This window comes from Halalkalibacter akibai JCM 9157 (genome assembly GCF_000513135.1).
Classification (GTDB): Bacteria; Bacillota; Bacilli; order Bacillales; family Bacillaceae_D; genus Halalkalibacter; species Halalkalibacter akibai.
On sequence record NZ_BAUV01000017.1, the window covers coordinates 1 to 57,132 of the forward strand.

Annotated in this window: 66 protein-coding genes, 5 pseudogenes and 2 other annotated features (1 of these 73 only partly in view); of the genes and pseudogenes, 70 read left to right on the forward strand and 1 reads right to left on the reverse strand. The window is 38.8% G+C overall.

The features are described from left to right. Positions 1–236: 236 nt before the first annotated feature. The 32 genes and pseudogenes from JCM9157_RS10865 (at position 237) to tuf (ending at position 34,648) form a co-directional block, all read left to right on the forward strand. Positions 237–1,022, forward strand: a complete 786-nt coding sequence (locus tag JCM9157_RS10865) for a VLRF1 family aeRF1-type release factor (RefSeq protein ID WP_035664684.1) — start codon at positions 237–239, stop codon at positions 1,020–1,022. Positions 1,023–1,223: 201 nt separating this feature from the next. Further along, positions 1,224–1,694: a CtsR family transcriptional regulator gene (locus JCM9157_RS10870; RefSeq protein ID WP_035664686.1), complete on the forward strand. Its 471-nt coding sequence runs from the start codon at positions 1,224–1,226 to the stop codon at positions 1,692–1,694. Positions 1,695–1,709: 15 nt separating this feature from the next. Further along, the gene (mcsA, locus tag JCM9157_RS10875) at positions 1,710–2,240 is read left to right on the forward strand and encodes a protein-arginine kinase activator protein McsA (RefSeq protein WP_035664688.1); all 531 of its coding nucleotides are present in this window, start codon (positions 1,710–1,712) and stop codon (positions 2,238–2,240) included. Positions 2,241–2,244: 4 nt separating this feature from the next. After that, positions 2,245–3,321 (forward strand): protein-arginine kinase McsB, encoded by a 1,077-nt coding sequence (mcsB, locus tag JCM9157_RS10880; RefSeq protein ID WP_035664690.1) that lies wholly within the window; start codon positions 2,245–2,247, stop codon positions 3,319–3,321. Between the two features lie 17 nt (positions 3,322–3,338). Further along, the gene (gene clpC / locus JCM9157_RS10885) at positions 3,339–5,789 is read left to right on the forward strand and encodes an ATP-dependent protease ATP-binding subunit ClpC (RefSeq protein WP_035664691.1); all 2,451 of its coding nucleotides are present in this window, start codon (positions 3,339–3,341) and stop codon (positions 5,787–5,789) included. 318 nt (positions 5,790–6,107) lie between these two features. Next, a complete protein-coding gene (radA, locus tag JCM9157_RS10890) occupies positions 6,108–7,484 on the forward strand; it encodes a DNA repair protein RadA (RefSeq protein ID WP_035664692.1) in 1,377 nt (458 codons plus the stop codon). 2 nt (positions 7,485–7,486) lie between these two features. Further along, positions 7,487–8,562, forward strand: a pseudogene (gene disA / locus JCM9157_RS10895) (DNA integrity scanning diadenylate cyclase DisA). 183 nt (positions 8,563–8,745) lie between these two features. Beyond that, positions 8,746–9,840, forward strand: a complete 1,095-nt coding sequence (locus JCM9157_RS10900; protein ID WP_035664694.1) for a PIN/TRAM domain-containing protein — start codon at positions 8,746–8,748, stop codon at positions 9,838–9,840. A gap of 214 nt (positions 9,841–10,054) precedes the next feature. After that, positions 10,055–10,741, forward strand: coding sequence for a 2-C-methyl-D-erythritol 4-phosphate cytidylyltransferase (ispD, locus tag JCM9157_RS10905; RefSeq protein WP_035664696.1), 687 nt, complete (start codon positions 10,055–10,057; stop codon positions 10,739–10,741). 1 nt (position 10,742) lies between these two features. After that, on the forward strand, positions 10,743–11,216 hold the full coding sequence (gene ispF, locus JCM9157_RS10910; RefSeq protein WP_035664698.1) for a 2-C-methyl-D-erythritol 2,4-cyclodiphosphate synthase: 474 nt from the start codon (positions 10,743–10,745) through the stop codon (positions 11,214–11,216). Positions 11,217–11,315: 99 nt separating this feature from the next. Then, positions 11,316–12,769: pseudogene (gene gltX / locus JCM9157_RS10915) on the forward strand (glutamate--tRNA ligase). Between the two features lie 76 nt (positions 12,770–12,845). After that, positions 12,846–13,065: a binding site (T-box leader), on the forward strand. Between the two features lie 57 nt (positions 13,066–13,122). Beyond that, on the forward strand, positions 13,123–13,803 hold the full coding sequence (cysE, locus tag JCM9157_RS10920) for a serine O-acetyltransferase (protein WP_035664699.1): 681 nt from the start codon (positions 13,123–13,125) through the stop codon (positions 13,801–13,803). A 46-nt stretch (positions 13,804–13,849) separates the two neighbouring features. Beyond that, positions 13,850–15,247, forward strand: a complete 1,398-nt coding sequence (gene cysS, locus JCM9157_RS10925) for a cysteine--tRNA ligase (RefSeq protein WP_035664700.1) — start codon at positions 13,850–13,852, stop codon at positions 15,245–15,247. Positions 15,248–15,249: 2 nt separating this feature from the next. Then, positions 15,250–15,663, forward strand: a complete 414-nt coding sequence (locus JCM9157_RS10930) for a Mini-ribonuclease 3 (protein ID WP_035664701.1) — start codon at positions 15,250–15,252, stop codon at positions 15,661–15,663. Between the two features lies 1 nt (position 15,664). Beyond that, the gene (gene rlmB, locus JCM9157_RS10935) at positions 15,665–16,417 is read left to right on the forward strand and encodes a 23S rRNA (guanosine(2251)-2'-O)-methyltransferase RlmB (protein WP_035664702.1); all 753 of its coding nucleotides are present in this window, start codon (positions 15,665–15,667) and stop codon (positions 16,415–16,417) included. Positions 16,418–16,419: 2 nt separating this feature from the next. Next, positions 16,420–16,929, forward strand: coding sequence for an NYN domain-containing protein (locus JCM9157_RS10940; RefSeq protein ID WP_035664704.1), 510 nt, complete (start codon positions 16,420–16,422; stop codon positions 16,927–16,929). Positions 16,930–17,008: 79 nt separating this feature from the next. Further along, positions 17,009–17,665: an RNA polymerase sporulation sigma factor SigH gene (gene sigH, locus JCM9157_RS10945; RefSeq protein WP_035664706.1), complete on the forward strand. Its 657-nt coding sequence runs from the start codon at positions 17,009–17,011 to the stop codon at positions 17,663–17,665. A gap of 169 nt (positions 17,666–17,834) precedes the next feature. Continuing rightward, positions 17,835–17,984, forward strand: coding sequence for a 50S ribosomal protein L33 (rpmG, locus tag JCM9157_RS10950; protein WP_035664708.1), 150 nt, complete (start codon positions 17,835–17,837; stop codon positions 17,982–17,984). Positions 17,985–18,081: 97 nt separating this feature from the next. Continuing rightward, positions 18,082–18,273 carry a preprotein translocase subunit SecE gene (gene secE, locus JCM9157_RS10955; RefSeq protein WP_173401254.1) on the forward strand — a complete coding sequence of 64 codons (192 nt, stop codon included), beginning with the start codon at positions 18,082–18,084 and terminating at the stop codon, positions 18,271–18,273. Between the two features lie 73 nt (positions 18,274–18,346). Then, a pseudogene (nusG, locus tag JCM9157_RS10960) lies at positions 18,347–18,879 on the forward strand (transcription termination/antitermination protein NusG). Positions 18,880–19,049: 170 nt separating this feature from the next. Continuing rightward, positions 19,050–19,475 carry a 50S ribosomal protein L11 gene (gene rplK / locus JCM9157_RS10965; protein WP_035664711.1) on the forward strand — a complete coding sequence of 142 codons (426 nt, stop codon included), beginning with the start codon at positions 19,050–19,052 and terminating at the stop codon, positions 19,473–19,475. A 117-nt stretch (positions 19,476–19,592) separates the two neighbouring features. Then, positions 19,593–20,288: a 50S ribosomal protein L1 gene (gene rplA / locus JCM9157_RS10970; protein ID WP_035664713.1), complete on the forward strand. Its 696-nt coding sequence runs from the start codon at positions 19,593–19,595 to the stop codon at positions 20,286–20,288. A 62-nt stretch (positions 20,289–20,350) separates the two neighbouring features. Next, positions 20,351–20,481: a sequence feature (ribosomal protein L10 leader region), on the forward strand. Positions 20,482–20,519: 38 nt separating this feature from the next. Beyond that, a complete protein-coding gene (gene rplJ / locus JCM9157_RS10975) occupies positions 20,520–21,017 on the forward strand; it encodes a 50S ribosomal protein L10 (protein WP_035664716.1) in 498 nt (165 codons plus the stop codon). A 107-nt stretch (positions 21,018–21,124) separates the two neighbouring features. Then, the gene (gene rplL / locus JCM9157_RS10980) at positions 21,125–21,487 is read left to right on the forward strand and encodes a 50S ribosomal protein L7/L12 (protein WP_035664717.1); all 363 of its coding nucleotides are present in this window, start codon (positions 21,125–21,127) and stop codon (positions 21,485–21,487) included. Between the two features lie 103 nt (positions 21,488–21,590). Beyond that, a complete protein-coding gene (locus JCM9157_RS10985) occupies positions 21,591–22,193 on the forward strand; it encodes a class I SAM-dependent methyltransferase (protein WP_035664718.1) in 603 nt (200 codons plus the stop codon). Between the two features lie 322 nt (positions 22,194–22,515). Next, a complete protein-coding gene (gene rpoB / locus JCM9157_RS10990; protein WP_035664720.1) occupies positions 22,516–26,058 on the forward strand; it encodes a DNA-directed RNA polymerase subunit beta in 3,543 nt (1,180 codons plus the stop codon). Between the two features lie 132 nt (positions 26,059–26,190). Beyond that, entirely contained in the window at positions 26,191–29,814 is a 3,624-nt protein-coding gene (gene rpoC, locus JCM9157_RS10995) for a DNA-directed RNA polymerase subunit beta' (protein WP_035664722.1), read from the forward strand. 91 nt (positions 29,815–29,905) lie between these two features. Beyond that, a complete protein-coding gene (locus JCM9157_RS11000; RefSeq protein ID WP_035664723.1) occupies positions 29,906–30,154 on the forward strand; it encodes a 50S ribosomal protein L7ae-like protein in 249 nt (82 codons plus the stop codon). 113 nt (positions 30,155–30,267) lie between these two features. Next, positions 30,268–30,687, forward strand: a complete 420-nt coding sequence (gene rpsL / locus JCM9157_RS11005; protein ID WP_035664724.1) for a 30S ribosomal protein S12 — start codon at positions 30,268–30,270, stop codon at positions 30,685–30,687. A gap of 29 nt (positions 30,688–30,716) precedes the next feature. Continuing rightward, entirely contained in the window at positions 30,717–31,187 is a 471-nt protein-coding gene (gene rpsG, locus JCM9157_RS11010) for a 30S ribosomal protein S7 (protein WP_035664725.1), read from the forward strand. A 51-nt stretch (positions 31,188–31,238) separates the two neighbouring features. Further along, a complete protein-coding gene (gene fusA / locus JCM9157_RS11015) occupies positions 31,239–33,317 on the forward strand; it encodes an elongation factor G (RefSeq protein WP_035664727.1) in 2,079 nt (692 codons plus the stop codon). Between the two features lie 140 nt (positions 33,318–33,457). Continuing rightward, a complete protein-coding gene (tuf, locus tag JCM9157_RS11020) occupies positions 33,458–34,648 on the forward strand; it encodes an elongation factor Tu (RefSeq protein WP_035664732.1) in 1,191 nt (396 codons plus the stop codon). A gap of 50 nt (positions 34,649–34,698) precedes the next feature. Here tuf and JCM9157_RS11025 read toward each other — a convergent pair whose 3' ends face one another. Next, entirely contained in the window at positions 34,699–35,898 is a 1,200-nt protein-coding gene (locus tag JCM9157_RS11025) for an MFS transporter (protein ID WP_235714919.1), read from the reverse strand. A 317-nt stretch (positions 35,899–36,215) separates the two neighbouring features. On the opposite strand from JCM9157_RS11025, the gene rpsJ reads away from it, so the two are divergent. From rpsJ to JCM9157_RS11215, 38 genes and pseudogenes are all read left to right on the forward strand, one after another. Further along, positions 36,216–36,524: a 30S ribosomal protein S10 gene (gene rpsJ / locus JCM9157_RS11030; protein ID WP_017729599.1), complete on the forward strand. Its 309-nt coding sequence runs from the start codon at positions 36,216–36,218 to the stop codon at positions 36,522–36,524. An 88-nt stretch (positions 36,525–36,612) separates the two neighbouring features. Further along, positions 36,613–37,242: a 50S ribosomal protein L3 gene (gene rplC / locus JCM9157_RS11035; RefSeq protein WP_035664734.1), complete on the forward strand. Its 630-nt coding sequence runs from the start codon at positions 36,613–36,615 to the stop codon at positions 37,240–37,242. A 26-nt stretch (positions 37,243–37,268) separates the two neighbouring features. Further along, a pseudogene (gene rplD, locus JCM9157_RS11040) lies at positions 37,269–37,891 on the forward strand (50S ribosomal protein L4). After that, positions 37,891–38,181, forward strand: coding sequence for a 50S ribosomal protein L23 (rplW, locus tag JCM9157_RS11045; RefSeq protein ID WP_034745215.1), 291 nt, complete (start codon positions 37,891–37,893; stop codon positions 38,179–38,181). Before rplD ends, rplW begins: the two are co-directional and overlap by 1 nt. Positions 38,182–38,209: 28 nt before the next feature. Beyond that, on the forward strand, positions 38,210–39,040 hold the full coding sequence (gene rplB / locus JCM9157_RS11050; RefSeq protein ID WP_035664738.1) for a 50S ribosomal protein L2: 831 nt from the start codon (positions 38,210–38,212) through the stop codon (positions 39,038–39,040). 60 nt (positions 39,041–39,100) lie between these two features. Beyond that, positions 39,101–39,379 (forward strand): 30S ribosomal protein S19, encoded by a 279-nt coding sequence (gene rpsS / locus JCM9157_RS11055; protein WP_035664739.1) that lies wholly within the window; start codon positions 39,101–39,103, stop codon positions 39,377–39,379. Between the two features lie 28 nt (positions 39,380–39,407). Further along, complete coding sequence (gene rplV, locus JCM9157_RS11060) at positions 39,408–39,749, forward strand: 50S ribosomal protein L22 (RefSeq protein WP_035664740.1); 342 nt, start codon at positions 39,408–39,410, stop codon at positions 39,747–39,749. 3 nt (positions 39,750–39,752) lie between these two features. Next, positions 39,753–40,412: a 30S ribosomal protein S3 gene (gene rpsC / locus JCM9157_RS11065; protein WP_035664741.1), complete on the forward strand. Its 660-nt coding sequence runs from the start codon at positions 39,753–39,755 to the stop codon at positions 40,410–40,412. Positions 40,413–40,414: 2 nt separating this feature from the next. Further along, positions 40,415–40,849 carry a 50S ribosomal protein L16 gene (gene rplP / locus JCM9157_RS11070; RefSeq protein ID WP_035664744.1) on the forward strand — a complete coding sequence of 145 codons (435 nt, stop codon included), beginning with the start codon at positions 40,415–40,417 and terminating at the stop codon, positions 40,847–40,849. Beyond that, a complete protein-coding gene (gene rpmC / locus JCM9157_RS11075) occupies positions 40,839–41,042 on the forward strand; it encodes a 50S ribosomal protein L29 (protein WP_003322618.1) in 204 nt (67 codons plus the stop codon). The genes rplP and rpmC overlap by 11 nt, the downstream gene beginning before the upstream one ends. A gap of 17 nt (positions 41,043–41,059) precedes the next feature. Continuing rightward, entirely contained in the window at positions 41,060–41,320 is a 261-nt protein-coding gene (gene rpsQ / locus JCM9157_RS11080) for a 30S ribosomal protein S17 (protein ID WP_035664746.1), read from the forward strand. A gap of 34 nt (positions 41,321–41,354) precedes the next feature. Continuing rightward, the gene (gene rplN, locus JCM9157_RS11085; RefSeq protein WP_035664749.1) at positions 41,355–41,723 is read left to right on the forward strand and encodes a 50S ribosomal protein L14; all 369 of its coding nucleotides are present in this window, start codon (positions 41,355–41,357) and stop codon (positions 41,721–41,723) included. 48 nt (positions 41,724–41,771) lie between these two features. Next, positions 41,772–42,083: a 50S ribosomal protein L24 gene (gene rplX / locus JCM9157_RS11090; protein ID WP_035664812.1), complete on the forward strand. Its 312-nt coding sequence runs from the start codon at positions 41,772–41,774 to the stop codon at positions 42,081–42,083. A 26-nt stretch (positions 42,084–42,109) separates the two neighbouring features. After that, positions 42,110–42,649, forward strand: a complete 540-nt coding sequence (rplE, locus tag JCM9157_RS11095; RefSeq protein WP_035664751.1) for a 50S ribosomal protein L5 — start codon at positions 42,110–42,112, stop codon at positions 42,647–42,649. 30 nt (positions 42,650–42,679) lie between these two features. Continuing rightward, positions 42,680–42,865: a type Z 30S ribosomal protein S14 gene (locus JCM9157_RS11100; protein WP_012957149.1), complete on the forward strand. Its 186-nt coding sequence runs from the start codon at positions 42,680–42,682 to the stop codon at positions 42,863–42,865. A 29-nt stretch (positions 42,866–42,894) separates the two neighbouring features. Beyond that, on the forward strand, positions 42,895–43,293 hold the full coding sequence (rpsH, locus tag JCM9157_RS11105; protein ID WP_035664752.1) for a 30S ribosomal protein S8: 399 nt from the start codon (positions 42,895–42,897) through the stop codon (positions 43,291–43,293). A 33-nt stretch (positions 43,294–43,326) separates the two neighbouring features. Then, positions 43,327–43,863 (forward strand): 50S ribosomal protein L6, encoded by a 537-nt coding sequence (gene rplF, locus JCM9157_RS11110; RefSeq protein ID WP_035664753.1) that lies wholly within the window; start codon positions 43,327–43,329, stop codon positions 43,861–43,863. A 30-nt stretch (positions 43,864–43,893) separates the two neighbouring features. Continuing rightward, complete coding sequence (gene rplR / locus JCM9157_RS11115) at positions 43,894–44,253, forward strand: 50S ribosomal protein L18 (protein WP_035664755.1); 360 nt, start codon at positions 43,894–43,896, stop codon at positions 44,251–44,253. A gap of 21 nt (positions 44,254–44,274) precedes the next feature. Further along, entirely contained in the window at positions 44,275–44,775 is a 501-nt protein-coding gene (gene rpsE, locus JCM9157_RS11120) for a 30S ribosomal protein S5 (RefSeq protein ID WP_035664758.1), read from the forward strand. A 13-nt stretch (positions 44,776–44,788) separates the two neighbouring features. Then, on the forward strand, positions 44,789–44,977 hold the full coding sequence (gene rpmD, locus JCM9157_RS11125) for a 50S ribosomal protein L30 (protein WP_034631470.1): 189 nt from the start codon (positions 44,789–44,791) through the stop codon (positions 44,975–44,977). 32 nt (positions 44,978–45,009) lie between these two features. Continuing rightward, entirely contained in the window at positions 45,010–45,450 is a 441-nt protein-coding gene (gene rplO, locus JCM9157_RS11130) for a 50S ribosomal protein L15 (RefSeq protein ID WP_035664761.1), read from the forward strand. Then, positions 45,450–46,742, forward strand: a complete 1,293-nt coding sequence (secY, locus tag JCM9157_RS11135; protein WP_035664762.1) for a preprotein translocase subunit SecY — start codon at positions 45,450–45,452, stop codon at positions 46,740–46,742. Before rplO ends, secY begins: the two co-directional genes overlap by 1 nt. Positions 46,743–46,811: 69 nt before the next feature. Next, entirely contained in the window at positions 46,812–47,465 is a 654-nt protein-coding gene (locus tag JCM9157_RS11140; RefSeq protein ID WP_035664764.1) for an adenylate kinase, read from the forward strand. Beyond that, on the forward strand, positions 47,462–48,208 hold the full coding sequence (gene map / locus JCM9157_RS11145) for a type I methionyl aminopeptidase (protein WP_035664766.1): 747 nt from the start codon (positions 47,462–47,464) through the stop codon (positions 48,206–48,208). The genes JCM9157_RS11140 and map overlap by 4 nt, the downstream gene beginning before the upstream one ends. 18 nt (positions 48,209–48,226) lie before the next feature. Beyond that, on the forward strand, positions 48,227–48,535 hold the full coding sequence (locus tag JCM9157_RS11150; protein WP_035664768.1) for a KOW domain-containing RNA-binding protein: 309 nt from the start codon (positions 48,227–48,229) through the stop codon (positions 48,533–48,535). 4 nt (positions 48,536–48,539) lie between these two features. After that, a complete protein-coding gene (gene infA, locus JCM9157_RS11155) occupies positions 48,540–48,758 on the forward strand; it encodes a translation initiation factor IF-1 (protein WP_035664769.1) in 219 nt (72 codons plus the stop codon). A gap of 100 nt (positions 48,759–48,858) precedes the next feature. Further along, positions 48,859–48,972 carry a 50S ribosomal protein L36 gene (gene rpmJ / locus JCM9157_RS11160; RefSeq protein WP_003322638.1) on the forward strand — a complete coding sequence of 38 codons (114 nt, stop codon included), beginning with the start codon at positions 48,859–48,861 and terminating at the stop codon, positions 48,970–48,972. A 20-nt stretch (positions 48,973–48,992) separates the two neighbouring features. Then, positions 48,993–49,358, forward strand: coding sequence for a 30S ribosomal protein S13 (gene rpsM / locus JCM9157_RS11165; protein ID WP_035664771.1), 366 nt, complete (start codon positions 48,993–48,995; stop codon positions 49,356–49,358). 20 nt (positions 49,359–49,378) lie between these two features. Then, positions 49,379–49,771, forward strand: a complete 393-nt coding sequence (gene rpsK / locus JCM9157_RS11170; RefSeq protein ID WP_035664773.1) for a 30S ribosomal protein S11 — start codon at positions 49,379–49,381, stop codon at positions 49,769–49,771. A gap of 165 nt (positions 49,772–49,936) precedes the next feature. Further along, complete coding sequence (locus JCM9157_RS11175) at positions 49,937–50,881, forward strand: DNA-directed RNA polymerase subunit alpha (protein WP_035664775.1); 945 nt, start codon at positions 49,937–49,939, stop codon at positions 50,879–50,881. An 81-nt stretch (positions 50,882–50,962) separates the two neighbouring features. Continuing rightward, complete coding sequence (rplQ, locus tag JCM9157_RS11180; protein ID WP_035664776.1) at positions 50,963–51,325, forward strand: 50S ribosomal protein L17; 363 nt, start codon at positions 50,963–50,965, stop codon at positions 51,323–51,325. 182 nt (positions 51,326–51,507) lie between these two features. Further along, positions 51,508–52,341, forward strand: coding sequence for an energy-coupling factor transporter ATPase (locus tag JCM9157_RS11185; protein WP_035664777.1), 834 nt, complete (start codon positions 51,508–51,510; stop codon positions 52,339–52,341). After that, a pseudogene (locus JCM9157_RS11190) lies at positions 52,317–53,179 on the forward strand (energy-coupling factor ABC transporter ATP-binding protein). Before JCM9157_RS11185 ends, JCM9157_RS11190 begins: the two are co-directional and overlap by 25 nt. 2 nt (positions 53,180–53,181) lie before the next feature. Continuing rightward, positions 53,182–53,943, forward strand: coding sequence for an energy-coupling factor transporter transmembrane component T family protein (locus JCM9157_RS11195; protein ID WP_052013094.1), 762 nt, complete (start codon positions 53,182–53,184; stop codon positions 53,941–53,943). 56 nt (positions 53,944–53,999) lie between these two features. Next, positions 54,000–54,764 (forward strand): tRNA pseudouridine(38-40) synthase TruA, encoded by a 765-nt coding sequence (gene truA, locus JCM9157_RS11200; RefSeq protein ID WP_035664778.1) that lies wholly within the window; start codon positions 54,000–54,002, stop codon positions 54,762–54,764. Between the two features lie 191 nt (positions 54,765–54,955). Then, entirely contained in the window at positions 54,956–55,393 is a 438-nt protein-coding gene (gene rplM, locus JCM9157_RS11205) for a 50S ribosomal protein L13 (protein WP_035664779.1), read from the forward strand. Positions 55,394–55,413: 20 nt separating this feature from the next. Next, positions 55,414–55,806, forward strand: a complete 393-nt coding sequence (gene rpsI, locus JCM9157_RS11210) for a 30S ribosomal protein S9 (protein WP_035664781.1) — start codon at positions 55,414–55,416, stop codon at positions 55,804–55,806. Positions 55,807–56,098: 292 nt separating this feature from the next. Continuing rightward, positions 56,099–57,132, forward strand: partial view of a response regulator transcription factor gene (locus tag JCM9157_RS11215; RefSeq protein ID WP_035664782.1) — the 5' portion only. 505 nt of this gene lie beyond the right edge of the window; the window shows 1,034 of its 1,539 coding nt (coding positions 1–1,034); the start codon lies at positions 56,099–56,101; the stop codon falls past the right edge of the window.

A 57,132-nucleotide genomic window follows, 5' to 3' on the forward strand; every position in this document is an offset into this window, starting at 1 on the left:
GCTAGAGCAAGTTTGATAGTAAACAGAGAGAACTGGATAGTAAATAGTATAAACTGGATAGTAATAATTTTTTTCTAACATTATCTAACAATAGCGTATACCTCTAAAAAGCTCACTCCGATAAATCTTCTTGTACAATAACAAATACTTCAAATGTTTATAATTCCGTTGATTAGGTTATATACAATTAGACAACAAAATATCATTCTTAAACTTTAAAGGAGGAGAATTCGCAAATGGATCTAGTTAAAAAACTCCAACAAGTGAAGGATATGTATGATGAAAAAGGGATTTTAACAATTTACCTAAGTACAGATCAAACGAGTAATGATCAACAAAAAGGTGAATGGAAAATACGACTGAAAAATGGCTTAAAAAAATTAGATGAATATAATAATTTAAGTAGTATTGAAAATTGTAAAACATTCAAGAATGTTCAAAGGAAAGCTCTAGATGCCATTAAAAGTATTCAATTAGAATTACCAAGAGGTATTGTATTAGTGGCTTTTCCTAATGGGGATATCTATCTTAAAAAACTTCAGTTGCAGGTTGAAAATGAATTTCATTGGGAAAAGAAACCTATAACAAAGCAATTAGAAAAAATAAAGTCAAACTATCCAAAAGAAGGTATTTTATTTCTTCAAAAAGAAAATGTATACATGATAGAAACTAGTTTGGCTGAAGTAACCCAAGAATATAGTTTTGAATTAGAGGTTGAGAGTAATGACTGGAAACAGTATGAAGGACTAGCTGCTAGAGAAAGAAAAGCTTCAGGGGCTAGTCATCGTGACAAATTTGAACAAAGATTAGATGCTAATAAATTAAGGTGGTACAAGCAATTATCAGACGAAATAAACGGCAAAATTAAACAAAACAGTATAGAGAATTTATACCTAGTAGGTGAGAAAGAAATAGTGAGTGAATTTCAAAAGATGCTAAACATTAAAAAAGTGACTGTTATTCAAAAAAATTATGCTAACTTAACATCTAAACAAATGATTGATCAAATAGTTGCATCTTAATAAGCCTGAGGTTGTCTTTGTATTTTGCAATGACAACCTCTTGTTTTTACATATTTCTTTATTCTTGGTTTATCAAGTATATAGGCATGGTTATACTAATTGAATGCGTACATATTGCACTTTTAACATAGAACGAATATAATGAAAATATAGTCAAAGAAAGTCAAAGTCAAAGTCAAACCAGTGAGGGGAGGGCAAGGTTTGAGAAATATATCGGACATCATTGAAGAGTATTTAAAAGCTACAATTAAGAATAGTGGAGATGATCCACTAGAAATTAAAAGAAGTGAAATAGCAAAAAAGTTTCAATGTGTACCTTCACAAATTAATTATGTTATTCAAACGCGGTTTACCCTTGAAAAGGGTTATCAGGTTGAAAGTAAAAGGGGTGGTGGTGGCTATATAAGAATCATGCGAGTTAGTCCACGTGATCAATTAGATTTACTCGATCAAATGATTAGAATTATAGCTAACCACATAGATCAGAATACAGCTGAAAATATAATTATTCGACTTTTTGAGGAAGAGGCAATAACTAAAAGAGAAGCGAATATAATGTTAAGTGTAATGGATCGTACTTTATATAACACTAATGTAAGTCATCGTGATGAAGTCCGAGCTAATATATTAAAGGCGATGTTACAAACATTAAAATACAAAGAATTATCTTAGATGGGAGGAGTTTTGTTGCTTTGTCAGGAATGTAATAAAAGACAGGCTAGTTTGCATTTTGCCAAGATCATAAATGGAGAAAAAACTGAATTTCATATTTGTGAACAATGTGCGAAGGAAAAAGGAGAATATTTTCCAGGGACAAATAGTTTCTCTATTCATCAACTTTTATCGGGGTTATTAAATTTTGAACAGCCTATTAAAGCCGGAAAAGAACAGAATTCAGCTCAAAAAGTAGAGTGTAATAAATGCGGAATGACTTATGAACAATTTACGCAAGCTGGTAGGTTTGGATGTGCGCACTGTTACAAAAGTTTTGAAAGTAAATTAGAACCTATCTTAAAAAGAGTGCATAGTGGAAACCATACACACGCTGGAAAGCTACCTGAGCGAATTGGTGGTGGCATACAAATTCAAAGACAAATTGAATCATTAAAGCAACAGTTAAAAAAGCTAATTGATCAAGAAGAATTTGAAAAAGCTGCAGAATTACGTGATGAAATTCGCGCTCTAGAAAAACAAAAGATAGAACAAGAGGAGGGCTAATTGTATGTCACTTCAGAAATTTATTTCGGAAGCATTAAGCCCTTGGATGAAAAAAGATGGTCCAGATTCGGATATTGTCCTGAGTTCTCGAATAAGATTAGCTAGAAACCTAAAAGAGTATAAGTTTCCTCTTTTATCTTCTATGGAAGAGTCCTACGCAACGTGTAAGCATATTGGCGAAGCTTTAACACAAGAAGAATTTGATTCAATCGGCTCTTTAGAGTGGTTACGGATTGATGATATGAAGACCAATGAAAAGAGAGTTCTCGTCGAAAAGCATTTAATTAGCCCTCATTTAGCTGATCAATCTAAGCACGGTGCTGTTCTTCTTGATAAAGATGAGGCTGTCAGCATTATGATTAATGAAGAGGACCATATCCGAATTCAATGTCTATTACCAGGGTTTCAACTTGGGCTCGGACTTGAGAAGGCAAATGAAATTGATGATTGGATTGAACAAAAGTTAACGTATGCTTTTGATGAGAAAAGAGGTTATTTAACAAGTTGTCCAACAAATGTTGGGACAGGTTTAAGAGCTTCAGTGATGATGCATTTGCCAGCACTTGCTATGACTCAGCAATTAAATCGTATTTTACCTGCAATTAATCAATTAGGATTGGTTGTTAGAGGAATTTACGGGGAAGGTAGCGAAGCTTTAGGTAACCTATTTCAAATCTCTAACCAATTAACTTTAGGAAAATCTGAAGAGGATATCGTTGAGGATTTACGTGGGGTCGTTCTACAGTTGATCCAACAAGAGCGTTCAGCAAGAGAGAATTTACTTGATCAATCAAGATTACAATTAGAAGATCGGGTTCACCGGGCTTTTGGGATACTTGCTCATAGTCGGTTGATCGAATCGAAAGAAGCAACTCAACGCTTATCTAATGTCAGACTTGGAATTGATTTAGGTCTAATTAAGGGTCTATCTGGAAATATCTTAAATGAATTAATGATATTAACTCAACCAGGATTCCTACAGCAATATGCAGGTGAAGTGTTGTCACCTGAATTGCGTGACGAGAGAAGAGCAACGCTTATTAGGGAAAGATTAAAGCTAGAGGAAGAAACCAACGAATAATCTGGAGGTGGACGTTTATGATGTTTGGACGTTTTACAGAGAGAGCACAGAAAGTATTGGCATTAGCACAGGAAGAAGCAGTAAGACTAGGTCATAATAATATTGGTACTGAACATATCTTACTCGGTTTAATTAGAGAAGGAGAAGGAATTGCCGCTAAAGCCTTACAAGCGCTTGGTCTTGGTTCAGAAAAGATTCAAAAAGAGGTAGAAACTCTGATTGGTAAAGGACAAGAAGGTTCAAAAACCATTCACTATACACCACGAGCTAAAAAGGTAATTGAGCTATCAATGGATGAGGCTCGCAAATTGGGTCATTCCTATGTCGGTACTGAACATATCCTTCTTGGATTAATTCGTGAAGGAGAAGGCGTTGCAGCGCGTGTACTTAACAATCTAGGTGTAAGTTTAAATAAAGCTCGTCAGCAAGTACTACAACTTCTAGGAAGCAATGAAGTGGGAAGCTCTTCTAATCAGTCTACTGGATCAAGTAATGCTAACACTCCGACTCTTGATAGCTTAGCAAGAGATTTAACAGCTGTTGCTAGAGAAGAAACACTTGATCCCGTTATTGGACGTAGTAAAGAAATTGAGAGAGTTATTCAAGTTCTTAGTCGTCGTACAAAAAACAATCCTGTTCTAATTGGAGAGCCTGGTGTTGGTAAAACAGCTATAGCTGAAGGATTGGCTCAAGCAATTATTGCAAATGAAGTGCCAGAAACACTTCGAAACAAGCGTGTAATGACGCTTGATATGGGGACTGTAGTAGCTGGAACCAAGTATCGTGGTGAATTTGAAGATCGGTTGAAGAAAGTCATGGATGAAATTCGCCAGGCTGGTAATGTCATTTTGTTCATCGATGAACTTCATACGTTAATCGGAGCTGGTGGTGCAGAAGGAGCGATCGATGCTTCAAATATTTTAAAGCCGTCACTTGCCCGTGGAGAATTACAATGTATTGGTGCTACAACACTTGATGAGTATCGTAAATACATTGAAAAGGATGCGGCTCTTGAGCGTCGTTTCCAACCAATTCAAGTAAATGAACCAACACTTGATGAATCAGTTTTAATTTTAAGAGGGCTACGTGATCGTTATGAGGCTCATCATCGTGTAACTATTACTGATGATGCGATTGAAGCAGCGGTTAAACTTTCAGATCGTTATATTTCTGATCGTTTCTTACCAGATAAAGCAATTGACTTAATTGATGAGGCTGGTTCAAAGGTTCGTCTTAAGTCGTATACAGCGCCACCAAATTTAAAAGAGCTTGAACAACGTCTAGATGAAACAAGAAAAGAAAAAGACGCAGCTGTTCAAAGCCAAGAGTTTGAAAAAGCAGCTTCTTTACGTGACACAGAGCAACGTCTTCGTGAAGAATTAGAAGAAATGAAAAATGAGTGGAAAAAGAAGCAAGGTCAAGAAGATACAGAAGTCACAGCGGAAGACATTGCTCAAGTTGTAGCAAGTTGGACGGGTGTACCAGTATCGAAACTTGCAGAAGAAGAAACGGATCGTTTATTAAAAATGGAGTCTATTCTCCATGAAAGAGTTGTTGGTCAGGAAGAAGCGGTAATCTCTATTTCTAAAGCAATACGCCGGGCACGTGCTGGTCTAAAAGATCCAAAACGTCCAATTGGTTCATTTATTTTCCTAGGTCCAACAGGTGTTGGTAAAACGGAACTAGCTAGAGCTGTAGCTGAAACATTATTTGGAGACGAGGATTCCGTGATCAGAATAGATATGTCGGAATATATGGAAAAGCATACGACAAGCCGACTAGTTGGTTCGCCTCCAGGGTATGTTGGGCATGATGATGGTGGTCAGTTAACTGAAAAAGTACGTCGTAAACCTTATTCAGTTATCTTACTTGATGAGATAGAGAAAGCTCATCCTGAGGTTTTTAATATTCTCCTTCAAGTTCTAGAGGATGGTCGCCTAACAGATTCAAAAGGTAGAACGGTAGATTTCCGTAACACAGCGATCATTATGACTTCAAATGTCGGAGCAAGTACATTAAAAAGCAATAAGTTCCTAGGTTTTAACACAGAGGGTGAAAATCAGGAATACAAAGATATGAAGGGCAAAGTAATGGACGAATTAAAACGTAGCTTCCGTCCGGAATTCTTGAATCGTATTGATGAATTGATTGTTTTCCATTCATTAGAGAAGAAGCATATTCGTGAAATCATTACTCTAATGTCAGACCAACTGAAAAAACGTTTATTGGAGCAGGGAATTGAGTTTGAATTAACAGAAGCTGCAAAAGATAAAATTACAGACTTAGGCTTTGATCCGGAATACGGGGCACGTCCACTTCGCCGAGCATTACAAAAACAAGTGGAAGATCGCCTGTCAGAAGAGTTGCTAAAAGGAACAATTGTCAAAGGTCAAAAAGCCATTATTGACGTAAAAGATGGCGAACTCTATGTAGAAACAGTTGGAGAAAAAGAAAACCTCCAAGTGTAAGATCATTTATAAAAAGGTCGAACTTTACCTTTTATAACAGATGCATTGAGCGAAGCCGCAACAAAAGCTCTTAAGCTTACTATGAATGAACTTCTCATAGTAAGCGCGTTGCGAGAGAAGCTGATGCAAGGATTATTGCTATCATGAAGCAGTTCAACCCTTACCTTTTATAAAATAACAATATAAGTAAGTTAGATGAGTAGAAAAGCCGAGGGATAGTCATATTCTCTCGGCTTTTCACCATATAGTGTAGAAAGGGAACTTTTTTCTTCACTCTGGTACAATAGATACAAAAGAGTTGAAGGAAGTGAGCCGACAATGGCAAAAAAGAAAACAAAGTTTGTCTGTCAAGAATGCGGCTATGAGTCAGCAAAATGGATGGGGAAATGTCCAGGTTGTCAAAGTTGGAATACGATGGTAGAAGAATTTGAATCTTCGGCTAAGCAATCTAGTCGTAGTTATGTTACCTCATCAGCTACTGGCGGATCAAAGCCTCAATCGATTATTTCCATACAGAGTGAAACAGAGGCAAGGATAAGTACAACGATGCTTGAATTAGATCGTGTACTTGGAGGAGGCATTGTCCCAGGTTCGTTAGTGTTAGTTGGTGGTGATCCTGGTATTGGGAAATCAACGCTTTTGCTTCAACTTTCCTCTAAATTAGCAGAAACGAAGCAAAAGGTGTTATATATTTCTGGAGAAGAATCAGTAAAACAGACGAAGTTACGCTCAGACCGGCTCGGTGTATCTTCAGCAGATCTTTATGTATTAGCAGAAACGGATATTTCATTTATTGAACGTGCGATTGATGAAGTTCAGCCAACTTTAGTTGTGATTGATTCTATTCAAACGGTTTATCAGGAGGAAATTACTTCAGCACCAGGAAGTGTGGCTCAGGTTAGAGAGTGCACAGCAGCTTTCATGAGAATCGCTAAAACAAAAGGAATTGCGATTTTTATTGTAGGTCATGTAACAAAACAAGGCTCAATTGCTGGTCCTAAATTACTCGAACACATGGTTGACTCGGTTCTTTATTTTGAAGGAGAGCGGCATCATACGTATCGAATTTTACGAGCTGTTAAAAATAGATTTGGATCAACAAACGAGATGGGAATTTTTGAAATGAAGGAATTAGGACTAGAAGAAGTTTTGAATCCATCTGAAATTTTCCTAGAAGAACGTTCCACAGGAGCAGCAGGTTCAATTGTTGTTGCATCAATGGAAGGAACAAGACCCGTTCTTGTAGAAATACAAGCATTAATCTCTCCTACAAGTTTTGGAAATCCACGAAGGATGGCAACTGGGGTTGACCATAATCGTGTTTCGTTATTAATGGCCGTATTAGAAAAAAGAGTAGGACTACTACTACAAAATCAAGATGCTTATCTAAATGTAGCGGGGGGAATTCGTTTAGATGAGCCAGCAATAGATTTAGCGATTGCGTTGTGTATTGCTTCTAGTTTCAGAAATCAAATTACGAATCCGACTGACGTTGCAATTGGTGAAGTAGGACTAACAGGAGAAATCAGACGTGTTTCAAGAATTGAGCAAAGAGTAAACGAGGCTGCTAAACTTGGATTTAAACGAGTCATTATCCCTGAGAAAAATTTAGGTGGTTGGACTTATCCAAAAGGAATTCAAGTGATCGGTGTTCCATCATTAGAGAGAGCGCTAGAGGTCGGATTAGGAGGGTAAAAATGGGCGAAGGAAAAAAGCGGTATGCTTTTATCCAAAATGTGTTGAAACTAGTTGCACCGGGGACTGATTTACGTGCTGGAATTGATAACGTTTTGCGTGCTAAAACAGGGGGGTTAATTGTTATTGGGTATGATAATGCGATGATCCCCATCGTTGACGGTGGTTTTTTATCAACTGTGATTTTTCTCCAGCCTATCTTTATGAACTTGCAAAAATGGATGGAGCTATAATTTTGAGTGAGGATGGAAAAAGAATTTTGTACGCCAATACACAACTTGTTCCTAATAACGGGATCTCTTCTAATGAAACAGGTATACGTCACCGTACAGCAGAACGAGTAGCAAAACAAACAGGAAATTTAGTTGTTTCCATTTCGCAAAGAAGAAATGTGATAACTCTTTATCAAGGAGACCATCGTTATTCGTTAAAAGATATTGGGGTGATTTTAACGAAGGCGAACCAAGCTATTCAGACACTGGAAAAATACAAAGTTGTTCTGGATCAGGGGATTACCAATCTAGGAGCACTAGAATTTGAGCAACTAGTTACGTTTCATGAAGTGACGCAGGTTATTCACCGTGTCCAAATGGTGCTGAGAATTAAAAGAGAGATCTTAAATTATATTAATGAACTTGGCAACGAAGGTCGGTTGATTACGATGCAGTTAAATGAACTTGTTGCTAATACGGAAAAAGAAGCTCTACTTTTGCTAAAAGATTACGTGAAAAATCCCAACCAAAATGTGAACGAAATCTTGAAGGAATTAACGAAAACTCAAACAGAGGAACTTTTAGATGAGCAAGAGATTGTAAAAGTACTCGGTTATAGCAAGAATATTAATATTCAAGAGCAAGCGGTCTCTCCAAGAGGATATCGAATTCTTCACAGAATACCTAGATTACCATCTTCTATTATCAGTAACCTTATTGAGAAATACGGGAATTTAACCAATATCTTGTTTGCTAGTACAGATGAATTAGATGAAGTAGAAGGAATTGGAGAACCAAGAGCCAAGATGATAAAAGATGGCCTAAATCGAATACAAGAACAATTGTTCGTAGACAGGCATATATAAAAGGAAACGATTGACGATAGCTTAAACTAACGGTATAATTAGAAGTTTTCAGAATTGACAAAATATTTATCGTTTGTTACGTTTAATGAAGTACGGAATAATCTTGAGATTTTATGTGAAATACAGTTTGCTAGGTTTCAATTTCGAAATCTTGTCTATAATAATAAAAGGAGGTGAATATGGATGTTAAAGCGTATAGTCCAGCTTTTTTTCGTTCTAGTTGGGGGAACTTTAGGATTTCTTTTTATCCCAGAACTAATCCATATTATAAATTTAGGCGAAGTTCCGAGTTGGGTTACAAGTTCTTATGCTGGTGCAGTATTTGGTGCTATTATTTTATTTATCGCAACATTTTGGCTTGCAGATTATATTGTGAACGTAATGAAACTTCTGGAAGAAGCAATTGTTCGTGCTCCAGTAACAGACGTTCTATTTGGAACAATGGGTTTAATTATAGGTTTGATTGTAGCTTATTTAATTGGGATTCCGTTAAATGCGATTAATATTCCTATAGTCAGTACGGTGCTACCCATATTTGTAACAATATTCGTTGGTTATTTTGGTTTTCAAATTGGCTTCAAGAAACGTGATGAACTTATTAATTTATTTACATTAACTAGAAGCCTAGGTAAGAAAAAAGAAGATGAAGATCATGCTGTAGAAATGGGAAAACAACTGAAAATCCTCGATACAAGCGTTATTATTGACGGGCGTATTGCAGATATTTGTAAAACGGGTTTCTTAGAAGGGACGCTCGTCATTCCAGAATTTGTTTTAGAGGAACTCCAACATATTGCTGATTCTTCAGACGTTTTGAAACGAAATAGAGGGCGTCGAGGGTTAGATATTCTTAATAAAATTCAAAAAGAACTACCTACAAATGTTGAAATTTACGAAGGTGATTTTGAAGACATTTCAGAAGTAGATAGTAAATTAGTAAAGCTTGCGAAAATTTCCCACGGAATAGTTGTAACGAATGATTTTAACTTAAATAAAGTGTGCGAGTTACAAGGTGTATCTGTATTAAATATAAATGACCTCGCAAACGCAGTGAAGCCAGTTGTTTTACCTGGAGAAGAATTGAAAGTTCAAGTGATTAAAGATGGTAAGGAACAGCATCAAGGAGTAGCGTATCTAGATGATGGAACGATGATTGTCGTTGAAGGTGGTCGTGACTTTATTGGAAAACATATTGATGTTGTGGTTACAAGTGTACTGCAAACAAGTGCCGGTAGAATGATTTTTGCTAAACCTAAAGTACTTGAAAAGGCATTATAATGATTCTAAAAAGCGCTGAATCCATTTGGATGTGCGCTTTTTTTCTGAAGAAAACGTCTGTTTAAATTCATAGTACAGGCATATACAAAACAAACATATGTTACAAGTTGGGAGATCATGCTAAAATAATAAAGATATTTTTGAGTAGCTTTCATTGTTATTTCATTTGACGTTCAAAACGTATGATCTTGGTTACATATTGGGAGAGGCTAAAATGGAGTATAGCGTTGTAATACCAGCAGCAGGTCAAGGAAAGCGCATGCGAGCAGGGAAGAATAAGCAGTTTTTAGAATTGAAAGGTGAACCTTTAATTGTTCATACTTTACGGCTGTTTGATTTGGATCCTCTATGCCGGCAAATTGTACTGGTTGCTAATCAAGATGAAATAGCGATCATGCAAGATATAAGGAAAGACTATCAAATTAAAAAAGTCTGCGCTGTAATTGAGGGTGGGAAAGAACGACAAGATAGTGTAAGAAATGGACTGAACTTTTTCCGTGAAGAACAAATTGTACTCGTTCATGACGGCGCACGACCTTTTGTTACATATGATGTGATTAATAAGCTTGTTAGAAAAGCTGAAGAAATGGGAGCGGCTATTTGTGCGGTGCCAGTTAAGGATACGATCAAGCGAGTAATAGATGGTGTTGTGATTGAAACGCAAAAAAGAGAAGAATTATGGTCGGTGCAAACACCACAAGCTTTTAAGTGGTCGCTCATTATAGAAGCTCATGAACAGGCAAATAAGGAAAATATGATCGGGACAGATGATGCCAGTCTAGTTGAGTGGATTGGGAAAGAGGTAGCGATTGTAGAAGGAGACTACCAAAACATTAAGCTGACTACACCAGAAGATTTACTTTTTGCAGAAGCTATTTTAACGGAGAAGGAGAAAAAATAAAATGAGAATTGGACAAGGTTTTGATGTGCATCAGCTTGTTGAAGGAAGACCCCTTATTTTAGGAGGTATAACCATTCCTTATGAAAAAGGGTTACTGGGCCACTCCGATGCGGATGTCTTGTTACACACTATAGCAGATGCTGCACTAGGAGCTATTGGTGAAGGGGACATTGGGAAGCATTTCCCGGACACAGATAATGCTTTTAAAGACGCTGATTCGGCTGAATTATTGATCCATGTTTGGAAACTGGTAAAAGAAAAAGGCTATAAACTAGGTAACATTGATTGCACGATTATTGCGCAGATGCCAAAGATGGCTCCACACATAGAGACGATGAGGGCACGAATTGCAGAATTGCTTGAGGCAGATACAAGCCAGGTGAATGTGAAGGCAACGACAACGGAGAAGCTTGGTTTCACAGGTAGAGGAGAAGGGATTGCATCACAGGCTGTTATTTTATTGGTGGAAGCTTAATATGTTTATCTTCTTATTGAACTTGACCAAGAAAGTCTAAGTGCTAAAATAGAGTAAGTCAAAAAAGCATACATGCTAGAAACGGAAGGTGTAAGGATTATGGGAAGTGATGTTCGTGTTAGATTCGCGCCTAGCCCAACAGGACATTTACATATCGGAGGTGCTCGTTCAGCCCTTTTTAATTATTTGTTTGCTAAGAGCCAAGGTGGGAAATTTATTTTAAGGATTGAAGATACAGACCAAGCTCGTAACGTTGATCAAGCTAAAGAGAAACTACTTGATAGTTTAAAGTGGCTTGGGATGGAATGGGATGAGAGTATTGATGTTGGTGGTGAGTATGGCCCTTATAGCTGTATGGAGCGTGTAGGCTCTATAAAGAGTTTCTAGAACAACTACTAGAATCAGGGAAGGCTTACTATTGTTATATGACGGAGGAAGAGCTAGAGGCAGAACGAGAGGCTCAGAAGGCACGCGGAGAATTGCCGAAGTATAGTGGCCGTGATCGTGATCTGACAGAGGAACAAAGAAATGAGTATGAAGCAAAAGGACTCAAGCCAGTAGTTCGTTTCCGTGTACCAGAAGGAAAAGACATAAAAATTGACGATTCCGTTCGTGGGGAAGTAACATTTGAATCAGATGGTATTGGTGATTTTGTTATTGCTAGAAAAGATGGAATACCAATGTATAACTTTGCAGTTGTTGTGGACGACCATCTTATGAAAATTTCTCATGTAATCCGTGGTGAAGAGCACTTATCAAATACACCAAGGCAAGTATTGCTTTATGAAGCTTTTGGTTGGGACGTTCCACATTTTGCTCATGCTTCGCTAATTTTAAATCCAGATCGTCAAAAGATGAGTAAACGCGATGAGTCTATTATCCAATTTGTTGAACAATATAAAGAGCTTGGCTATATGCCTGAAGCTATCGTTAATTTCCTTGCTCTTTTAGGCTGGTCTCCAGTTGGGGAAGAAGAAATCTTCTCGATGCAAGAATTAGGAGAACAATTCACTTTGGAACGTGTTTCAAAGGCCCCTGCTGTGTTTGATACAGATAAATTAGCTTGGATGAATAATCAGTATGTGAAAGAAGCTGAACTAGACAAAGTAGTTGAGCTAGCATTGCCTCATTTAGTGAAGGCTGGTAAGGTACCAGAAGAAATGTCTGCTGAACAAAGAGAGTGGGCTCGCAAATTAATTGGCTTATATCAAGAACAATTACAATTTGGAGCAGAAATCGTTGAGTTAACAGAACTTTTCTTTAAAGAGGAAATTGAGTATAATGAGGAAGCGCAAGTGGTTTTAAATGAAGAGCAAGTTCCTGAAGTATTAGCTCAATTCAAAAAAGAAATTGAGTTGGTAGAAGATTTTACGGCAGCAAATATTAAATCTGCTATTAAAGCTACGCAAAAAGCAACAGGACATAAAGGTAAGAAATTATTTATGCCTATCCGTGTAGCACTTACAGGACAAACTCACGGTCGTGACCTAGATAATTCGATAGAATTACTTGGTAAGGCGGTTGTGACGGCGAGGTTAAATAGGTTAACTTAAAAGTTAAATTTAAAGTATTCCGCGATTTCATCTTATAAAGTAGTCAAAATAAACATATACTGAAAATTAACATACAAACAACGTGTAGATAGGGAAAAGTAAAAGAAAGAAGTCCTTTCAGAGAGAACCATCATGGCTGAGAATGGTTTAGGTTACTTTCTTTGAACATGCACCCTTGAGCCTTTTCTTGAAAGTAGTAGGGAAGAGCGGTTAGCTTCGTTATAGGCTAATAAAGATTAGTAGGAAGTTTATCTCCTACTAGTAACAGAGTGGAACCGCGCCGTGGCGCCTCTGTGCTTCGATAGCACAGGGGCGTTTTTTTATGGTTCGAATTAAAGGGGGAAGAGGAGAAGATGGGGAAAAAGTTTCGAACGTTATTAAATGATGTTGATGTGGTCTTTGAACAAGACCCTGCTGCTAGAAGTCGTTTAGAAGTCATCTTTACCTATTCCGGTGTTCATGCGATATGGGCACATAGGTTGGCGCACTGGTTTTGGAAAAAGAAAATGTACTTTTTAGCTAGATCCATTTCGCAAATTAGTCGTTTTTTTACAGGGATAGAAATTCACCCTGGGGCTGTAATTGGTCAAAGGTTATTTATAGATCATGGCATGGGAGTTGTCATTGGTGAGACATGTGAAATAGGAGATAATGTCACGATTTATCAAGGTGTTACATTAGGTGGAACGGGGAAAGAAAAGGGCAAGCGTCATCCAACCGTTGAGGACGGGGTCTTAATTGCTTCAGGAGCTAAGATATTAGGCTCGTTTACAATAGGGAAAAATGCTCGAATAGGTGCAGGGTCAGTTGTGTTAAAAGAAGTTCCGCCTGATTCTACAGTTGTGGGAATACCAGGTAAGATCGTGATCCAAAATGGAGTAAAGGTTGAGCATGGTTTAAACCATCATATCCTACCTGATCCAATTGCTGATAAATTAAAGGAATTAGAAGAGGAAATCAAAGCGTTGAAAGCAGAAAGACAACAATTGGAAATTGAAAAAGAACAGTTAGCAAAATCGTACTCAAGAAAGTAACTGAGTGCATACAGTGTTAGGAAAGATTGTAAAGGGGTCGTGACAAATGTCTATTAAGGTTTATAACAGTCTAACAAAGAAGAAAGAAGACTTTATTCCGATTGAAGAAGGAAAAGTGAGTATGTATGTGTGTGGACCAACCGTTTACAACTACATTCACATAGGAAATGCAAGACCGCCTATTGTCTATGATATGGTGCGTCGATATTTAGAGTATAGAGGATATGATGTAACATTTATTTCTAACTTTACGGATGTAGATGATAAAATTATTAGAGCGGCAAATGAATTGGGAGAAGATGTATTTGAGGTAGCGAATCGCTTTATTGAGGCTTATCATCATGATACATGTGCCTTAGGCGTGAGAGAAGCTGATGTTCACCCAAGAGTAACAGAGACGATTCCTGAAATTATTTCCTTTATTGAAGCCCTTGTAAAAAAGGAATATGCCTATGAATCAAAAGGCGATGTTTATTTTAGAACAAGGAAGTTTGAAGGTTATGGTAAACTTTCTTCGCAGTCTATTGAAGACTTAAGATCAGGGGCTAGGATTGAAGTGGATGAGCGTAAAGAAGATCCTATAGACTTTGTTTTATGGAAAGCGGCTAAAGAGGGAGAAATCTCTTGGAATAGCCCTTGGGGGGAAGGTCGACCGGGTTGGCATATTGAATGTTCAGCCATGGTAAAAAAATATTTAGGTGACACGATAGATATTCATGCTGGTGGGCAAGATTTAACTTTCCCTCATCATGAAAATGAAATTGCTCAATCTGAAGCTTTAACAGGCAAAACAATGGCAAATTATTGGCTTCATAATGGATTTATTAATATTGATAATGAAAAAATGTCGAAATCACTCGGAAATTTTGTTTTGGCAAATGAGATCATTCGACAACATTCGGCAGAAGTCGTTCGTTTCTTCATGCTCACTGCTCATTATCGTAGTCCTATCAACTTTAGTGATGAGTTATTAGAAGGAGCTAAAAGTGGTCTTGAGCGACTAAAAACAGCTGTTTCTAGTTTAGAATATAGACTGGGAGAATCTGCTGACTTTGGTGAATTGGGTGATTGGAACGAAAGAATAAAAGCTTTACAAGAACGCTTCATTGAAGAGATGGATGATGACTTTAATAGTGCAAATGGAATTGCTGTTCTTTTTGATTTAGCAAAAGAAGCCAACCGTTACTTACGTGAAGAACGAACTTCAAAAGAAGTGTTACAAGCATTTTTAAGTTTATTTAATGAGTTTGCGGATGTACTAGGAATCACATTACATCAACAAAAAGACTTACTAGATGAAGAAATTGAACAATTAATAGAAGATCGAAATCAAGCTAGAAAAGAAAAGAACTTTGCTTTAGCTGATCAAATTCGAGATAATCTCAAAGAACAAGGGATTATCTTAGAAGACACAGCCCAAGGTGTTCGCTGGAAGCGAGGCTAAGAATGAAGATTATTGATGCCTCGATTGACTTAAAACAATTAAATGCTCTAGCGCTAGCTTATATGGGAGACTCGGTGTTAGATATGTATGTTCGTTATTATTTAATTGCACAAGGAAATGTAAGGCCACATCGACTCCATGTAGAAGCCACTAAATATGTATCGGCAAAGTCTCAAGCGTTTATAATGGGTAAAATGCTTGAGGAGGATTTTTTTACAACAGAAGAGATCAATGTATTTAAAAGAGGAAGAAATGCCAAATCAGGATCTATTCCTAAAAATACAGATCTTAATACGTACCGTTATTCAACCGGATTTGAAGCCGTACTTGGCTATCATTATTTTCAAGGCGAGCAAAATCGCCTTGATGAAATAATGAAAAAGGCAGTTTCAATAGTAGAGGAAGGGAGGAAGTAACATGAGTAAAGAAGAATTCATCGTTGGAAAGAATCCAATTATTGAAGCTCTAAAGTCGGGTCATTCGATTAATAAAATTTGGATTTCAGAAGCGTCACAAAAAGGACAAATGACTAAGATTACACAGCTTGCAAAGGAAAATGGGGTTTTAGTACAACATGTACCTAAGAAGAAACTTGAACAGTTAGCAGATACAGATAATCATCAGGGGGTTGTTGCTTCGATTGCTGCGTATGAATATGCCGAAATTGATGACCTTTTTCAAGCTGCCGAGAAAAAAGGAGAAGAGCCATTTTTTCTTTTATTAGATGAGGTGGAAGATCCTCATAATCTAGGTTCAATCTTAAGAACAGCGGATGCGGTTGGTGCTCATGGTGTAATTATACCGAAAAGAAGAGCAGTTGGTTTAACTCAAACTGTTGCTAAATCATCAACAGGTGCTATTGAATATGTACCAGTCGTACGCGTCACTAATCTGGCAAGAACGATGGATGATTTAAAGAAAAGGGGCATTTGGTTTGCGGGAACAGATGCTAAAGGGACGGATGATTACCGTCAGGCTTCATTTGATATGCCTATTGCCCTTGTTATCGGGAGTGAAGGGAAAGGAATTAGCCGGTTAGTAAAAGAGAAGTGTGATTTTCTTGTACGCATTCCGATGGTAGGGCATGTAACATCATTGAATGCATCTGTGGCAGCAAGCCTACTTATGTATGAGGTTTACCGGAGAAGAAATGAAGTAGGCAGTGAATAGCGATGAAAGATATTTTGCTCGTGGACGGCTATAATATGATTGGTGCCTGGCCTGAGCTCAGACAACTAAAGGACAAGGATTTAGGATTAGCACGTGACCGTTTAGTTGAAATAATGGCAGAATATCAAGCTTATACGGGATATAAAGTAAAAGTAATCTTTGATGCTCATATGGTAGCAGGAATAGGGAAAAGTTATCACAATCATCGTGTGGATGTTATCTATACAAGAAAGAATGAAACAGCCGATGAACGAATTGAAAAACTAGTTCATGAATTAAAGAGAATTGACACAACGATTCACGTCGCAACCTCAGATTTTACAGAGCAGTCATTGACATTTGGAAGTGGTGCGTTAAGAAAGTCTGCTAGGGAACTTTTGATTGAAACAGAAACGACTGAAAAGGGAATCGACACAGAGGTACAAAAAACGCAAAAAAAGAGAAATTCGACAAAAATCCCGCTTACTGACGAAATTGCTGAAATTTTTGAAAAATGGCGTCGAGAGCGTTGATGCGTGGTTGACCAGCTGGAAAAGTGTGCTATATAATGGCGATAAGAACCAGACAACAGCTAAGGTCGGAGGGATTGTCGTGAGCATGGACCTTCAAGAAATGAAACTAAAACCGATTTATGACAAAGTGGAAGATGATGAATTAGTCATTTTTGTACGAAATGGTGACAGTGGAGCGTTGGAATATCTAATCAACAAATACAAGAATTTTGTCCGTGCAAAAGCAAGGTCGTATTTTTTGATTGGAGCTGATCATGAAGACATAGTTCAAGAAGGAATGATCGGACTTTATAAAGCTGTTCGTGATTTTAATGGGGACAAGCTCTCATCCTTCAAAGCTTTTGCTGAACTATGTATTACAAGACAGATCATTACAGCCATTAAGACGGCAACAAGACAAAAGCATATTCCGTTGAACTCCTATGTGTCATTGGACAAGCCTTTATACGACGAGGAATCAGACCGCACATTGCTTGACGTAATTTGTGGAACACGTGTAACGGATCCTGAGGAATTGTTAATTAATCAAGAAGAATTCGCTGACATTGAGTTGAAAATGGGTGAATTACTAAGTGATTTGGAACGTCAAGTGCTGATGTTGTATCTTGATGGTAGGTCGTACCAAGAAATATCTGTTGATTTAAAACGTCATGTCAAGTCAATTGATAACGCATTGCAGCGAGTTAAAAGAAAACTAGAGCGTTATGTTGAGCTTAAAGGTGTATCGTTATCATAAGAGAGGGTAACTCTGAGTTCGTCCCTACTGTAGCTTATCAAGTAGAGTAAGGGAGGAAAATCTGAGTTAGCCTCTATTTTTCATACTGTGACAGATTGTTCGAATAATTGACACGAATTTATGTATATGGTAGATTTAGATAGTATGTACTTGTTTGCGGAGGTGCGATGTGAGAATTAACGTTGTGCTAGCGTGTGGAGTTTGTCAATCAAGAAATTATTCAACAGAAAAAAACAAGGAAACTACTAGTGAACGGATTGAAATGAAGAAGTTTTGTAAAAGTTGTCAAGAGCGAACGCTTCATCGTGAAACGAAGTAGATTGCTTTAAGGTTATTCTTTATTTTTCTAACTATAGTGTTACCTGAATAGATTAGGGCAGTTTTGTCTATATTGATTGATGCTGGGGGTGTCTGTCGTGGCTGGCGGTGTAAAAAATATCGGGAAGTTTTTTCGAGATGTCGTGCAAGAAATGAAACGTGTTTCATGGCCTAATCGTAAAGAGTTAACACGCTATACGTGGGTTGTTATTGGTACGGTTGCTTTTATTTCTTTATTTTTCTTTTTAGTTGATACTGGAATTTCGGCACTTCTTCGTTTCCTAAACTAGTAATTATTCATTTTATTTTTTAAGTGCAAGCGTTATAACGAAGGAGGGAAGGACAAACTCGTCCAAGTAAATAATGGAAAAGAATTGGTATGTGCTTCATACGTATTCGGGTTACGAAAACAAAGTAAAGGCTAATTTAGAAAAACGCTTGAATCAATGGACATGACAGATAAAATCTTTCGTGTACTTGTGCCTGTAGAAGAAGAAACAGAAGTGAAGAACGGAAAAACGAAATCTGTGACTAAGAAGGTATTTCCTGGGTATGTCATTGTTGAGATGATTATGACAGATGACTCTTGGTATGTTGTTCGTAACACGCCAGGTGTAACAGGTTTCGTCGGTTCTGCTGGTGCTGGTTCTAAGCCGACAGCATTACTACCGGAAGAGGCAGAGGCAATCTTGAAACAAATGGGTGTTGAGCAACCGAAAGCTGAAATTGATTTTGAAATCAAAGAATCAGTTAAAGTTAAAGAAGGTCCATTTGCAAACTTTGTTGGTTCTATTGAAGAAATTCAAATGGACAAGCAAAAGGTTAAGGTTCATGTGAATATGTTTGGTCGTGAAACGCCAGTAGAGCTTGATTTTAATCAAGTGGAAAAGATTTAATTCGAAAAAAACTTGCTATCTTTTGTTGAAAGTGATAGAATCTTCATGGTTGACAATGGTTTCGTTAAAAGGAACCCATCGGGTGCATGACTGCATCCGTTTTTTGAGTGGGAGGGTGCAAATATAAACACCCGGATACCACATCACGGACTTTAAGGGAGGTGTGTCACGTGGCTAAAAAGGTTATTAAAATGGTTAAATTACAAATTCCTGCTGGAAAAGCTAATCCAGCGCCACCAGTTGGTCCTGCATTAGGTCAAGCAGGTGTAAATATTATGGGATTCTGTAAGGAATTTAACGCTCGTACTTCAGACCAAGCTGGTCTTATTATTCCAGTTGAAATCACTGTATTTGAAGATCGTTCGTTTACATTCATCACTAAAACTCCACCTGCAGCTGTTCTTCTTAAGAAAGTTGCTGGGATTGAGTCTGGTTCTGGAGAGCCTAACGTTAAAAAGGTTGCTACAGTAAAACGTGATAAAGTACGCGAGATTGCTGAGACGAAAATGCCAGATCTAAACGCAGCTAGTGTAGAATCAGCTATGCGTATGGTTGAAGGTACTGCTCGCAGCATGGGTATTGTGATTGAAGACTAATTGGTAAGTTTCTGGAGGTTGCGATGAGGATAGACCCTCTTTACCTAGTGATAGGTTCGCAACCTTTAATAGTGGGAGGTATTACCGCTAAAACCACATTCGAGGAGGAAATATAGCATGGCTAAGAAAAGTAAAAAGTATGTAGATGCTCTTAAACTTGTTGATCGTGATACTGCGTACCAAGTAGAAGAGGCGATTGAATTAGTTAAAAAAACAGCAACTGCTAAGTTTGATGAAACGGTAGAAGTAGCTGTTCGTCTTGGGGTAGATCCTAAGAAAGCAGACCAACAAATTCGTGGTGCTGTTGTACTTCCAAACGGAACAGGTAAAACACAACGTGTGCTTGTATTTGCTAAAGGTGAAAAAGCTAAAGAAGCTGAAGCAGCTGGAGCAGATTTCGTAGGTGATGAGGATATGATCAATAAAATCAACCAAGGTTGGTTTGAATTTGATGTAATCGTAGCAACACCTGATATGATGGCGCAAGTTGGTAAACTTGGTCGTGTGCTTGGACCTAAAGGTTTAATGCCAAATCCTAAAACTGGTACGGTAACATTTGATGTAACTAAAGCTGTTAATGAAATCAAAGCAGGTAAAGTAGAATACCGCGTTGATAAAGCTGGTAACATCCACGTGCCTATCGGTAAAGTTTCTTTTGAAACTGAAAAGCTTTCTGAGAACTTCAAAACAATTATTGAAACTCTAGTAAAAGCAAAGCCTGCTGCTGCTAAAGGAACTTACATGAAGAATGTAGCAATTGCATCTACAATGGGTCCTGGAGTACGCGTTAACGCATCTGCATTAGCTAGATAATTAATAATTGACATATATGTTTTGTGTGTGTATACTCTTAAGAGTGTCTTACACAAGACGCTTTAAAATTGAATGTCATACCGTAGACAGTAGGTGTGGTTATCCACTTAATTTCCTGCCGAGGTAAGCGATAGATACAGTGATCTGTGTTTGTATGCCCTCATGTCTACATGGGGGCTTTTTATATGCTTCTTTTGACGGTATGGTACGAAAACCATAGGAGGTGTAAGAATGAGCGTATTAGAACAAAAAAAGCAAGTTGTTTCTGACATTGCTGCGAAACTACGTGATAGTAAATCAACAGTAGTTGTTGATTACCGTGGATTAAACGTTTCTGAAGTAACTGAACTTCGTAAACAGCTTCGTGAAGCTGGCGTTGAGTTTAAAGTATACAAAAATACTCTTGCTCGCCGTGCGACTGCAGAAGCAGAACTTACTGCTCTTGATGAGCAATTAGTAGGTCCAACTGCGATTGCTTTCAGTGCTGATGATGTTATTGCTCCTGCAAAGGTAATTAACGAATTCGCTAAAAAGCATGATGCTCTTGAGATCAAAGCTGGTGTTATTGAAGGTCAAGTAGCTACTGTTGCTGAAGTAAAAGCTCTTGCTGAACTTCCATCACGCGAAGGTCTTCTTTCAATGCTTGCAAATGTACTTCAAGCTCCAGTTCGTGGACTTGCATTGGTTACAAAAGCTGTTGCAGAACAAAAAGAAGAACAAGGCGCATAATAATCAAGTTTATAAAACTAGATTCAAAGCAGCCTAATAGTAATAGAACGTATTTAGTTTGCTAATTACGTAAAAACAAATAAAACCAATAATAGGAGGATTTTAAAATGACTAAAGAACAAATCATTGAAGCAGTTAAAGAAATGACTGTTTTAGAACTTAATGACCTTGTAAAAGCTATCGAAGAAGAATTTGGTGTAACTGCTGCTGCTCCTGTAGCTGTAGCTGCTGCTGGTGGAGACGCTGGTGCTGCTGAACAAACTGAGTTTGATGTAATCCTTGCATCTGCTGGTGGTTCTAAAATCAACGTAATCAAAGTTGTTCGTGAAATCACAGGTCTTGGTCTTAAAGAAGCAAAAGCTCTTGTTGATGGCGCTCCAGCTCCAATCAAAGAAGGTGCTTCTAAAGAAGAAGCTGAAGAAGCTAAAGCTAAGTTAGAAGAAGCAGGCGCTTCTGTAGAAGTTAAGTAATAGTTTTTAAGAAAAGGATTCGCTTTTGCGAGTCCTTTTTTAATTGATCCTGATTTAGTCTATAATAGAAGTGAAAGTGTATGCGTTAGAAGGGAGTGCAGTTATGTCTGACCATTATTATACGGAAAATCCGAATGTGGACAGTCAAGAAAGAGACTGGTCATTTGTCTTAAGGGGAAATAAGTTATCGTTTTATTCTGATCGAGGTGTTTTTTCAAAAAAAGAAGTAGACTTTGGGAGTAAGTTGTTAACTGATGTTTTTTCCTTCCCTGAAGTAAGAGGAGATATCCTTGATGTGGGCTGCGGATACGGACCGATAGGGTTATCAATAGCTAAAACGGATTTAGATCGCACGGTACATATGATAGATGTAAATGAGCGTGCATTATCGTTATCTCAAAAGAATGCAGATAGAAATCAAATTACGAATGTTCAAATCTATAAAAGTGATCGCTTAGAAAATGTTGATACTAAAGGTTTTGCTGCTATTGTTACGAATCCACCTATTCGTGCAGGAAAACAGATTGTCCATTCTATCTTTGAACAAGCTCAACAGCATTTAACTAGTGGTGGAGAGCTTTGGGTTGTCATTCAAAAAAAACAAGGTGCACCTTCTGCTGTTGAAAAACTAGAAACTCTATTTCAAGAGGTGGAAGTTTTAGAGAAGAAAAAAGGCTATTATATTATTAGAGCAAAAAAGATTTGACCTAGCTTGTCTTTTGTGATATTGTTATTTAATGCGTATAACTACCTATTTTTAGATCGTAAAACTTAAAAAAGTCAAGTGGCAATTTTTGAATAAGGTTAAAGAGTAGTGGTTATACTGGAATAATCGAATGAAGCTTGTGAAAATAGATTCATTATCTATTTTCTTGTTAAAAGAAAGAAATCGAGCTTTCTTTTAATGTACGTACATATTTTTTGTGCGAGTTCTGCTTAATCTATAAAAATGTGTAATCTAGTTGATTTTTGTTAATTAGATGAAACGTTTTTAGATACTATAACGCGAGATTTGAGGGGTGAATCAGTTGACAGGTCAACTAGTTCAGTATGGACGCCACCGCCAGCGGAGAAGCTATGCAAGGATTAACGAAGTATTAGAGTTGCCAAATTTAATTGAGATTCAAACGGCATCCTATCAGTGGTTTCTTGATGAGGGCCTACGAGAGATGTTCCAGGATATTTCTCCAATTCAAGATTTTACAGGAAACTTAGTTCTAGAATTTATTGATTATAGTCTCGGAGAACCAAAGTATCCAGTTGATGAATCAAAAGAACGTGATGTTACATATGCAGCACCATTACGTGTAAAGGTTCGCTTAATCAATAAAGAAACTGGTGAAGTAAAAGAACAAGAAGTGTTTATGGGAGATTTCCCTTTAATGACAGAAACGGGGACATTCGTCATTAACGGTGCCGAACGTGTTATTGTTTCTCAGCTTGTTCGATCTCCAAGTGTTTACTACAGTCAAAAAACGGATAAAAACGGTAAAAAAGGCTTTACGGCTACAGTGATTCCAAACCGTGGTGCATGGTTGGAGCTTGAGACAGATGCCAAAGATATCGTTTATGTTCGTATCGACCGCACAAGAAAAATACCAGTGACGGTTCTTTTGCGTGCGTTAGGTTTCGGATCTGATCAAGAGATCATTGATTTATTAGGCGAAGATGAATATCTTCGTAATTCGTTAGAAAAAGACAACACTGACGGAACGGAAAAAGCGTTACTAGAAATTTACGAACGCTTGCGTCCGGGTGAACCGCCTACTGTTGAAAACGCAAAAAGCTTATTAGATTCACGTTTCTTTGATCCTAAACGCTATGATTTAGCCAATGTTGGTCGTTATAAGATTAATAAAAAGCTTCATATTAAGAATCGTTTATTCAACCAACGTCTAGCTGAGACTTTAATTGATCCTGAAACAGGGGAAGTTATTGCCGAAGAAGGAACACTACTAGATCGTCGTACACTTGATAAAATTCTACCTTATATTGAAAATAACGTAGGGTTCCGTCATGTAAACGCATCAGGTGGCGTTGTTGGTGATGAGGATATTGAACTACAATCTATTAAAATTTACGCTCCGAATGATCAAGACGGTGAAAGAACAATCCGTGTAATTGGAAATGCAATGGTAGATCGTTCAGTTAAGCACATTACTCCAGGAGATATCATTGCTTCCATTAACTACTTCTTCAATTTATTACATGGTGTTGGCGACACGGACGATATTGATCATTTAGGTAATCGTCGTCTCCGTTCAGTTGGAGAGTTATTGCAAAATCAATTCCGTATCGGATTATCCCGTATGGAACGTGTTGTTCGTGAGAGAATGTCAATTCAAGATCCGAATATGATTACGCCACAAGCGTTAATCAACATTCGACCTGTTATTGCTTCTATTAAAGAGTTCTTTGGTAGTTCTCAGCTTTCACAGTTCATGGATCAAACGAACCCATTAGCTGAGTTAACACATAAGCGTCGTTTATCTGCTTTAGGGCCAGGTGGTTTAACACGTGAACGTGCAGGGTTTGAAGTGCGTGACGTTCACTATTCTCACTACGGTCGTATGTGTCCAATTGAAACACCAGAGGGACCGAACATCGGTTTAATTAACTCATTATCTTCATATGCAAAAGTAAATGAGTTTGGATTTATGGAAACTCCATATCGTCGTGTTGATCCTGAAACAGGAAAAGTGACGACACAAATTGATTACTTAACAGCTGATGAAGAGGATAACTATGTAGTCGCTCAAGCGAATGCTCGTTTGTCTGAAGATGGTTCGTTTATCGATGATAATATTATCGCTCGTTTCCGCGGAGAAAACACGGTTGTTCCTCGCGAACGTTTAGATTATATGGATGTATCACCAAAGCAAGTAGTTTCAGCAGCGACATCGTGTATTCCTTTCTTAGAGAATGATGACTCTAACCGTGCCCTAATGGGAGCGAACATGCAACGTCAAGCTGTACCTTTACTTGTTCCTGAAGCACCTATTGTAGGAACTGGGATGGAGCATGTATCGGCAAGAGATTCTGGTGCTGCGATTGTTTCTAAGTCAAAAGGAATTGTTGAACGTGTAACAGCTAAAGAAATCTGGGTCCGTCGCTTAGAAGAAGTGGACGGTAAAGAAGTTAAAGGTGACCTAGATAAGTATAAATTACAAAAATATATTCGTTCGAACCAAGGAACTAGCTATAACCAACGCCCTATTGTTGCTGAAGGGAATGTTGTAGAAAAGCGTGAGATTTTAGCTGACGGTCCTTCAATGGAGCTAGGTGAAATGGCGCTTGGCCGTAACGTAATGGTTGGCTTTATGACTTGGGATGGATATAACTATGAGGATGCGATCATTTTAAGTGAGCGCCTTGTAAAAGATGATGTATACACTTCAGTCCATATTGAAGAGTATGAATCTGAAGCTCGTGATACAAAGCTTGGACCTGAAGAAATCACACGTGATATCCCGAACGTTGGGGAAGATGCTCTTAAAAATCTTGATGAGCGTGGTATTATTCGTACAGGTGCTGAAGTAAAAGATGGAGATATTCTAGTTGGTAAAGTAACGCCTAAAGGTGTTACAGAATTAACAGCTGAAGAACGTCTTTTACATGCAATATTCGGTGAAAAAGCTCGTGAAGTACGTGACACTTCTCTTCGCGCTCCGCATGGTGGAGATGGAATTGTCCTAGATGTTAAAATCTTCAATCGTGAAGATGGCGATGAGTTACCACCTGGTGTAAATCAGTTGGTTCGCGTCTACATCGTTCAAAAGCGTAAAATTCATGAAGGCGATAAAATGGCTGGTCGTCATGGTAACAAAGGGGTTATCTCTCGTATTCTTCCTGAGGAAGATATGCCTTACTTACCAGATGGTACGCCGATTGACATCATGTTAAACCCACTTGGGGTTCCTTCTCGTATGAACATTGGTCAGGTGCTAGAGTTACATTTAGGTATGGCGGCTCGCAGACTTGGCATTCACGTTGCATCTCCTGTTTTTGATGGTGCGAATGAGGAAGATGTTTGGGGTACGATTGAAGAAGCTGGAATGGCACGTGATGGAAAAACCATTCTTTATGATGGACGTTCTGGTGAGCCATTTGATAACCGTGTTTCCGTAGGTATTATGTATATGATTAAACTTGCGCACATGGTTGATGATAAGCTACATGCTCGTTCTACTGGACCTTATTCTCTTGTTACGCAACAACCACTTGGTGGTAAAGCTCAATTTGGAGGTCAGCGTTTCGGTGAGATGGAGGTTTGGGCATTAGAAGCATATGGTGCTGCTTATACACTTCAAGAAATCTTAACAGTAAAATCAGATGATGTTGTTGGTCGTGTTAAAACGTACGAAGCGATTGTTAAGGGTGAAAATGTCCCTGAGCCTGGTGTTCCAGAATCGTTTAAAGTTTTAATCAAAGAGCTTCAATCTCTAGGGATGGATGTTAAGATGTTATCAAGTAATGAAGAAGAAATTGAAATGAGAGAGCTTGATGATGAAGATGATCAGACAAGTGAAAAGCTTAACCTGAACTTTGAATCAAGTGAATCCAACGTATAAAAAGCTTTTGGGAGCTAGTGTTCTAGTTCCCTCAAGCTGTCTTTATAAAAGATATGTGTGCAAATCTCTTTAAACTAGTTAATTTATTCACGAGCTCAATTAGACACGGAAACGAAAAGGGAGGTTGGCCCCTTGATAGATGTAAATAATTTCGAATATATGAAAATTGGTCTTGCTTCACCAAACAAAATCCGCTCTTGGTCAAGAGGGGAAGTTAAGAAGCCTGAAACAATCAATTATCGTACTTTGAAGCCTGAAAAGGATGGTCTTTTCTGTGAACGTATTTTTGGTCCTACAAAAGACTGGGAATGTCATTGCGGAAAGTACAAACGAGTTCGTTACAAAGGTGTAGTTTGTGACCGTTGTGGAGTAGAAGTAACACGAGCTAAAGTTCGTCGTGAGCGTATGGGTCATATCGAATTAGCGGCACCAGTTTCACACATTTGGTATTTCAAAGGAATTCCAAGTCGTATGGGTCTTGTACTTGATATGTCTCCGCGTTCTTTAGAAGAAGTAATTTATTTTGCTTCTTATGTGGTGACAGATCCAGGCGATACACCACTTGAGAAGAAACAACTGTTATCTGAAAAAGAATATCGTACATATCGTGATAAGTATGGTCGTTCCTTCAATGCACAAATGGGTGCGGAAGCGATTCGTAAGTTACTTGCAGATATCGATTTAGAAAAAGAAGTAGGTCTATTAAAAGAGGAACTAGTAACAGCTCAAGGTCAACGTCGTACACGTGCGATTAAACGACTTGAAGTGTTAGAAGCATTCCGTAACTCTGGAAATGAGCCTTCTTGGATGATTTTAGATGTTCTTCCTGTTATTCCACCTGAGCTTCGTCCAATGGTGCAATTAGATGGTGGACGTTTTGCAACTTCTGATTTAAATGATTTGTACCGCCGAGTAATTAACCGTAACAATCGACTTAAGCGTCTACTTGATCTAGGTGCGCCTAACATTATCGTTCAAAATGAAAAGCGTATGCTTCAAGAAGCGGTTGATGCACTTATTGACAATGGTCGTCGTGGTCGTCCGGTAACAGGACCTGGTAACCGTCCGTTGAAATCACTTTCTCATATGTTAAAAGGGAAACAAGGGCGTTTCCGTCAAAATCTACTAGGAAAACGTGTTGACTATTCTGGTCGTTCCGTTATCGTAGTAGGCCCGAATCTTAAAATGTTCCAATGTGGGTTGCCGAAAGAAATGGCACTTGAATTATTCAAGCCATTTGTCATGAAGGAACTTGTAAGTAAAGGTCTTGCACATAACATCAAGAGTGCAAAACGTAAAGTTGAGCGAGTTCAGCCTGAAGTCTGGGATGTTTTAGAAGAAGTTATCCGTGAGCATCCAGTTCTACTAAACCGCGCTCCGACTCTTCACCGTCTTGGTATTCAAGCATTTGAACCAACACTTGTTGAAGGTCGTGCAATTAAGCTTCACCCGCTTGTATGTACAGCTTATAACGCTGACTTTGATGGAGACCAAATGGCCGTTCACGTGCCTTTATCTGCTGAAGCTCAAGCTGAGGCTCGTATTTTAATGTTGGCAGCCCAAAACATCTTAAATCCGAAAGATGGTAAGCCGGTTGTTACACCATCACAGGATATGGTTCTTGGTAACTATTATTTAACGATGGAAAGAGATAATGCAAAAGGTCAAGGTTCTATCTTTAAAGATACGAACGAAGCTTTAATTGCTTATCAAAATGGGTATGTACATCTGCATAGCCGTGTAGCTATTCCCGTAGCTTCACTTAACAAACCTACGTTTAGTGAAGAGCAAAAGGATAAAATGCTATTAACAACTGTTGGTAAATTAATTTTTAACGAGATTCTTCCTGAATCTTTCCCTTATATTAATGAACCGACGCAATTTAACTTAGAAATTGAAACACCTGAAAAATACATTGTTCCTAGTTCAACTGATGTAAAGAAACATTTTGAAAATAGTGAGCTTGTCTTACCATTTAAGAAAGGTTTCTTAGGGAACGTCATTGCGGAAGTATTTAAGAAGTTTGCTATTGCAGAAACATCAAAAATGCTAGACCGTATGAAAGAATTAGGATTCAAATATTCTACAAGAGCTGGTATTACGGTTGGGGTTGCCGATATCGTTGTATTAGCCGAGAAGAAAGAAATTATTGAACAGGCAGAACTTAAAGTTGAGAAAATCTTAAAACAGTTCCGTCGTGGTTTGATTACAGAAGAAGAGCGTTATGATCGTGTAATCTCTGTATGGAGCGAAGCGAAAGACGTAATTCAAAATAAGTTAATGGGTACGCTTGATCGTAGTAACCCAATCTTTATGATGAGTGACTCTGGTGCCCGTGGTAACGCATCTAACTTTACACAGTTAGCTGGTATGCGTGGTCTAATGGCTAACCCGTCTGGTCGAATCATTGAGTTACCAATTAAATCCTCGTTCCGTGAGGGTCTTACAGTACTCGAGTATTTCATCTCGACACATGGTGCGCGTAAAGGTCTTGCCGATACCGCTCTTAAAACAGCTGACTCAGGTTATTTAACTCGTCGTCTAGTTGACGTTGCTCAAGATGTAATTGTTCGTTCTGACGATTGTGGTACAGACCGTGGTTTAGCGGTTCAAGCTATTAAAGAAGGTAACGAAATTATTGAAAACTTATATGATCGCTTAGTTGGTCGTGTGGTATTCAAAACTCTTAAGCATCCTGAAACAGGAGAAGTATTGGTTAAGAGAAATGACTTAATTGATGAAGATATTGCAAGAGCAATTATAGAAGCTGGTGTAGAAGAAGTAACAATCCGCTCTGTCTTTACTTGTGATACTCGCCATGGTGTATGTAAGAAGTGTTACGGCCGTAACTTAGCTACTGGTAGCGATGTAGAAGTAGGAGAAGCGGTAGGTATTATCGCAGCTCAGTCTATCGGTGAGCCAGGAACTCAGCTTACAATGCGTACATTCCATACAGGTGGGGTTGCAGGAGACGATATTACACAAGGTCTTCCGCGTATCCAAGAGATCTTTGAAGCGCGTAACCCTAAAGGTCAAGCGGTTATCTCTGAAATTGATGGTGAGGTTATCGATTTCAAAGAAGGAGACAAACGCGAAGTTACAATTAGAAGTGAGATGGAAACAAAGAGCTATGCTATTCCTTATGGAGCTCGTATCAAAGTTCAAATTGGTGATTTTGTTAAGTTCGGTGAGCCGATTACTGAAGGTTCAATCGATCCTAAAGAATTGCTGAAAGTTAAAGGAATGAGCGGCGTTCAAGAATACTTACTTCGTGAAGTTCAAAAAGTTTACCGTATGCAAGGGGTAGAAATTGGCGATAAGCACGTTGAAGTAATGGTTCGTCAAATGCTTCGTAAAGTACGTGTAGTAGATGCTGGTGAAACAAAAGTATTACCAGGATCATTAATTGAAATTCAACAATTTAACGATGAAAACAAGAAAGTACTTCTTGAAGGACAACGACCTGCTACAGGTAAGCCAGTATTACTTGGTATTACAAAGGCATCACTTGAAACAGATTCATTCTTATCAGCAGCTTCGTTCCAAGAAACAACACGTGTCTTAACTGATGCTGCTATTAAAGGTAAGAGAGATGAACTTCTTGGTCTAAAAGAAAATGTAATCATCGGTAAGCTAGTACCAGCTGGTACGGGAATGCCAAGATATCGTCACTTAAACATCACTTCTGAATATGATCAAGCTGAAACAGAAGCAGCAGATCAACCAGTTGCTGAGGGTGCACTTACTCACGAGTAATTATTTTCGAAGAATAGTTGACACGAAGTAGTGTGAGTGATAATATATCCTAGTGTGCCTGAGAAAAACCTGTTGCTTTGGAGGATGAAACATGTCTTATGAAAAAGTTTTACAGGCAAATGACCTAGTAATAGGTACGAAACAAACGCTAAAGGCGCTTGACGAAGGTATAGTTTCAGAGGTTTATATAGCTAAAGATGCTGAGTACCGTGTCATATACAAGGTTGAAGCAATTGCTAAAGCCAAAGATATACCATTATTATATGTCGACTCAATGAAGAAGCTTGGAAAAGCTTGTGGAATTGAAGTTGGCGCAGCCACTGTCGCTTTAAGAAAGTAAATAGAAGTTTTTGCCACGCGGTGACATCCGTTTGGCAAAAACTTTCCTTTTGCCTAAAGATGAACCACCAGGACCAGTGGTCTTAATTTATTCAATGAGAGGAGGAAATATCAATGCCTACAATTAATCAACTAATTCGTAAAGGACGCGTTGCAAAAGTTAAGAAGTCAGATTCTCCTGCTCTTAACAAAGGTTTTAACAGCTTCAAGAAAGCTCAAACAAACCTTTCTTCACCACAAAAACGTGGAGTTTGTACTCGTGTTGGTACAATGACACCGAAGAAACCGAACTCGGCTCTTCGTAAATATGCTCGTGTACGCTTAACGAACCAAATTGAAGTTACTGCTTATATCCCAGGTATCGGTCACAACTTACAAGAGCACAGTGTTGTTCTTATCCGTGGTGGACGTGTAAAAGATTTACCAGGGGTACGTTACCATATCGTTCGTGGAGCTCTTGATACGGCTGGTGTTCAAAACCGTATGCAAGGTCGTTCAAAATATGGTACTAAGCGTCCAAAAGAGAAAAAGTAATCTAATTTTTATTGAAGGGAGGGAAAACAATGCCTCGTAAAGGACCAGTTACTCGTCGTGACGTATTACCAGATCCGATTTACAAATCAAAGCTTGTTACACGTCTAATCAACCGTATTATGGAAGATGGAAAACGTGGAAAAGCACAAACGATTCTTTATAACGCATTTGAATTAGTTAAAGAACGTAGTGGAAATGATCCTATGGAAGTATTTGATCAAGCACTTAAAAACATCATGCCTGTACTTGAAGTAAAGGCTCGTCGTGTTGGTGGAGCAAACTACCAAGTGCCGATCGAAGTTAAACCTGAGCGTCGTACTACATTAGGACTTCGTTGGTTAGTAAACTATTCACGTCTTCGTGGTGAGAAGACGATGGAAGAGCGTTTAGCTAACGAGATTCTTGATGCAGCTAACAATGCAGGTGCTTCTGTTAAGAAGCGTGAAGATACACACAAAATGGCGGAAGCGAACAAAGCGTTTGCTCACTACCGTTGGTAAGATCAAAAACTTTAATCTAAAATTGATTGAAACAGGAAGGAGAAATACCCTATGGCAAGAGAGTTCTCCTTGAAAGATACACGTAATATCGGTATCATGGCTCACATTGATGCTGGTAAAACAACAACAACTGAACGTGTACTTTTCTACACTGGACGTATCCATAAAATCGGTGAAACTCATGAAGGTGCATCTCAAATGGACTGGATGGCACAGGAGCAAGAGCGTGGTATCACGATCACTTCTGCTGCTACAACAGCTTCTTGGAAAGATCACCGCATTAACATCATTGATACACCTGGACACGTAGACTTCACAGTTGAAGTAGAACGTTCATTACGTGTATTGGACGGAGCTGTAGCAGTACTTGATGCTCAATCTGGTGTTGAGCCTCAAACAGAAACAGTTTGGCGTCAAGCAACAACTTATGGTGTACCGCGTGTTGTTTTCGTTAACAAAATGGACAAAACCGGTGCTGATTTCCTTTACTCTGTAGGTACTCTTCGCGACCGCCTACAAGCGAATGCACATCCAATCCAATTACCAATTGGTGCGGAAGATGACTTCGAAGGTATCATTGACTTGATCGACATGGTTGCATACTACTATGAAGATGATCTTGGAACTCGTACTGAAGCTAAAGAAATTCCTGCTGATTTAAAGGATAAGGCTCAAGAGTTACATGAACAACTTGTAGAAGCTGCTGCTGAGCTTGACGAAGAGTTAATGATGAAATATTTAGAAGGTGAAGAACTAACGAAGGAAGAACTTAAGAGTGCAATCCGTAAAGGAACTTGTAACGTTGAGTTCTACCCAGTTATTTGTGGTTCGGCATTTAAGAACAAAGGTGTTCAGCTTATGCTTGATGCTGTTCTTGATTACCTTCCATCACCTGTTGATGTACCAGCTATCAAAGGTATTATCCCTGATTCAGAAGAAGAAGTTACACGTGAGTCTAGCGATGAAGCACCATTTTCTGCTTTAGCGTTTAAGGTTATGACTGACCCTTACGTTGGTAAACTTACATTCTTCCGAGTGTACTCTGGTACATTAGATTCAGGTTCATATGTAAGAAACTCTACAAAAGGCAAACGTGAGCGTGTTGGACGTATTCTACAAATGCATGCAAACTCTCGTGAGGAAATCTCAACAGTTTACGCTGGAGATATTGCTGCTGCTGTAGGTTTGAAAGATACAACAACTGGGGATACTCTTTGTGATGAAAAGAATCTTGTAATTCTTGAATCTATGGATTTCCCAGAGCCAGTTATCTCATTATCTGTAGAGCCTAAGTCTAAGGCTGACCAAGATAAAATGGGTATGGCTCTTGCGAAGCTTGCTGAGGAAGATCCAACTTTCCGTACTGAAACAAACGAAGAAACTGGTCAAACAATTATCTCTGGTATGGGTGAACTTCACCTTGATATCATTGTTGACCGTATGAGACGTGAGTTTAAAGTAGAGGCTAATGTTGGTGCACCTCAAGTTTCTTATCGTGAAACAATTCGCCAAACTGCACAAGTTGAAGGTAAATTTGTTCGTCAATCAGGTGGACGTGGACAATTTGGACACGTTTGGATTGAATTCTCTCCTAACGAAGAGGGAGCAGGTTTTGAATTCGAGAATGCAGTTGTCGGTGGATCAGTTCCTCGTGAATACATTGGATCTGTTGAACAAGGAATCAAAGAATCACTTGTTAATGGTATGGTAGCTGGTTACCCAATTATCGATATCAAAGCTAAGTTATTCGATGGTTCTTACCATGATGTTGACTCAAGTGAAATGGCGTTTAAGATCGCTGCTTCAATGGCACTTAAAAATGCCAAGTCAAAATGTGGTGCTGTATTACTTGAGCCACTAATGAAAGTTGAAGTTGTTATTCCTGAAGAGTACATGGGAGATGTAATGGGTGACGTTACAGCTCGTCGTGGACGCGTTGAAGGAATGGAAGCACGCGGAAATGCTCAAATTGTAAAAGCATTTGTTCCACTTGCTGAAATGTTTGGTTACGCAACTTCATTACGTTCACGTACTCAAGGACGTGGTACGTACTCAATGGTATTTGATCACTATGAAGAAGTACCTAAGAGCATTGGTGAAGAAATTATTAAAAAGCAAACTGGCCAATAATAATTTCATTAAATAATTGTTTCAGATTTTAATTTGTTGTAAGCTAAGAAAGGTGTTATTCTTGTATGGGTATTTCACCTTTCTTATCCATAAAAAAATACTTACTTATACTTATGTTCAATTAAGGGAGGAAATGAATCATGGCTAAAGCAAAATTTGACCGTTCAAAAACACATGCCAATATCGGTACAATTGGACACGTTGACCACGGTAAAACAACTCTAACTGCTGCAATCACTACTGTATTAGCTAAACGTTCTGGTAAAGGTGTTGCAATGGCGTATGACGCTATCGATGGAGCTCCAGAAGAGCGTGAGCGTGGTATCACAATCTCAACTGCACACGTTGAGTATGAAACTGACAGCCGTCACTATGCACACGTAGATTGCCCAGGACACGCTGACTATGTTAAAAACATGATCACTGGTGCTGCACAAATGGACGGAGGAATCTTAGTAGTATCTGCTGCTGATGGTCCAATGCCACAAACTCGTGAGCACATTCTATTATCTCGTCAAGTAGGTGTACCTTACCTTGTTGTATTCATGAACAAGTGTGACATGGTAGACGACGAAGAGTTACTTGAATTAGTAGAAATGGAAGTTCGTGACTTACTATCTGAGTATGATTTCCCTGGTGATGACATTCCTGTTATCCAAGGTTCTGCTCTTAAAGCTTTAGAAGGAGATGCTGCTTGGGAAGAGAAAATCATCGAGCTAATGGACGCTGTTGATAGCTATATCCCAACTCCTGAGCGTGACAAAGAAAAGCCTTTCATGATGCCAGTTGAGGATGTATTCTCAATCACTGGTCGTGGTACAGTTGCTACTGGTCGTGTTGAGCGTGGACAACTTAACGTTGGTGACACAATTGACATCATCGGTATCACTGAAGAGCCAAAATCTACTACTTGTACTGGAGTAGAAATGTTCCGTAAGCTTCTTGATTATGCTGAAGCTGGAGACAACATTGGTGCACTTCTTCGTGGGGTTGCTCGTGATGAAGTTCAACGTGGTCAAGTACTTGCTAAGCCAGGTACAATCACTCCACACACAAACTTCAAAGCTGAAGTTTATGTTCTTTCAAAAGAAGAGGGTGGACGTCACACTCCATTCTTCACTAACTACCGTCCTCAGTTCTACTTCCGTACAACTGACGTTACTGGAATTTGTAACCTTCCAGAAGGCGTTGAGATGGTAATGCCTGGTGACAACATCGAAATGACGGTTGAGCTTATTGCTCCAATCGCTATCGAAGAAGGTACTAAGTTCTCTATCCGTGAGGGTGGACGTACTGTTGGTGCCGGCGTTGTTGCTTCTATTCAAAAGTAATAACTACAAATTAACCACCTTGACATTTGTCAAGGTGGTTTTATTTTGGTTTATAGGTTAGTTGAATTGATTTTTTGTTTTGATAGAAAGTACATACAAATAGGAGCAAATAATGAGATAAACCCAACTGTCATAAAAGCCAACCCCCAACTATAATGATTCAAAAAGATCCCGAATATAAGTGGAGCAAAGATAGTCGCACTAAATCCCAAAACAGATTGAACTCCTAGTGCGATGCCTAGTAACTCTGGATCGGTGACTTCAGTAATAGCAGTATTATAAATAGGTGAGTCAGCTACTATAGTAAACCCATATAACAAAGTAATAGGAAGCATGATCAATAAAGGTAAAAAGGATAACCAACCAATTGAAAGTGTACATGTAATACTTACTATAAGAAAAATTGTTGCAATCTGTCCTCGTCCATATTTGTCGGATAACCTTCCGCCTATATATGTAGCAAAACCTCCAATAATTATAATAAACGCTCCCATGGTATTACCTAGTTGAATCGAAAGCCCCTGCTCATATCCCTGATTGCTAAAGTAAAAGACTAAAAATGGACCGATCCAAGACCAAACCGCATAAAGTTCAAAGCAATGTCCGGTATATCCAGCATTAATAAGAAGGTTACGCTTTTTAAAGATACCCTTAAGTTTTTTAAACGTTAAACTTTGACTAGTTAACTTAATTGAAGTTGGGATACGGATAATTAAGATTAGTAGTGCAGCTACTATACTGAGTAACGATGTAATAATAATGACGCCCTGCCAACCGACAATATTGATAAACATGGCTGAAATTAAAAGTGAACTACCTGAACCAACAACTAATGAACCAACATAAATACCAAGGGCTCTACCTCTTTTTTTAGGTGGGAAGATCTCAGCTACCATTTTCATCCCTGGTACATAGATACCTGCAACACCAATTCCTGATAAAGTTCGTAATAGTAGTGCAGACCAAAAGCCTTCAGCCCAAAAGGCAAAGGCAAGTCCCGAGATACCAGCTAAAAAGGCACCAAATACAAATGAGTACTTAGGGTTATAAGCAGTTATTAAAAAGCTGTAAAAAATAATGGCAATTACATAACCGATGTGAAAAAAAGCAAGAATTACACCTGATTGACTTGAAGTAAGGTTCCATTCAGTCTCTATGACAGGAATAATAGAAGAGTAATTAAACCACACCTGCATAACAAAAAATTGGGCTATTGCCAAAAACCATAATACTCTGTTTGAATTGTTCACAACCATCCTCCTACTATATTAACTACTATTAATTTTAGCAGAAGAAAGAACTTACAGCATTTACTAATAGAGGTTTTGCATAAAAGTTAAGTTAGACATTGCTTTTTTAATCTCTGGGTTATATAATAGGAAAAGTGTGATCAACGTAAGTTTCACTTGCATTGGTTTTTCTTTTTGTGTATAATGTGGAATGTTGGTCATTGACAGCGATGATGCGGAAGGTTGCTGACACACCAGGCCCCATTGCCATGGCAGGGTGTAGGAAATTTTCGCGGAGTATGTCTGTTTATAAAATGGACGAAAAAGGAGGGGCTATAATGGCAAAGCAAAAGATTCGCATTCGTTTAAAAGCATACGATCATAGAGTTCTTGATCAATCTGCAGAGAAAATTGTTGAAACAGCAAAACGTTCAGGTGCAAGTGTATCGGGTCCGATTCCACTTCCTACTGAGAAGTCTGTATATACAATTCTTCGTGCGGTTCACAAGTACAAAGATTCTCGTGAGCAATTCGAAATGCGTACTCACAAGCGTTTAATTGACATTGTGAATCCAACACCACAAACAGTGGACGCATTAATGCGTTTGGATTTACCATCTGGTGTCGATATTGAAATCAAGCTTTAATCTTAAAATATAACTTAAATAATGTTTACACATTATTATGATATGAAAATGGCAAAAAAAATATGATTTTTTATAGGAGGTGTAACGGATGACCAAAGGAATCTTAGGTAGAAAAATTGGCATGACACAAATTTTCGCTGAAAATGGTGAAGTAATCCCAGTAACAGTAATTGAAGCAGAACCAAATGTTGTTCTTCAAAAGAAGACTGTTGATTCTGACGGATACGAAGCAATCCAAGTTGGGTTTGCAGACCAAAAGAAAGCAAATGCTAACAAGCCAGCTGAAGGCCACGCTGCAAAAGCAAACACGGCTCCTAAGCGCTTCATCAAGGAAATCCGTAACGTAAATCTTGACGAGTATGAAGTAGGTCAAGAAGTTAAGGTAGATACATTCACAGAAGGTGATGTAGTTGATGTAACAGGAACGTCTAAAGGGAAAGGTTTCCAAGGTGCTATCAAGCGTCATAACCAATCTCGCGGACCGATGTCACATGGTTCTCGCTATCACCGTCGCCCAGGTTCAATGGGACCTGTAGCTCCAAACCGTGTATTCAAAGGGAAATTACTTCCTGGACGTATGGGTGGAGAAACAATCACAGTTCAAAATCTTGAAATCGTAAAAGTGGATACAGAACGTAACCTACTTTTAGTTAAAGGAAATGTTCCTGGAGCTAAAAAGAGCTATGTACAAATCCAAAGTGCGGTTAAAGTTAAATAAGAAATATTAGAAAGGAGGACACATCAATGCCGAAAGTAGCTTTATTTAACCAAACAGGTTCACAAGTTGGAGATATCGAATTAGCGGATTCTGTTTTTGGTATCGAACCAAACACAAGTGTGCTTCATGACGCGGTTGTGATGCAACAAGCTTCACTACGTCAAGGTACACACAAAACTAAAGGACGTTCTGAAGTACGTGGTGGTGGTCGTAAGCCATGGCGTCAAAAGGGAACTGGTCGTGCTCGTCAAGGTCTATCCGTTCACCTCAATGGGTTGGTGGTGGAGTCGTATTCGGACCAACACCTCGTAGCTACAGCTACAAATTACCGAAAAAGGTACGTCGTTTAGCAATTAAATCTGCTTTATCTAGTAAAGTTCAAGCAGAAGAGATTGTAGTACTAGACAACTTATCATTTGATGCACCAAAGACAAAAGAAATGGCTGCAGTTCTTTCTGGTCTTTCTATTGATCGTAAAGCATTAGTTGTAACAGCTGATTATAACGAAGCAGTTGCTCTTTCTGCACGTAATCTTCCTGGCATAACGTTTGTTACTGCTGAGGGTGTAAGCGTGCTTGATGTGCTTAAGCATGATAAGCTTGTTATTACGAAAGACGCCGTTCAAAAGGTAGAGGAGGTGCTTGCGTAATGTCAAACGCTCGTGATATCATTAAGCGCCCTGTGATTACTGAACGTTCAACTGATCTAATGAGTGATAAGAGATATACATTCGAAGTTGATGTACGTGCTAACAAAACTCAAATCAAAGATGCTATTGAAGAGATCTTTGAAGTGAAAGTTGATAAAGTAAACACAATGAATTATAAAGGTAAATCAAAGCGTTTTGGTCGTTACACGGGTTACACAGCTCGTCGTAAAAAAGCGATCGTTACATTATCACCTGAGAGCAAAGAATTAGAGTTCTTTGAAGGTGTATAAGAAGTAATAGAGAAGGAGGGAACTGAAAATGGCGATTAAGAAGTATAAACCAACCAGTGCCGGCCGTCGTGGTATGTCCGTATTAGATTTCGCGGAAATCACTACTGATAAGCCGGAAAAATCGTTACTAGCACCTTTACACAAAAAAGGCGGACGTAACAACCAAGGTAAGTTAACTGTACGTCACCAAGGTGGCGGACATAAGCGTCAATATCGTGTGATTGATTTCAAACGTAACAAAGATGGTATTCCAGGCCGCGTTGCTACGATCGAGTATGATCCAAACCGTTCTGCTAACATCGCACTTATCAACTATGTTGATGGTGAAAAACGTTACATTCTTGCTCCAAAAGGACTTAAAGTTGATATGATGATCGAATCTGGTGCAGAAGCGGATATCAAAGTAGGTAATGCTTTACCACTTAAAAATATTCCTGTTGGTACTGTGATTCACAATATCGAACTTAAGCCTGGAAAAGGTGGACAATTAGTCCGTTCTGCTGGAACAGAAGCTCAATTGCTTGGTAAAGAAGGAGATTATGTTCTTGTTCGTTTGAACTCTGGTGAGACACGCTACATCTTAGCTACTTGCCGTGCTACTATCGGTCAAGTTGGTAATCTTGAGCATGAGTTAGTTAATATCGGTAAAGCTGGTCGCTCACGTTGGTTAGGTAAACGCCCAACTGTACGTGGATCTGTTATGAACCCGAATGATCACCCACACGGTGGTGGTGAAGGACGTTCTCCAATCGGACGTAAATCTCCAATGTCACCATGGGGTAAACCAACTCTTGGTTACAAAACTCGTAAGAAAAACAAAGCGTCAGATAAGTACATTGTACGTCGTCGTAAAAAATAACGGGGTTGCACTGCGGTTCTCTATTAGAACCGTAGCACAATCACGAAGGGAGGTTTTCTCATGGGTCGTAGTTTGAAAAAGGGACCTTTTGTCGATGATCATCTTATGAAGAAAGTTGAAGCAATGAATGAAACTGAGGATAAGAGAGTCATCAAAACTTGGTCACGTCGTTCAACGATTTTTCCTGAGTTCATCGGTCACACAATCGCAGTTTATGATGGCCGTAAGCACGTGCCTGTATACGTTTCTGAGGACATGGTTGGTCACAAACTTGGTGAATTCGCACCAACTCGTACGTATAAAGGTCATGCAGCTGATGATAAGAAAACAAGACGTTAATATGTAAGTAAGAGAGGAGGTCAATCCTATGCAAGCTAAAGCAGTAGCAAGACAAGTTCGTATTGCTCCTCGTAAAGTGCGCTTGGTTATTGATTTGATTCGTGGTAAGCAAGTTGGTGAGGCTGTAGCTATTCTACGTCACACGCCTAAAGCTGCTTCTCCAGTTGTAGAAAAGCTTTTAAACTCTGCAATCGCGAACGCTGAACATAACTACGAAATGGAGCCAAACAACCTTGTAATTAGCGAAGCGTTTGTAGACGAAGGTGTTACTTTAAAACGTTTCCGTCCACGTGCTATGGGACGTGCTAGCCGTATTAACAAACGTACTAGCCACATTACATTAGTTGTAACAGAAAAGAAGGAGGGATAACACGTGGGTCAAAAGATTAATCCTACTGGACTTCGAGTTGGCGTTATTAAAGACTGGGAGTCAAAATGGTACGCTGATAAAGATTATGCTGTATTACTACACGAAGATATTAAAATTCGTGAGTATATTGAAAAACGTTTAAAAGACGCTTCTGTTTCTAAAATTGAAATTGAACGTGCTGCTAACCGTGTAAATGTTACAATTTCTACTGCTAAGCCAGGAATGGTGATCGGAAAAGGCGGTTCAGAAGTTGAAGCGCTACGTAAGGCGTTAAATGAACTAACTGGTAAGAGAGTTCATATTAACATCTTTGAAATCAAGCAAGCTGATATGGATGCGAAACTTGTAGCTGAAAATATCGCTCGTCAATTAGAAAATCGTATTTCGTTCCGTCGTGCTATGAAGCAAGCTATCCAACGTACAATGCGTGCTGGTGCTAAGGGTATTAAAACTCAAGTATCTGGTCGTCTTGGTGGAGCTGACATCGCTCGTGCTGAACATTACAATGAAGGAACTGTTCCACTTCACACGCTTCGTGCTGATATTGATTACGGTACAGCTGAAGCTGATACAACATACGGTAAATTAGGTATAAAAATTTGGATTTATCGTGGTGAAGTCCTTCCAACGAAAGGAACGAAAAAAGAGGAAGGAGGCAACTAATTATGTTAATGCCAAAACGTGTTAAATATCGTCGTGAACACCGTGGAAACATGCGTGGACGTGCGAAGGGCGGTACGGAAGTTCATTTCGGTGAGTATGGTTTACAAGCTTTAGAAGCTTCTTGGATCACAAACCGTCAAATAGAATCTGCTCGTATTGCAATGACTCGTTACATGAAGCGTGGTGGTAAAGTTTGGATCAAGATTTTCCCTTCTAAGCCTTACACTGCTAAACCTTTAGAAGTTCGAATGGGTTCTGGTAAAGGTGCTCCTGAAGGATGGGTAGCTGTTGTCAAACCTGGAAAGATTATGTTTGAAATTGCTGGTGTTTCAGAAGAAGTTGCTCGCGAAGCTTTACGTTTAGCTTCTCATAAATTACCGGTGAAATGTAAGTTTGTAAAACGTAACGAAGTGGGTGGTGACGCAAATGAAAGCTAATGATATTCGTAACTTAACCACTGCTGAAATTGAGCAAAAGACGAAATCACTTAAAGAAGAACTATTTAACCTTCGCTTTCAACTAGCGACTGGTCAATTGGATAATCCAGCCCGTATTCGTGAAGTTCGTAAAGCAATTGCGCGTGCGAAAACAGTATTGCGTGAACGTGAGCTTGGAATTAACAACGGCTAAAAAGGAGGTTTGCGAAAATGGAACGCAACCAACGTAAGGTTTACACTGGACGTGTTGTTTCTGACAAGATGGATAAAACTATCACTGTTCTTGTAGAAACTTATAAAAGAGATCGTCTTTACGGTAAGCGCGTTAAGTACTCTAAAAAGTACAAAGCACATGATGAAAACAATAGCGCTAAGATTGGCGATGTAGTAAAAGTTATGGAAACTCGTCCGCTTTCTAAAGACAAACGTTTCCGTTTAGTTGAGATCGTTGAAGAAGCGGTTATTATCTAATAGAAATCCTTGGTTCGAAGGGAGGTAAGTTTGTATGATTCAACAAGAATCCCGTTTAAAAGTTGCAGATAACTCTGGTGCACGTGAAGTACTTTGTATTAAAGTATTAGGTGGTTCTGGTCGTAAGACAGCTAATATTGGTGATGTTATTGTTTGCTCGGTAAAACAAGCAACACCAGGTGGCGTTGTCAAGAAAGGTGACGTTGTTAGAGCTGTTATCGTACGTACTAAGAGCGGAGCTCGTCGTAATGACGGTTCATATATCAAGTTTGATGAAAATGCTGCTGTTATCATTCGTGATGACAAAAGCCCACGCGGAACTCGTATTTTTGGACCAGTTGCACGTGAACTTCGTGATAACCAATTCATGAAGATTGTATCACTAGCTCCTGAAGTTCTTTAATAGAAGATAATTGAAAGGCCCTGTCAAGGAGGTGCGAACATGGCAAATATGCATGTCAAAAAAGGTGACACAGTAAAGGTCATCTCTGGAAAAGACAAAGGGAAACAAGGTGTAATCCTTGAGGCGTTCCCGAAGAAGAATCGTGTACTTGTTGAAGGTGTTAACATCGTGAAGAAGCATGCTAAACCTTCTCAGGATAACCCACAAGGTGGAATCTTGAATATTGAAGCACCTATTCATTCTTCCAACGTTATGCCTATTGATCCTAAGTCTGGTGAGCCTACTCGTGTAGGTTACAAAGTAGAGAACGGTAAAAAGGTACGTATTGCTAAGAAGTCTGGCGAATCTTTAGATAAGTAGTCAGTGTGTGAAAGGAGGTCAATCGCATGAGTCGATTAAAAGAAAAGTATACAAGTGAAATCGTTCCTTCTCTAGTTGAGAAGTTTAACTATTCATCTGTTATGGCAGTACCAAAACTTGAAAAGATCGTTATTAACATGGGTGTTGGTGATGCTGTATCAAATGCAAAAGCTCTTGACAAAGCAGTTGAAGAATTAACAACAATTACTGGTCAAAAGCCATTAGTAACTAAAGCTAAGAAATCTATCGCTGGTTTCAAATTACGTGAAGGTATGCCTATCGGTGCGAAGGTAACTCTTCGTGGTGAGCGTATGTTTGAATTCCTTGATAAATTAATTACTGTATCACTTCCTCGTGTTCGTGACTTCCGCGGTATTTCAAAGAAAGCCTTTGATGGTCGCGGTAACTACACACTAGGTGTAAAAGAACAGTTAATTTTCCCTGAGATTGATTATGATAAAGTAGACAAAGTTCGTGGTATGGATATTGTTCTTGTAACAACTGCTAACACGGATGAAGAAGCTCGTGAACTTTTAACTCAAATGGGAATGCCATTTCAAAAATAATCCAAGTCGTTTCGAAGAGGAGGGAAAACGTTGGCGAAAAAATCAATGATTGCAAAGCAAAAACGCACACAAAAGTATAAAGTACAAGAGTATACTCGTTGTGAACGTTGCGGTCGTCCTCATTCAGTTTTACGTAAGTTTAAACTTTGCAGAATTTGCTTCAGAGAGCTTGCTCACAAAGGGCAAATTCCTGGTGTGAAAAAAGCTAGTTGGTAATCCCAAGAACGGGAAGGAGGTAAATAATTATGGTCATGACAGATCCAATTGCAGATATGCTTACTCGTATTCGTAATGCTAACACAGTACGCCACGAGAAATTAGAATTACCTGCTTCAAAGGTGAAGAAGGAAATTGCTGAAATTCTTAAGCGTGAAGGTTTTATTCGTGATTACGAATACATCGAAGATAACAAGCAAGGTGTAATTCGCATCTTCTTAAAATATGGTGCAACAAATGAGCGTGTAATTACTGGTCTTAAGCGTATTAGTAAGCCTGGTCTACGTGTATACGCAAAAGCAAGTGAACTTCCTCGTGTATTAGGCGGGTTAGGAATCGCATTAGTTTCAACATCTAATGGTGTAATGACAGATAAGGATGCTCGTCAACAACAAGTAGGCGGCGAAGTATTAGCTTACGTTTGGTAATACAATCCTTAAAATGAACGGAGGTGTACAAGAATGTCTCGTATTGGTAAAAAGCCAGTAGAAGTACCAAGTGGAGTTACTGTTACACTTGATGGAACTTTATTTACTGTTAAAGGTCCTAAAGGTGAACTTAGCCGTAACCTTCATGAGGATATGAAAGTTGTAATCGGAGAAAACGAAGTTACCGTTGAACGTCCTTCTGACAACAAGTTACACCGTGCACTTCACGGTACAACTCGTAGTTTAATCAATAACATGGTTGAAGGTGTTACAAAAGGTTTCGAACGTACTCTTGAGCTTGTTGGGGTAGGTTACCGTGCTACTAAGTCAGGTCAAAAGCTTGTACTTAACGTTGGTTACTCTCATCCAGTTGAGATTACTCCTGAGCAAGGAATTGAAATTGAAGTTCCTGCTAACACAAAAGTAATCGTAAAAGGTATTGATAAAGAGCGTGTAGGTGCAATTGCATCTAACATCCGTTCTGTACGTTTACCAGAGCCTTATAAAGGTAAAGGTATTCGTTATGAAGGCGAATATATTCGTCGTAAAGAAGGTAAAACAGGTAAATAATCACTAACTCACGGAAAGGACTGACGTTCAATGATTACGAAGCGTAATAAAAACGTAGCTCGTAAGAAGCGACATGCACATGTTCGTCGTACGATCACAGGAACACCTGAACGTCCTCGCCTAAATGTTTTCCGTTCATCTAAACACATTTACGCTCAACTTATTGATGATGTAAATGGTGTTACTCTTGCTTCTGCATCTACGCTTGATTCAGAGGTAGCTGCAGATGCAACGAAAACAGATGCGGCTAAACTAGTAGGTGAACTCGTTGCAAAACGTGCGATTGAAAATGGACATAAAGTAGTTGTATTTGACCGTGGTGGTTATATTTATCACGGACGTGTAGCAACACTTGCGCAAGCAGCCCGCGAAGCTGGTTTGCAATTCTAAAGAAAAAAGGAGGGAAAACGAATGCGTCGTATTGACCCTAATACGTTGGAACTTGAAGAAAAAGTTGTAGCTGTCAATCGTGTTGCTAAAGTAGTAAAAGGTGGACGTCGTTTCCGCTTTGCTGCATTAGTAGTTGTTGGCGATAAAAATGGCCACGTTGGTTTTGGTATGGGTAAAGCTCAAGAAGTACCAGAAGCAATTCGTAAGGCTGTAGAAGATGCAAAGAAAAACCTTATCGAAGTACCAGTTGTTGGAACTACAATCCCGCATGAGATCGTTGGACACTTTGGTGCTGGACGCGTATTCCTTAAAAACGCATCTGAAGGTACTGGGATCATCGCTGGTGGACCAGTTCGTGCGGTGCTAGAATTAGCTGGTATTGGTGATATTCTTTCAAAATCTCTTGGTTCAAATAACCCAATTAACATGGTTCGTGCTACTATGCAAGGACTTAAAGGTTTAAAACGTGCTGAAGAGGTTGCTAAACTTCGCGGCAAGTCCGTGGAAGAACTATTAGGTTAAGGAGGGAAAGTAAATGGCTAAGAAATTAGAAATTACCCTCACTCGTAGTCTTATCGGACGCCCGGAAGACCAACGCGTTACTGTGAATACTCTTGGTTTGCGTAAAATGCACCAAACAGTTGTTCAACAAGACAACGCTGCGATCCGTGGTATGGTAAACAAGGTATCTCACCTTTTAACTGTTAAAGAAATCGAAGCTTAATTGCTTATCTATAAATACGAGGAGGTGTCGACATGAAACTTCATGAGTTGAAACCTGCAGAAGGATCACGTAAGGTACGTAACCGTGTAGGTCGCGGTATCGGTTCTGGTAACGGTAAAACAGCAGGAAAAGGACACAAAGGTCAAAACGCACGTTCTGGCGGAGGTGTACGTCCTGGTTTTGAGGGTGGTCAAAACCCTTTATACCGTCGTCTTCCGAAACGCGGATTTACAAACCCTACTCGTAAGGAGTTTACAGTAGTAAACCTTGATACATTAAACCGCTTTGAAGCGGGTACTGAGGTAACACCGGAACTTCTTATCGAGACAGGTACTGTGAAGAACGTCAAATACGGAATCAAGATTCTTGGTAATGGGAAACTTGAAAATAAATTGACTGTTAAAGCACATAAGTTTTCAGCATCTGCAGTAGAAGCTATCGAAGCTGCTGGCGGAAAAACTGAGGTGATTTAATGTTCCGGACGATCTCCAACATTATTCGAGTGGGTGATTTACGCCAAAAGGTGATTTTCACCCTACTTATGCTCATTGTCTTTCGTATCGGAAGTTTTATTCCTGTTCCAGGATCGAACAAGGATGTTCTTAATTTCTATGATCAAGCGAATGCATTTGGGTTTTTAAATACGTTTGGTGGTGGAGCTTTAGGGAACTTTTCGATTTTTGCAATGGGTATTATGCCATACATTACTGCCTCAATCGTAGTGCAGTTATTGCAAATGGACGTTGTACCTAAATTTGCTGAATGGGCAAAAGAAGGGGAAGCTGGTCGACGTAAATTAGCTCAGTTTACCCGTTATGGAACGATTGTATTAGGTTTTATTCAAGCTTTAGGGATGTCAATCGGATTTAATTCATTGTTTCCTGGTTTAATTCCAAACCCAACAGTTCCAACATATCTTTTTATTGCTCTTGTCTTAACTTCTGGTACTGCCTTCTTAATGTGGTTGGGTGAACAAATTACTGCAAAAGGCGTTGGTAATGGTATTTCAATCATTATCTTTGCTGGTATCGCGGCTGGAATTCCGAATGGGATTAACCAAATCTACGTACAGCAAATTGAAGGTGCTGGTGAGCAATTATTTTTAAGCATTGTCACTGTACTTTTAATGGCTCTTGCAGTTCTTGCGATTATAGTAGTCGTAATCTTTGTTCAACAGGCTTTAAGAAAAGTTCCAGTCCAGTATGCAAAACGTTTAGTTGGACGTAGTCCAGTTGGTGGTCAGTCTACACACTTACCATTAAAAGTTAACGCTGCTGGTGTAATTCCTGTCATTTTTGCTCTTTCTCTTTTCATGTTTCCACCAGTAGTTGCTGGATTTTTTGGAACCGAAAATCCGATTGCTGCATGGGTGACTAGGACGTTTGATTATACACAACCGATTGGTATGATTTTTTATGCTTTATTAATTATTGGTTTTACGTATTTCTATACGTTTATCCAAGTTAATCCGGAAAAAATGGCTGAAAACCTTAAAAAACAAGGTGGCTATATACCAGGCATTCGCCCCGGTAAGACAACACAGACTTACTTAACACGCATTTTATATCGACTAACGTTTGTTGGTGCTTTATTCCTTGCTACGGTTTCTATTATCCCTGTTTTCTTTACTAGGTTAATGGATCTTCCACCTGCTGTTCAAATCGGTGGTACTGGATTATTAATCGTAGTTGGTGTAGCATTAGACACGATGAAACAAATCGAAAGTCAACTAATTAAACGTTCTTATAAAGGCTTTATTAAGTAATAAGGGGATCTGGGAAGAGTATCTTCCCGTTCGCCTTCTGTTGTTAAATCGGAGATGGAGGAGATTGGAATGAATTTAATTTTAATGGGCCTACCTGGCGCTGGTAAAGGTACACAAGCTGAAAGAATTGTTCAAGATTACGGTATTCCTCATATTTCTACAGGTGATATGTTCCGTGCGGCTATTAAAGGTGAAACTGAACTTGGTTTAAAAGCTAAGTCTTTCATGGATGCAGGTGAACTTGTTCCTGATGAAGTAACGATAGGTATTGTTCGTGAACGATTAATGAAGGATGATTGTCAAAAAGGGTTTTTACTTGATGGATTCCCACGTACAGTTGCTCAAGCGGAAGCATTAGAAGAGCTGTTAAGTTCAATGGGACGTAAACTTGATTATGTTCTGAATGTAGAAGTTCCAGAAAAGCTTCTTATGGATCGTCTGACTGGCCGTCGAGTGTCACCAACATCTGGAAAGACCTATCATGTAATCTTTAATCCTCCTAAACAAGAAGGTATTTGTGATTTAGATGGTAGCGAATTAATTCAGCGTGATGATGACAAGCCTGAAACGGTTAAAAAACGTCTTGAAGTCAATCAAGCTCAAGCAAAACCTCTTGTCGATTTCTATACAGAAAAAGGCTATTTGCGTGAGATTAATGGTGACCAAGACATTAATAAAGTATTTGAAGATATCAACCAGCTCTTGAAAGGACTTCATGCATGATCATATGTAAGACTGAACGTGAATTAGAAATCATGCGAGAAGCCGGTCGAATTGTTGCTTTAACGCATCAAGCTTTAAAGGAACATATCAAGCCTGGCATATCAACAAAGGATTTGGATGAGATCGCTGAAAAGTTGATTCGTTCGCACGGAGCGACTCCCTCATTCAAAGGTTATAATGGGTTTACAGGTAGCATCTGTGCTTCGGTAAATGAGGAATTAGTGCACGGAATTCCTGGGAAGCGAGTGCTTAAAGATGGCGACGTAATTAGTGTAGACATTGGTGCTTTTTATAATGGCTACCATGGGGACTCTGCCTGGACTTATGCAGTTGGTCAAATTTCTGATAAAGATCAAGAATTACTTGATGTGACGGAAGCCTCTCTTTTTAAAGGGTTAGAGTTTGCGAAAGCAGGTAATCGCTTGTCAGATATATCACATGCTATCCAAGCTTATGTCGAGCCTTTAGGCTATTCAGTTGTACGTGAGTATGTTGGTCATGGAGTTGGGCAAGACTTGCATGAGGATCCTCAAATCCCTCATTATGGTCCGCCTGGTAAAGGACCGAGACTGAAACCTGGAATGGTACTTGCGATTGAACCAATGATTAATGCTGGTACACGCTATGTACGAACTCTTTCTGATAATTGGACGGTTGTTACAGTTGACGGAAAGAATTGTGCACACTTTGAGCATACGATTGCTATTACGGAATCAGGTTATGAAATCTTAACAAAAGTTTAATTGTAGGTGATGGGGAAGATGCAAGACTCTGGTATGACTCCGGAGATTGGTCAGATTGTTCTTTGCACTAAAGGTCGTGATCAAGGACAATATAATATAATTATTGAAGTACTTGATGAACGTTTTGTTAAAATTGCGGATGGCGATAAGCGAAAAGTGGACCGAGCAAAGAAAAAAAACTTGAATCACTTAGAATTGATTGATTACATTGCTGATGAAGTTAAGGGCAGCTTTAAAGAAACAGGACGTGTTACTAATGGAAAGTTACGCTATGCGATTACTAATTTCCTAGAGCAACACTCTGATTTACTGAAGGAAGGAGAGTGAACCTGTGGCTAAAGAAGATGTTATTGAGGAGGAAGGTACGGTTATTGAACCTCTTCCAAATGCAATGTTTCGCGTTGAACTAGAAAATGGTCATAAGATTCTTGCCCACGTTTCTGGAAAGATTCGTATGCATTTCATTCGAATTCTCCCTGGTGATAAGGTGACTGTTGAACTTTCGCCTTATGATCTAACACGTGGACGAATCACATATCGTTACAAATAATACGTTGCGAGAGCGACTAGCAAAATAATTTTTTATTGTTTTGCTTTAATCTGATTAGAATCTAATCAGTGCACTCCGTACCATATAGGAGGTTTATAAGATGAAGGTAAGACCATCAGTCAAGCCTATTTGTGAAAAGTGTAAAGTTATCCGTCGTAAAGGGACGGTAATGGTTATTTGTGAAAATCCTAAGCATAAGCAAAAACAAGGTTAATATATAAGGAGGTGCAGCACATGGCACGTATCGCAGGCGTCGATATTCCTCGTGATAAACGCGTAGTTATTTCACTAACGTATGTCTATGGAATCGGCAAAGCTAAATCGTCTGAAATTCTTGCGAAAGCAGGTGTATCTGAGGATACTCGCACTCGTGATCTTACAGAAGAAGAATTAGGACGTATCCGTGAAGCTGTTGAAGGGCACGCAGTTGAAGGTGACCTTCGTCGTGAAGTTTCACTAAACATTAAACGTCTTATTGAGATTGGTTCATATCGTGGCATTCGTCACCGTCGTGGTCTACCAGTTCGTGGACAAAATTCTAAAAACAATGCTCGTACACGTAAAGGTCCACGTCGTACTGTAGCTAACAAGAAGAAATAGTAAAGGAGGTCGCATAAAAAATGGCTAAGAAAACGAATACTCGTCCAAAGCGTCGTCAACGTAAAAATGTTGAAACGGGTGTTGCTCACATTCGCTCAACTTTCAATAACACGATTGTGACGATTACAGATACGCATGGTAACGCAATTTCTTGGGCAAGTGCTGGTGGATTAGGTTTTAAAGGTTCTCGTAAATCTACTCCATTTGCTGCTCAAATGGCTGCTGAAACAGCTGGTAAAGCTGCAATGGAGCATGGCATGAAAACTGTCGAGGTTTCTGTTAAGGGACCTGGTGCAGGTCGTGAAGCAGCGATCCGTTCTTTACAAGCAGTAGGACTAGAAGTAAACATGATTAAAGATGTTACTCCAGTTCCTCACAACGGTTGTCGCCCGCCAAAACGTCGTAGAGTATAACGGAATCAATCATTGTATAGATTTCCCTAAATTGTCAATAATGGATAGAGCGATAACAGTCCTGTTGGCAAAATGGTGTAAAGCTTTGGAATTGCCTACTGGTTATCCGGTTAGGCAATCCTTGCAGTCTACCGGAGTTCGACGTTTTGAAGGAGGGTTTGTTTGATGATTGAAATTGAAAAGCCAAATATTGAAGCGGTTGAAGTAAGTGAAGACGCAAAGTATGGAAAATTTATCGTTGAACCATTAGAGCGTGGTTATGGTACAACTTTAGGAAACTCCCTACGTCGTATTCTTCTATCCTCTTTACCTGGCGCTGCTGTAACTTCTGTTCAGATTGATTCTGTCCTACATGAATTCTCGACCGTTGAAGGTGTAGTAGAAGATGTAACGACAATTATTTTGAACTTGAAAAAACTTGCTCTTAAAATCTATTCAGATGAAGAGAAGACCCTTGAAATTGATATTCAAGGTGAAGGAGTTGTCACAGCAAATGATTTAACACATGATAGTGATGTTGAAGTTCTAAATCCAGATCTTCATATCGCAACGCTTGCTTCAGGTGCGCATTTACATATGCGTCTTACTGCAAAGCGTGGTCGTGGTTATGTCCTTGCTGAAGGGAATAAGAACGACGATCAACCAATTGGAGTTATTCCTATTGATTCCATTTACACACCGGTTTCACGTGTAAATTATCAAGTAGAGAATACTCGCGTCGGTCAAGTAACTAACTATGACAAACTAACTCTTGATGTCTGGACTGACGGAAGCATTCGCCCTGAAGAAGCTGTTTCTTTAGGTGCTAAAATCTTAACTGAGCATTTAAACATCTTCGTAGGAATGACTGATCAAGCTCAGAACGCTGAGATTATGGTAGAAAAAGAAGAAGATCAGAAAGAGAAAGTTCTTGAAATGACTATTGAAGAACTAGATTTATCTGTTCGTTCTTACAACTGCCTAAAGCGTGCGGGTATTAATACGGTTCAAGAACTAACTCATAAGTCTGAAGAAGACATGATGAAAGTTCGTAACCTTGGTCGTAAGTCACTTGAAGAAGTTCAAGAGAAGCTTGGAGAACTTGGTCTAGGTCTTCGTAAAGAAGATTAACTAAGGAATCTTTCTTCTAATCGTTTATAATATAAGTAATTGCTCCTTTTTGTGGGCAGGTAACAAAGGAGGGAAACGAACATGGCATACGCAAAATTAGGTCGTGATAGTTCTGGTCGTAAAGCTTTATTCCGTGATTTAGCTACTGACCTTATCATTAACGAGCGCATCGAAACTACTGAAGCAAAAGCAAAGGAGCTTCGTTCAATCGTTGAGAAAATGATTACACTTGGTAAGCGCGGAGATCTTCATGCACGTCGTCAAGTTGCATCTTTCATTCGTAGAGAAGTAGCTGACACTGAGTCTGGTCAAGACGCTATCCAAAAATTATTCTCTGATATTGCACCTCGCTATGAAGAGCGTCAAGGTGGTTATACTCGTATTCTTAAAGTTGGTCCTCGTCGTGGAGACGGCGCTCCAATGGTGATTATCGAGCTAGTATAATTCTTCTATTAGAAGAGTGAATAGATGAGACGACAAAGGGCAATTCAGATCTGAGCACTTACGCTTTGACTCTGGGCCCTTTTTTGTTTTACATAAAAATAGTTGTACCGGCTCGAGTGTTTTTTCTTCACTAGTTATATAATTTGATAAATTATAGGCACGTTCGAAATGGGGGATCTTTTGTGTCATTTATTCAATTTGATAAAATTAACTTTCAATATGAATCAGCAGAGCAACCTGCTCTTCAATCTGTATCTATCTCCATTAATGAAAACGAATGGATTGCTGTACTAGGGAGAAATGGTTCTGGAAAATCAACATTTGGTCGTCTTATTAATGGGTTATTAACTCCTACTTCTGGAACTGTAAAAGTCAGTGGATTATCTACATCATCTGAAAAAAACGTATGGTCGATTCGTCAATGCGTTGGTATGATATTTCAAAATCCCGATCATCAATTTGTAGCAACTACAGTTAAAGATGACCTAGCATTTGGCTTAGAAAATTTAGGGCTACCTCGTGATGTTATGGAAGAACGTATTGAAGAATATTCAAAGTTAATAGGGATTAGTCATTTATTAGACTCAGAGCCACACCGGTTATCTGGAGGGCAAAAGCAAAGAGTTGCGATTGCAGGTGTGATGGCGATGGAGCCAAAGGTCATTGTTTTTGACGAGGCAACATCTATGTTAGACCCGATTGGACGTAAGGAAGTTTTAGAAACGATGCAAATGCTTCATAGACGTGGAATGACCATTATATCTATCACTCATGATATGAATGAAACGGTATTTGCCGACCGAATGTTGATTTTTCATCAAGGAAAATTATTAAAGGATGCTACACCTGTTGAAATTTATGAGAATCCAAATCTATTAGTGGAAATGGGACTGACACTACCTTATGTGTTCCAACTACAGAACGAATTAAACGTTAATGGAGTGGCAATATCTAAAGTGTGTTTAACGGAAGAGGAGTTGATCTCTGAACTATGGAAATTATATTTAGTGAAGTAGAACATTTATATATGCGTGGTACTCCTTTTGAAAAGAAAGCACTTGATAATGTATCTATTAACATTCCTTCTGGTTCTTTTACTGCTATTATTGGTCATACAGGCTCAGGAAAGTCGACGCTAATTCAGCACATTAATGGACTTCTTCGCCCAACAACGGGCTCAGTTCAAATTGGCTCCTATGAAATAAAAGCAGGTGAAAAGAAAAAAGATTTATCGAAACTACGCAAAGAAGTCGGACTTGTTTTTCAATACCCCGAGCATCAATTGTTTGAAGAAACGATAGAGAAGGACATCTGCTTTGGACCACTCAATTTCGGTTTGACAGAAGAGTTTGCTAAGCGGCGTGCTAAGGAATTAATAGAAACAGTTGGACTAGACGAAAGTTTCCTTCCTAGATCCCCCTTTCACTTAAGTGGTGGCAAATGCGACGAGTAGCGATTGCAGGTGTGTTAGCAAGCAACCCGTCTGTGTTAGTACTTGATGAACCAGCAGCAGGTCTCGACCCTGAAGGCCGTGAACAAATGATGCAACTGTTTTTGAATTACCATCAAAAAAACAAGACGACGACTATCTTAGTTACTCACGATATGGAGGTAGCTGCCAAATACGCAGATCAAATTATAGTCATGCATGCTGGAAACGTAGAGATGTCTGGTAATAAAGAGTTTATCTTTGAACAAGCTAATCGTTTGGAGGAGATTGGACTTGGATTGCCTAATACATTAGCCTTTTTACAGCGTTTGAAAGAGGCTTTTCAGATTGAGTCGATTCCTACTACCTTTGATCTTAAAGAAGCGTCACAATACATAGCAAGGCTAGTAGAGAAGGAGGGGTAGGGTTGTTACAAAATGTGATTATTGGACAATATGTTTCTGCTTCCTCTCTATTACACCGTTTAGACCCACGCTCAAAATTAATTAGTGTGTTCATATTAGTCTTTATAATTTTTTTAGCAAATAATTGGTTAGCAAATGGTATTATTATTCTTTTTACATTAACGATGGTCCTGTTATCTAGGGTACCGCTACTATTTATTTATAAAGGAACAAAACCTATTTTATGGCTTGTTCTATTTACGTTTATACTGCATTTGTTCATGACAAGAGAAGGCAATATCATCTATAGTTTAGGTTTTATTACAATCTATGAAGAAGGAGTCAAACAAGGTATTTTTATTGCCATTCGTTTTATAACGATTATCATGCTGACATCACTTGTTACGTTAACGACTAAACCAATAGATTTAACGGATGGTTTAGAGATGATTTTGAATCCACTTAAAAAGGTGGGTTTACCTGCTCATGAATTAGCGTTAATGATGTCCATTGCATTAAGATTCATTCCTACTCTGATGCAAGAAACAGAAAAGATTATGAAGGCACAGATGGCAAGAGGGGTTGACTTTACAACGGGTCCATGGGGAAAACGTATAAAAGCTCTCTTACCCCTGTTAATCCCATTATTTATTAGTGCGTTTAAAAGAGCTGAGGATTTAGCTTTAGCGATGGAAGCTAGAGGTTACCGCGGTGGTGAAGGCAGATCTAAGTTTCGCTTGTTACAATGGCAAAGACAAGACACAGTGGCTGTAATCGCTGTATAAGCTTCGGAATGACAATTGTTGTAATTAGATATATGTAATGTAGGAGGTGAATTAGAATGCGGCGTATGGCGTTATGGGCCATGTATGATGGTACGCAGTTTTCTGGGTACCAAGTACAACCAGGTAAACGAACGGTTCAATCGGAAATAGAAAGAGCACTTGCTACTTTGCATAAAGGAACTGAGATTCGGATTCATTCTTCGGGAAGAACAGATACCGGTGTTCATGCAAGAGGGCAAGTCATTCACTTTGATACAACACTCCAAATACCAGTAGAGAGATGGCCGAAAGCTATAAACTCTTGTTTAGCTGATGATGTTCGGATTATAGAAGCTGCAGTCGTACCGGATGATTTTCACTCGCGATATGATGCCATTCAAAAAGAATATCATTACAGAGTACTTATAGAGCAAAAACCAGATGTGTGGAAAAGAAATACAACGTACCATTTCCCATTTCCACTCAATTACCCCAAAATGGAAGAAGCGGCATCTCTTTTAATGGGTACCCATGACTTTAGTTCTTTCTGTGCATCAAATACAAGTGTTAAAGATAAAGTGAGGACCTTATCTCGGGTATCTGTTGAACTAGTAGGTGACGAGCTCGTGTTCAAACTTGTTGGGAATGGTTTTTTATATAATATGGTTCGGATTATTGTTGGCACCTTACTTGAGGTCGGAGTAGAGAAAAGAGAGCCTTCTTCTATGTCTTATATTTTGCAAAAGAAAGATCGATCATTGGCCGGAAAAACGGCTCCGGGAAACGGATTATTTCTTAGGAAAGTATATTACAATAATGATATTTTTAGTGAGAACTATTAATAGAGACAATTTTTTGAAAAATAATGCTATGACAACGAGTCCTAGTGTAACAAGTTGTTGACATTGGGTTTTTAATATTATATGATGTTAGATGGTAATTCCAAAACCCACTAGCCCCGGGTTCGGAATGTTACATTAGACACTGGTTTTAAAAATATCAATTTGATTTTTCAAAATACGGAGGGAAATTCATGCGTACAACATATATGGCAAAGCCTAACGAAGTTGAGCGTAAGTGGTTTGTAGTAGACGCTGAAGGTCAAACACTTGGTCGTTTAGCTTCAGAAGTCGCTTCAATTCTACGTGGTAAACACAAGCCAACTTTTACTCCTCACGTTGACACAGGTGATTTTGTAATCATCATCAATGCTGAGAAAATTGAACTAACTGGTAACAAATTACAAGACAAGATCTACTACCGTCACACAAATCACCCAGGTGGTTTAAAAATGACTAAAGCTGCTGACATGCGTGCTAACAAGCCTGAGCGTATGCTTGAGCTTGCAATCAAAGGAATGCTTCCAAAGAACACTCTTGGACGCGCTCAAGGTATGAAGCTTCACGTTTATGCAGGTCCTGAACACAAACATCAAGCTCAAAAACCAGAAGTTTACACACTTCGCGGTTAATCGAATAGGAGGGTATTATTTTGGCACAAGTACAATATTATGGTACAGGTCGTCGTAAGCACTCTGTTGCTCGCGTTCGTCTATTACCAGGTGATGGCCGTATTGTTATTAACGGTCGCGAATTAGATGATTATTTCGGTCTTGAAACTTTAAAGCTTATCGTGAAACAACCACTTGTTGAAACTGGCGTTGAAGGTCAATATGACGTTCATGTTAATGTTGACGGTGGTGGTTACACAGGACAAGCGGGCGCTATCCGTCATGGTGTAGCTCGTGCTCTACTTAAAGTAGATCCTGACAACCGTCCTTCACTTAAAACTGCAGGTTTCTTAACTCGTGATGCTCGTATGAAAGAACGTAAGAAATACGGTCTTAAAGCAGCACGTCGTGCACCTCAGTTCTCAAAACGTTAATATATCTACGTTTGGAAGGCTCTCATCCATTTTGGATGGGGGTCTTTTTTGTTCAGGACAGTGCGTTATAACAGTTAGGTTTATTAAGTACAGATGAACAGTAGAAATTGAGGGTATCTAAAGAAATGGAGTATTACTATACAAATATCAACTGGTTTGATACCTTTATCATTTCCGCTTTTAGTAACCCTATATCATATTAATTATGATAAGATAACCTATATGCTTGGGTATATCTTAATTTCAATTTATGGAAGCGCTATCATGTTAGTCAAGAAAAGGAGAGAAAGCCATGACAGTTGGAGAACCTTGTAGAGTGATGGTTGTTGATGATGAAACGTTAATAAGACAAGGAATTAAGCATTACTTTAACTGGGAGGAAGAAGGTTTTCAAATTGTAGGGGAAGCTGCAAATGGCCAAGAGGCACTTGAATTAATAAATGATGTGAAGCCTCATATTTTAATTACAGATATTGTAATGCCCATTATGGACGGAGAAGAGTTAACAAAGATAGTAAAAGCCAATTATCCGCAAATAGAAATTATTGTTCTAAGTAGTTTTGGTGAATTTGATTATGTTCGCTCGAGTTTTCAACATGGTGTTGTAGATTATATCTTAAAACCTAAGTTAGATGCAGAAAGTTTATTGGACGTTTTGCGAACAGCGGTAAAACGAATTCCAGATTTTCAAATATCAAAACAAAGTGTAGTAGCACCTATCTCACTTGAACAACTGGTAGATAAACTTATTTCTGGTTTTGAAAATGCTGAAAAGGTAGAGGAGATAAGTAAGCTATATCCTTATGATTCTTTCTTTTTATTAGGTGCGGATTTTACCCATGTTCCAGATAGACAGGAGGAAATAAAAGAATTAATACAATGGGCTTTTCAAAGTCAAACAAAGAACACGGTTTGTTCTTTTGTTAGATTAGAAAAAGATAAACTTTTGTTTTTACTAAACGCCGAATTGCAATCATACTCAAACATTGTATCAACCTTAAAGGATTGTAGTGAACGTCAAGATAAAGTGGGATTTTTGCTAACCAATTCTTTCTCTCAGTTTCATGAAATTGGTGAAGCATATCGAAATATGCTTTCACAACTAGATCAGTATCGTTTTTATAATCCTAATCATGTCCTGACTTTACAAAGTGAGCTAGTGATGGAACAGGAAGATCCCCCGCACTTTAATTTAGAGTGGTTAACTGAAGAGTTAAAAAGAGAACGATTTGATTCTGCTTTTCAATATATCCATGAGCATGGAAAGAAATTAGCCACTTACTATACTATTGATGTCCAAGAGTTCAAATCACTATGTAATAATAT

Coding starts and splice junctions, on each gene's coding strand:
- rplN (WP_035664749.1), top strand. CDS start 41,355: ATGATTCAACAAGAATCCCGTTTAAAAGTTGCAGATAACTCTGGTGCA.
- rplM (WP_035664779.1), top strand. CDS start 54,956: ATGCGTACAACATATATGGCAAAGCCTAACGAAGTTGAGCGTAAGTGG.
- rpsG (WP_035664725.1), top strand. CDS start 30,717: ATGCCTCGTAAAGGACCAGTTACTCGTCGTGACGTATTACCAGATCCG.
- rplR (WP_035664755.1), top strand. CDS start 43,894: ATGATTACGAAGCGTAATAAAAACGTAGCTCGTAAGAAGCGACATGCA.
- JCM9157_RS11175 (WP_035664775.1), top strand. CDS start 49,937: ATGATTGAAATTGAAAAGCCAAATATTGAAGCGGTTGAAGTAAGTGAA.
- cysE (WP_035664699.1), top strand. CDS start 13,123: ATGGGGAAAAAGTTTCGAACGTTATTAAATGATGTTGATGTGGTCTTT.
- radA (WP_035664692.1), top strand. CDS start 6,108: ATGGCAAAAAAGAAAACAAAGTTTGTCTGTCAAGAATGCGGCTATGAG.
- rplQ (WP_035664776.1), top strand. CDS start 50,963: ATGGCATACGCAAAATTAGGTCGTGATAGTTCTGGTCGTAAAGCTTTA.
- clpC (WP_035664691.1), top strand. CDS start 3,339: ATGATGTTTGGACGTTTTACAGAGAGAGCACAGAAAGTATTGGCATTA.
- rpsJ (WP_017729599.1), top strand. CDS start 36,216: ATGGCAAAGCAAAAGATTCGCATTCGTTTAAAAGCATACGATCATAGA.
- rplF (WP_035664753.1), top strand. CDS start 43,327: ATGTCTCGTATTGGTAAAAAGCCAGTAGAAGTACCAAGTGGAGTTACT.
- cysS (WP_035664700.1), top strand. CDS start 13,850: ATGTCTATTAAGGTTTATAACAGTCTAACAAAGAAGAAAGAAGACTTT.
- rplL (WP_035664717.1), top strand. CDS start 21,125: ATGACTAAAGAACAAATCATTGAAGCAGTTAAAGAAATGACTGTTTTA.
- rpmD (WP_034631470.1), top strand. CDS start 44,789: ATGGCTAAGAAATTAGAAATTACCCTCACTCGTAGTCTTATCGGACGC.
- secY (WP_035664762.1), top strand. CDS start 45,450: ATGTTCCGGACGATCTCCAACATTATTCGAGTGGGTGATTTACGCCAA.
- JCM9157_RS10865 (WP_035664684.1), top strand. CDS start 237: ATGGATCTAGTTAAAAAACTCCAACAAGTGAAGGATATGTATGATGAA.
- rplJ (WP_035664716.1), top strand. CDS start 20,520: ATGAGCGTATTAGAACAAAAAAAGCAAGTTGTTTCTGACATTGCTGCG.
- rpsL (WP_035664724.1), top strand. CDS start 30,268: ATGCCTACAATTAATCAACTAATTCGTAAAGGACGCGTTGCAAAAGTT.
- fusA (WP_035664727.1), top strand. CDS start 31,239: ATGGCAAGAGAGTTCTCCTTGAAAGATACACGTAATATCGGTATCATG.
- JCM9157_RS11000 (WP_035664723.1), top strand. CDS start 29,906: ATGTCTTATGAAAAAGTTTTACAGGCAAATGACCTAGTAATAGGTACG.
- truA (WP_035664778.1), top strand. CDS start 54,000: ATGCGGCGTATGGCGTTATGGGCCATGTATGATGGTACGCAGTTTTCT.
- rpsK (WP_035664773.1), top strand. CDS start 49,379: ATGGCTAAGAAAACGAATACTCGTCCAAAGCGTCGTCAACGTAAAAAT.
- JCM9157_RS10940 (WP_035664704.1), top strand. CDS start 16,420: ATGAAAGATATTTTGCTCGTGGACGGCTATAATATGATTGGTGCCTGG.
- map (WP_035664766.1), top strand. CDS start 47,462: ATGATCATATGTAAGACTGAACGTGAATTAGAAATCATGCGAGAAGCC.
- rpsS (WP_035664739.1), top strand. CDS start 39,101: ATGGGTCGTAGTTTGAAAAAGGGACCTTTTGTCGATGATCATCTTATG.
- rplE (WP_035664751.1), top strand. CDS start 42,110: ATGAGTCGATTAAAAGAAAAGTATACAAGTGAAATCGTTCCTTCTCTA.
- tuf (WP_035664732.1), top strand. CDS start 33,458: ATGGCTAAAGCAAAATTTGACCGTTCAAAAACACATGCCAATATCGGT.
- JCM9157_RS11140 (WP_035664764.1), top strand. CDS start 46,812: ATGAATTTAATTTTAATGGGCCTACCTGGCGCTGGTAAAGGTACACAA.
- JCM9157_RS11150 (WP_035664768.1), top strand. CDS start 48,227: ATGCAAGACTCTGGTATGACTCCGGAGATTGGTCAGATTGTTCTTTGC.
- JCM9157_RS10900 (WP_035664694.1), top strand. CDS start 8,746: ATGTTAAAGCGTATAGTCCAGCTTTTTTTCGTTCTAGTTGGGGGAACT.
- rplX (WP_035664812.1), top strand. CDS start 41,772: ATGCATGTCAAAAAAGGTGACACAGTAAAGGTCATCTCTGGAAAAGAC.
- ispF (WP_035664698.1), top strand. CDS start 10,743: ATGAGAATTGGACAAGGTTTTGATGTGCATCAGCTTGTTGAAGGAAGA.
- ispD (WP_035664696.1), top strand. CDS start 10,055: ATGGAGTATAGCGTTGTAATACCAGCAGCAGGTCAAGGAAAGCGCATG.
- rlmB (WP_035664702.1), top strand. CDS start 15,665: ATGAGTAAAGAAGAATTCATCGTTGGAAAGAATCCAATTATTGAAGCT.
- rplV (WP_035664740.1), top strand. CDS start 39,408: ATGCAAGCTAAAGCAGTAGCAAGACAAGTTCGTATTGCTCCTCGTAAA.
- rplO (WP_035664761.1), top strand. CDS start 45,010: ATGAAACTTCATGAGTTGAAACCTGCAGAAGGATCACGTAAGGTACGT.
- rpmC (WP_003322618.1), top strand. CDS start 40,839: ATGAAAGCTAATGATATTCGTAACTTAACCACTGCTGAAATTGAGCAA.
- rpmJ (WP_003322638.1), top strand. CDS start 48,859: ATGAAGGTAAGACCATCAGTCAAGCCTATTTGTGAAAAGTGTAAAGTT.
- rplB (WP_035664738.1), top strand. CDS start 38,210: ATGGCGATTAAGAAGTATAAACCAACCAGTGCCGGCCGTCGTGGTATG.
- rplC (WP_035664734.1), top strand. CDS start 36,613: ATGACCAAAGGAATCTTAGGTAGAAAAATTGGCATGACACAAATTTTC.
- rpsH (WP_035664752.1), top strand. CDS start 42,895: ATGGTCATGACAGATCCAATTGCAGATATGCTTACTCGTATTCGTAAT.
- rplW (WP_034745215.1), top strand. CDS start 37,891: ATGTCAAACGCTCGTGATATCATTAAGCGCCCTGTGATTACTGAACGT.
- rplA (WP_035664713.1), top strand. CDS start 19,593: ATGGCTAAGAAAAGTAAAAAGTATGTAGATGCTCTTAAACTTGTTGAT.
- JCM9157_RS10930 (WP_035664701.1), top strand. CDS start 15,250: ATGAAGATTATTGATGCCTCGATTGACTTAAAACAATTAAATGCTCTA.
- rplP (WP_035664744.1), top strand. CDS start 40,415: ATGTTAATGCCAAAACGTGTTAAATATCGTCGTGAACACCGTGGAAAC.
- rpsQ (WP_035664746.1), top strand. CDS start 41,060: ATGGAACGCAACCAACGTAAGGTTTACACTGGACGTGTTGTTTCTGAC.
- mcsB (WP_035664690.1), top strand. CDS start 2,245: ATGTCACTTCAGAAATTTATTTCGGAAGCATTAAGCCCTTGGATGAAA.
- rpsM (WP_035664771.1), top strand. CDS start 48,993: ATGGCACGTATCGCAGGCGTCGATATTCCTCGTGATAAACGCGTAGTT.
- rpsE (WP_035664758.1), top strand. CDS start 44,275: ATGCGTCGTATTGACCCTAATACGTTGGAACTTGAAGAAAAAGTTGTA.
- JCM9157_RS10985 (WP_035664718.1), top strand. CDS start 21,591: ATGTCTGACCATTATTATACGGAAAATCCGAATGTGGACAGTCAAGAA.